This window comes from Pseudoalteromonas sp. 4NS20-0020, from assembly GCF_057554385.1.
The window spans coordinates 57,672-115,342 of record NZ_BAAJMI010000004.1; the positions used below are offsets into that span (position 1 = coordinate 57,672).

Here is a 57,671-nt window from a genome sequence, read left to right on the forward strand (position 1 = left end):
TACAGATGCGAGCGTAATATAAATATAGTGCGTATCACTATTTAGCCATAACAAAAATAGTGAACTAACAAATATAAAACCAGCAATATAAAACACTTGTAAGCGAACAAAATCGCAGCTTCTAACCAAGTAGTGCTGGCTGTATGACATGGGTAGTAAAGTTACCAGTAAAAAAAAGCCAGTAGTTACAGCCAACAATGTAAGCATTACTTAAATCCCTTTAAATTAATTTAGCGACTCAAAATTGATAAGATTTCTCGTGTATCGTGTACTAAGTGGATAATTTTACGGTCGATTTCGATACTTACAGTACCATTATTTCTCGAACGTTCAACAACCCTACCACGTTTGTATATATCAACCTCTAAAATATCACCAGCATGGTAACGCTTATTTTTACCTGGCGGAGTCCACTCTGCACGAAGTAGCTGCTTTTTCTCTTTTTTAGAAAGAGAGTTATGATCATGATGCTTGTGCTTTTTATGGCCAACCTTTTTACCTTGGTGCTGGCCATGATTGTCTTTGTTTGGGTTAGCCTGTGCACCAAAAGATGACAGCGCAAGTGTGGTGAGTGTGATGTAAATAGCTGCTTGCATAAGTATCTCCAGTGCTAATAGTCATCTAAGACTAACAAGCTAGGATGAACATCAAATGAAATAGCGCTTAAATTTACGGTGTTAACGGTGTTTGTACTGAGTTTTACAATGACTGCGCATAATAGCGGGATCGCGTAACTTTAAGTGCTTAGTTTTACGCCCTGCGTGGCGCTTACGCCACACTTTAAAACTCCCTTTAGAGATGTGCTCTCGCATAAAAACGACGAGCTGAGGGTATTTTAATCCGTATAGTTGTTCAATGGCTTCGAATGGCGTCCTATCTTCCCACGCCATTTCAATAATGCGTGATTGCTGCTCTGCGTTAAACATGGTGTGTTCCAAAAATTAAATTTATACGCGACTTAAAAACGCATAGATCATCAATTTCATCACTCACTTTAAAATTTAAAAATAGCTTATATACTTAAAAGAAAATGGATTTGCTAGTCATGCGTTTTATTTTATTAATCTTCGCTTTAGTGGCGTCATCGTCAGCAGTTGCCGAGTCAGGTAAAACATTAAGCTGCGTTACAACTCACTACCCGCCTTATACTATTTTTGATGAGCAAAAAAACACATTTACGGGTTCAGACATTGAACTGATAAATTACTTAAATCAAAGCTTAGGCTTAAACATTAAAGTAATACACTTACCTTGGGCACGCGTAAAAAAAGAAATGACCCTTAACTATTACGACTGTTATTTCTCTTTAGCAACAAACACCCTACGTGAAAAGCATTTAGAGTTTACTCAGCACCCTACACATGTGACCAAATTTGGATTATTTGCTTTAGATAAAAGCACCCTAAATAACAAAGACTTTTCTAGCACTAGAATAGCTATGCTCCGAGGCGTTGCCTTACCTAATGAAATAGCTGATAAATACAATATATTGCCTAAAAATATAATGCATACACTTTCAACGTCAGATTCTTTCAAGTTATTAGAAAAAAAGCGTGTTGATTTTATAATCACTAATTATCAAGCTGGGCTTTGGTTTGCAAAAAACAGTGTCGGCATTCACGCTCGTCAGTTCAATGAATCCAGCTTACCTGTTTATATTGCATTTAAGCCGGGTGTAGTCGATATAAATTTAATTGATAAGCAAATAAAGCAATATTACGAACAGTAATTTACGGTTATACATGCACTTTAACGCAACAAGTTTAAAAGCCTATAAAAACCACATATCATTTAACCAAGCTATTTCCCCAAACGTTTTAGGTATGTATGAAATATTATTGTTTGCCGCTCATTTTGCCGTTTAGCCAAGCTGTTGTAGCTGATCAGAAAAGTACAGACTCAATTGAAGTTATTACCACCACAGCATCGAGGGTCGAAGCGCTTTCTACACCCCTTCCATTGTCTATTTCTACCCTAACCGAGGCGCAACTTAAAAGTATTGCACCCACTCACATTGAAGAAGCCCTGCAACGCGTTGCTGGTGCTAATGTACAGCGCGGCAATGGACAAGAATATTTGCCTGCGCTTCGCTCGCCAGTTTTGTCTGGGGCTGGCGCATGTGGTGGTGTGCTAACTTTAGAAGATGGTATTCCTCTTCGCGCTGCGGGTTTTTGTAATATTAACGAGCTATTTGAATCGCATAGTGAGATGGCCCAACGTATTGAGGTGTTAAAAGGGCCGGGCTCAGCTTTATACGGCTCAAATGCTGTGCATGGTGTTATTAATGTAATAACACCCGACACAACTCAAGGCGGCGGTTTATTGGGCGTAGATTATGGCTCATATGGCTATGCACGCGTTAAATTACGTGCAGGGCAAGACTATGGGAACAGCGGAATTGGCATAAACGCCAGTATTACTGACGATACAGGGTACCGTGATGATGAAAGCGTTAAACAACAAAAAGTAAATATACGCCATCGTCTAGAGCGCGATAATCTATTGCTCACATCGGGTATAACTTATACACATTTAGATCAGCAAACAGCTGGTTTTATTACTGGGTTTGAAAGCTATAAAAATGAAGATATAGCACAGCAAAACTTCGATCCTGATGCATTCAGAAAGGCAACATCTTTTCGAGCGTGGAGTAATGCAACATGGCAATTAGCCAATAACGATGTACTTTCTACCACTGTGTATATGCGCGATCAAAGTATGGACTTTTTTAAGCATTTTTTGCCAGGCACACCCCTTGAAAAAAACAGTCAAACAGGTATTGGTGTTCAATCGCTTTATAAGCACAGTATAAATAACAATGTAACTCTGAACTTAGGCTTAGATGGCGAGTACACCCAAGCCGACTTTTTACAAAGTCAAAACGAGGCAACGCAAGGTTCGGCATTTTTAGTGGCCACCGTGCCACAGGGTAAACATTACGATTACGACGTCAATGCCACACTTTATGCACCATTTGCATCCGTGAATTGGCAATTAAATAAATGGCTATTAACAGCCGGGGTTCGTTACGAGCACATGCAGTACGACTACACAAATAATATGCTTGCGGGTAGAACAAAAGAAGATGGTAGCGAGTGCGGGTTTGGTGGGTGCCGATACAGTCGTCCTGCCAGCACTAAAAATAGCTTTAGTAATGCCTCACCTAAACTTGGAATAAGTTACCAATACAACAGTAATAACACGTTTTACGCTAACTTTTCTCGCGGTTACCGAGCGCCACAAGCTGCTGAGTTATATCAATTACAACGCGAGCAAACCACCGCTAACTTAAACCCAGAAATAGCTAACAACGCTGAGTTTGGTATAAAAGGATTATACAGTGCATTTAATTACAGCTTATCTGTATATGCTATGAGTAAACACAATACTATTTACCGTGATAGCGACTTTTTCACTGTAAATGATGGCAGCTCTCGCCATCGAGGTGTGGAACTTGAACTTAATTATCAATTACCCAATAACGTGTCGGTTAACTTTGCAGGTACACATGCTAAACATAGTTACACTAACAACCAAGTTATTAACGGCCTAAACATAAATGGCAACGACATAGATACCGCACCACGCAACATTGCTAATATTGATATTACGTGGCAAGCACGTAACAACACCCAATTTGCACTTCAATGGCATCATGTTGGCCATTACTACACAGACCCTGATAACTTAAATGAATACGAAGGCCATTCGGTTCTTAGCTTACGCGCCCAGTGGCAAGCAACAAAAAATATTGAAGTTATGGCTCGTATTATAAATGTGACCAATAAAGCGTATGCAGAGCGAGCTGATTACACCAGTTTTACAGGCGATAGATATTTTCCGGGTAAACCACGCAATGCAATGATTTCAGCATCTTACTCTTGGTAAGCAACTATAAATAGAATGTGGGTTAATGTTAGTTAACCCATTGCTGCAACCACGAAAAAAAACCTTTTGATGACTTAATTTGCGGGTGCTTTTGAGCGTAACGGGAATTAGCAAGCTCCCGTTGCTCTCTGCGTTCTTGTGCTAAGTTAGCCTTTGCTGCAAAGCGTATACGTTGCTCTTGAGTAAGCTCGTCATTGAAATGAATAGCTGACTTTTTTACTGCTCGACTACTTTTTGGTGAACTGCACATGGTTGTATCCCGATAATGTTACTAATTATATGACACGTAATTAGCGACAAAACTTTCAAACTATTCCTAAATTGCGCCAATACATTCAACTTCTACTAAAGAATCAAGCGCTAACGCTTTTACTGCAAATGCACTACGCGCTGGATACGGCGCACTAAAATATTGCGTATAAATAGCGTTAAACGCTTTAAAGTCGTTAATATTGGTAAGCATAACGGTGCACTTTACAATATTGCTCATGCTGTAGTTATGCTGCTCTAAAGTGCGTTTAATATTTTCAAGTGTTTGTTTAGCTTCACCTTCAAAACCACCCGCTGCTAACTTACCGGTTTCAGGATTAATCCCTATTTGTCCCGACATATAAAGCGTATTGCCGGCTTTTACTATTTGTGAAAATGGTAAGTTAGAGTTAGCTTTGCCTGTATTTAAAAAGTCGACATTGCTTGAACTAGCATGGGCACTTATGCACATTAATGCGCTTATATATAACGTGATTAAAGAAGTAGGTTTCATAGTAACTTAACCTTATGGTGTGGTGTCATAAGCAGGAATTTTATGTAAATCGGCCAACCACGTAAGTGCTGACTTTGACCAAATTTGTGCTGAAGGCTTAAATTGCTCTCGCTGATCAACAGCACCTAAACGCAACCCATATATACGATCGATAGGTGACTCATTAGTTGCATAAAGTGATGTACCACAATTGGCACAAAAACCTTGCGCTCGCTTATTGCCACTTTGCGCTGTTTTTACATACTCTTTCGGTTGTCCTTTTGTAAAATCAACCGAATTGGGATCTGCAATTACAACGGCTCTAAATGGTCCACTCGACATCCGTTGGCAATCACTGCAATGACATACTACTACGTTATTATTTTGTGTGGTGGCCTCATAAGTTATATCGCCACAAAAACAGCTTCCTGTGATTTTCATATAATAATCCTCTAACATAGGCCTATAAAGCCCTCACACATCTTTACGCACTGCGCTTAAAATACATTGAGTTAGCTTATGACTTTTACTAACTCAATTGTTAGCAGCCTACTTTTTACTATCTAAGTAATCTACAGCGAGCAGGCTTAATGCCTTAGTCCCTACTTTAAACGATGATTCGTCAGCATAAAAATAAGGTGAATGATTACTTGGTACCGTTTTTAAATCTTGGCTACTTGGCGTACCACCTAAAAATACAAAGACACTTGGGATTTCTAATGCATAAAACGAAAAGTCTTCTGCTCCTGTAATCTTATCCATTTCCACTACGTTATTTTTACCCGCCGCTTTTGCAAGGGTTGGCAGCATTTGCGCAGTAAGCTCAGGGTTATTCACCGTTACCGGGTAACCTTCATGAATATGCACATCGGCAGTTGCCCCCGACGACTTAGCAATATGCGTAGCGGTTGTTTTAATATTTTCAAAAATCTGCGCGCGATTATTCATATCAAAATTGCGAATTGTACCTACCATTTCAACTTTTTCAGGAATTATATTATTACGCACTCCACCTGCTATTTTGCCAAACGACACAATTGCGGGCTCTTTGGTTATATTTACTTGGCGGCTCACAATATGGTTAACGCCCGTTACAATTTGTGCAGCCGCTGCAATAGGGTCAACCCCAGTCCACGGTGCTGAACCATGTGCTTGGCGGCCGTTAACAGTAATTTCAAACCTATCAGAACTGGCCATAGCAGGGCCGCTTCTGTAACCAATTTTACCGCTGTGTAAGCTCGATGTTATGTGAAGACCAAATGCTACGTCGGGTTTATATTTGGTAAATATCCCCTCTTTGAGCATCAATTCTGCACCGCCTTCCTCGCCAATAGGTGCGCCCTCTTCAGCTGGCTGAAAAACAAACATAATATTACCGTGCAGCTCGCTTTTCATATCTGCCAATACTTGTGCTGCGCCCATCAACATGGCTACATGCGTGTCGTGCCCACAGGCATGCATTACACCCACATCTACACCGCGGAAATTTGTGGTTTTGGTTGATTTAAATGGCACATCTGTTTTTTCGGTTACAGGTAGTGCATCCATATCAGCACGTAGCATTACCGTAGGGCCTGGCTTTGCGCCTTTTAAAATTCCCACAACACCGGTGTAAGCAATATCGGTTTGTACTTGCATACCTAACGACTTTAAGTGTTTAGCCACAATGCCTGCGGTACGTGTTTCGCGATTACCAAGCTCAGGGTTTTGGTGAAAGTCACGTCGCCATTCAATTACCTGCTGCTCTACATTTTTAACGTGTTGATCAAGGTTTGCCTGCGCGTTAAACGTACCAAGTGCAGCAAAACCTAATGCCACTGAAAGTAGTGATTTTTTCATCCTGTTTTCCTTTATTATTTTAATGAAGCCCAACAACCGATTTAGTGTTATCGAAAAGTGCTGTTGAGTTATAGCCTACACCATTTTAAATGCACTATCCTTAAATCGCACAGACGACATAGATTTACTCTGCGATACTAAAACTTAATTTAATTGGTAAATGTAATTAAAAAAAACCAATCGCAAATACGATTGGTTTTAAAAATAAAGCTCAAATTGCTTTTGCATTAATTAGCTTGGGCTTTATAAGCATTTGCATTTTTTATGCTGTTAAAATCGTTAAACCGTACATTGTGCTGACGCATTACGTCGAGTATTTTTTTACTTAACATTTGGCGCAGATAAAAAGGTTGGTTTGGTACAAAGTGATGAATAGTGTGTGTTTTACCAAAGTTAAAACAAAACAAGTGAAACGGCATAAATAAACGGCTTGTTAGTACATGAGTTTGCTCTAGCATGTTATTAACGCCGCCATAGTAATGCATGCTTGATGTGACAAAATTAAGCGAGCTTGAACGCACTATATTAGGCACAATTAACACAATCATCATAAATTCAAACACATTTAAAACCTCTAACGCTAGTGCCGGAGTGCTTGCTTCAATGGGTACAAAAAAGTTAACTGTGTGAAATATAATTACGCTATACAAAATAATGAAGTATGTAGTTGTTACTGGAAAGCCCGCATTAAATACGCTAAAAAAACTAAACCCTTTAATTTCTTTACTAAAACGTTTGGTATTAATAACTAAACCAAGCAAACCGTCTACAATAACAAGCACACGCATAAATGGGTTTTTAATACCATTACCCACCAAGCGTTCTTCGAGATCTTGCTTTGTACCTGATGTTTTATGATGATGTAAATGCATTTTGCGTCTATACCATGGGCTAATAGTGTTTGGCCTCATTAACCAAACAGTTAACATCATAAAATTATGAATTATGGGCTGATTACTAAAATACTGCTTATGAATTAGATCGTGTTCAAGTTCATGCGAAATCGAAGCCGCCATCGCTGCTAAAATAATACAAGCCCATGCAGGAATAATGGCAAGATAATACAAAACACCAACGCCAATTAAAGCACTCAACGAGAGCAATAATATAACAAGTCCAATGGTATTTTGATGAGCAAGCAAAGGGTATTTTTGGCGTAGTACTGCCTCTTCTGCTTTTATAGCTTTAACAATTGCTTGAATATTTTGTTTGGCACTTAGCTGAGTCATATGAACGTTCTTAAAACCGTGTTGTAAACATGATACTTAATTACATTATACGCTAAAACATTTAAGTTGGATTTCATTGTATTTAAGCAAAAAATCAATTTTTAAATGTTAAGCCTAATTTCCTATCTAAAAGGGTTAAATACTTAATATATAAAGTGGTAAGCACTTCAAAAGAGCGTTAATTAAACGTAACAAATGTGGATTTACCTGCATTTACCCTATAATCTATATTATTAATAACATAGCTGTGCGGGAAAGCCTTTAAATTATGAACACTTTTCAATCTATTTATAAAGAAGGCGAATGGCAAACGCCGTTACCAAAAAAATCTGATGCAGCATTAGTATTTGCTTTTGGTGACAGACATGTCATGGCAACATCGCACATGTTGTCACAATTAAAATCATCTTTCCCTGAGGCTGAAATTGTAGGGTGCTCTACCAGCGGAGAAATTCAAGGTAGTGAAATACATGACAAAAGCATAGCGCTGACCGCCGTCCACTTTGAGAAAAGTCATGTTATTGCCAAGTCAGATAACATTAGTAACTATGCCGACTCAAGCTCTTTGGGCGCTGCACTTGTAAATCAATTAGATCATAATGGCTTACGCTATGTGTTTGTTGTTTCTGATGGGCAGCTTATAAATGGTAGCGAGCTCATTGAGGGTATTACTGGTGCATTACCTAAAAACGTACTTGTGACCGGTGGCTTAGCGGGTGATCAGGCCCGCTTTAAAGAAACCATAGTATGGCACAACGATAACGTTACTAAAGGCTTAGTCGTTGTTGTTGGGTTTTATGGCGAAAAGTTAAATATTAGCCATGGCACCATGGGCGGGTGGAAACCATTTGGCCCTATACGCGAAATTACCAAATCAACTAAAAATACCCTTTATGAAATAGACCACAGTCCTTCACTGGAGTTGTACAAAACGATGTTAGGTGAATACGCTGACGGGCTGCCAAGTTCTGCTTTATTATTCCCGCTATCTATGCAAGAAGTTGGTGAAGAACAATCCGTAGTCAGAACCATTTTAAGTATTGATGAAGATAAAAAAAGCATGACCTTTGCGGGTAATCTCCCAGAGGGTGCTAAATGCCAACTAATGCGCGCAAACTACGAAAATCTGATTGATGGAGCACAACAGGCAGGTGAAGCAGCCATACAAATGATGGGCAGCAACCAGCCTAGTCTTGCGCTTTTAGTGAGTTGTATTGGCCGACGAATGATACTCGACCAATTAATTGAAGAAGAGCTTGAAACAATTGCAGACTTACTTCCCAAAAACTGCACTAGAACCGGCTTTTACTCCTACGGCGAGTTATCGCCTCATGTACCACTGGGGCCGTGTCATTTACATAATCAAACCATGACCCTCACCTTGTTAAGTGAAAACTAGGAGGTTTACAAGTTGCATAAACTGCTAGCACGCCAGTTAAAACGTAGTAAGGTTGATGAAAGCTTTGTTCAAGAGTATGCCGATATTATATCGCGGGTATCTGATGCTTATGAACTGAATGAGCGCGAAATCAATATTTTAGAACGGTCATTATTTATTACGTCTAACGAATTAAACGAGCGTAATGATTTACTTAAAAACCAACTTAATGAGCTTTCTGATACACAGCAACAATTAGAACATTCAATTAGCGTGCTTAATGCTACATTTGACGCTATAGGCGAACAAGTTACTGTGCTAGACCTAAAAGGTAACGTTGTGAGTGCCAATATAATGGCCAGAGAGTTCTTCGAGCGCTTTAATTTAAACGCATATAATTACTTTAGCCAAATAGATACAATAATAAAAAAAGGCAACAAAAGCGCCGACATTATCGCGCAATTAAAAGCAGACTCAAAACAGGCCTTGAGTGGCGAGTTTGAATCTATCGACGACAAGCATTATAGCTACCGCTCACTTCCTCAGCTTAAAAATGGCCAACTTATTGGTCGTGTATTTTGTATTCGTGATATCAGCGTTGAAAAAGAACATGAAGAAATCATTCATTTTCAAGCCTACCATGACGCCCTAACTGGATTAGCAAACCGTCAATTATTTATGGACCGTCTTGAGCATTCACTAACACTCGCAAGACGCGATGATTCGATGACCGCAGTGCTCTTTTTAGACCTAGACAACTTTAAGCGAGTTAACGACACTGAAGGCCACAAAGGCGGCGACGAACTACTAATCAAAATGGTAGAGCGTATTAACCACCGTTTAAGAGAGCAAGACACACTTGCCCGAATAGGTGGTGATGAGTTTGTAATTCTTGTTGAGCTTGTTAAGTCAAAAAATAATATTGAAAACTTGTGCGAGGCGTTGTTAGAGACAATAAGTAAAGAATTTATTATAAATGGTCGACCTCAATATGTATCATCAAGCATTGGAATTGCGTTATATCCACAAGATGGTATTACGCCCGACTCCTTGCTTAGTAACGCCGACATGGCGATGTATGACGCCAAAAATAATGGCAAAAATGCCTACCGTTTTTATCATAGGAAATTAGAAGCTCATGCCCGTGAACAAATGGATATTGAGCGCGAACTTCGCAAAGCAATAAACAACCAAGAATTAGAAATATACCTTCAACCTAAAATAGGTTTAGACTGCAATCAGATTTTGGGAGCTGAAGTGTTGATGCGCTGGTTTACGGCTAGCGGAGAGTCTATACCGCCCGATTTATTTATTCCTATTGCTGAGTCAACTGGGCTAATAAAAAAAATAGGTGAGTTTGCTATTAGCTCGGCTATATCGCTATTAGAGCAATGGCAACTAGAGGGGATCGCGCCTTTAAAGCTTGCGGTTAACCTATCAATTATTGAATTTCAGGACGAGCATTTTATTGATTACATTATTGAAAGTATTTCAAACTCATCAATTAGTGGCGATCAATTAATTATTGAGTTAACTGAATCTATTTTTATGGAAAATAAAGAGAAGATGAGTAAAACCATGCATAAGCTCAAGCACTATGGTGTTGCGTTTGCATTGGATGACTTTGGTAAAGGTTACTCGTCGTTTAGTTATTTACAGTTATTGCCTATCGATTACTTAAAAATAGACAAATCGTTCTTACAAAATGTCATTACTGATGAACAAAGCGCTGCCATTGCCAAGTGTATTATCGATATTGGTCATAACTTAGATTTAGCTATTATTGCAGAGGGAATAGAGGATCAAGAAACGCTTGATTACGTATCAAAGACTCACTGCGAAATGGCGCAAGGATTTTTTATGTACCGCCCTATGCCCTCTGATTCATTTACAAAGCTAATACGAAAAAACAGCCACGCAAAGTGATATGACTATTTAGAATATCACCTTGAGTGCCGCTCGAGCCTATTAGTAAAAGCCCCATTATAGAGTAATTAATTCGTCCATGAAGCTACATCCATCGTTCATCCATGAACTCACTTCGAATAACTGCGAAACTTCGTTTCGGTTTACTCTCACCCAGCGGCCGGACTTTAACTTATACCTGCGCACTTGAGTGCCGCCGAGTCCGTCATCACAAATTTTAGACATAAAAAAACCTCTGCTAAATCTAGCAGAGGTTATAAAAAGTGGTACCAGCGGCCGGGCTTTAACTTATAGCAGCGCACTTGAGTGCCGCTCGAGTCCGTTATCATAAATTTTAGACATAAAAAAACCTCTGCCAAATCTAGCAGAGGTTATAAAAAGTGGTACCAGCGGCCGGACTTTAACTTATAGCAGCGCACTTAAGTGCCGCTCGAGCCCGTCATCACAAATTTTAGACATAAAAAAACCTCTGCTAAATCTAGCAGAGGTTATAAAAAGTGGTACCAGCGGCCGGACTTTAACTTATAGCAGCGCACTTAAGTGCCGCTCGAGCCCGTCATCACAAATTTTAGACATAAAAAAACCTCTGCTAAATCTAGCAGAGGTTATAAAAAGTGGTACCAGCGGCCGGACCTTAACTTATAGCAGCGCACTTGAGTGCCGCTCGAGTCCGTCATCACAAATTTTAGACATAAAAAAACCCCTGCTAAATCTAGCAGAGGTTATAAAAAGTGGTACCAGCGGCCGGACTCGAACCGGCACTCCTTTCGGAAGGGGATTTTGAATCCCCCATGTCTACCAATTTCATCACGCTGGCATCATTTTTCTTTAACCTTCTAAACACGAGAAGATAAAGAAAAACCACTTTAGAGCTTAGGATTATTTATGTGCCTTCGTCTCTATGCCAAGCATTATACAAACAATAGGGTTAGCAGCAAGCCTTTTATTACATAAGCATGATCAACCGCTTAACATTTAGGCAACTCTTAACATTTAAAAAAATTAAAGCGTCATGTAAATAAAGCACTTTAAAAATACAGATATTATTTAAACCAATAGTTAAATGATACCAACATACTATAGCGCTTAGTATTTTTGCGCTTTTTTGCTAAACTAGCCACACATTAACAGTGAGAGTATTTTTATGTCGGGTGAGTTTCCACGTGCTGGTTTTTGGCGCCGTTTTGCGTCGCTAATATACGACTCTTTAGTCGTCATTTCATTATCTATGCTAACCGCTATTTTGTACTTTGCTGCAATTCAAATTTTAATTTCTACGGGCCTTATTGAACAAACCGAAGGTCAAGACCCTGCTGCATTTATAGAAAATTCACCTTTACTAGATGGCATTCGCAGTGCGTTGTTTGTGGGCGTAAATGTTATCTTTTTTAGTTACTTTTGGACCAAAAGCGGTCAAACAATTGGTATGCGAGCATGGCGATTAAGAGTACAAACTAACGATGGCAATTTAATTAGTTGGTCGCAATCAGTTATTCGCTGCATGGGCGCGTTACTTGGTTTAGGTAACTTAGTTGTGTTAGTTGATTTTAAAAACAAAAAAGCGTTACAAGATTACTTATCTAAAACAGAGGTTGTTGCTCTTTCAAAAGAAGAGAACAAACGTATATATCGCGAGCTCGATTAATGTATACACACTAATAAAACCTCTAAAAACAAAAAAGGGTGACTTACTAGTCACCCTTTTTTATTTTTAGATATAGTCGCTTATACCCGTTTATTCATTAAGTAGGTCGCAAAGCCTATAAAAATAACACTAGGCAGCACGGCGCCAATTATGGCTGGTATTTGGTAAACCATTACCACGGGACCAAATATCTCGTTTGTTAAATGAAACACAATGCCTGTTACAACACCCATAATTATTCGTGCGCCCATAGTTACAGTGCGTAACGGACCAAATATAAAAGAGAGCGCAACCAATAACATAACCGCAACCGACACGGGTTGCATAAACTTTCGCCAAAGAGCAAGGTCATAAGTACTGGTATCTTGCTCATTTTGCTCTAAGTAACTTAAGTACGACCATAATCCTGTAAACGAAAGCGACTCAGGCTTTACAGATACAACGCCTAACTTTTCAGCGGTTAGTTGCGATGGATAAAACTCTTCTGGGTGTAGTTCAGTCGTAATTAACTCATCCGTAATAATTACTTTGTTTACATCACGTAAAAGCCATCCATCTTTTCGGCTAATTGCCTCTTTAGCTTTAGTAATTTGAGTAAGTTCAAGTGAGCTATCAAAATAGTACATGTGCAAACCGTTAAGCTTACCGCTTTCATCCACATCTTCTATATTTATGAAGTTATTTCCATCTTTCGCCCAAACCCCTTTTTGTGCGCTAAACACATCTCCGCCATGTATAGCTTGGTTTCGCATTTCTTTTGCACGTAACTGTGCCTCTGGTGCTCCCCATTCGCCAAGCGCCATCATACAAATGGCCATAAACATGGCGGTTTTCATCACCGAACCAATAATTTGCAACCGCGACATACCCGCAGCTTGCATAACCACTAATTCACTATTTGAAGCAAGCGCACCAAGCCCTGTTAAGCCCCCAATGAGCGCAGCCATAGGGAAAAACACCACTAAATCACCAGGAATACTGTACAGCGTATACAGCATGGCGGTAATCAAATCGTAACTACCACGCCCTACCGATTTTAACTGTTCAATAAATTTAATTAGGGTACTGATGCCAACTAAAACCAACAAAGCAAAGCCTGTTGTTTGTAAGATGCTGCGGCCTAAATACCAGTCGAGTGTTTTCATCATGAGCTTAACTCCCGCTTAGTGACAACAGCTTTAAGCAAAGCGCCTATTGGGCGGCCTTTAATAATTAATAAGCCACCAATAAATAAGGCACTCAAGTGAATCCACCAAAGCCCAATTGACGCCGGTATTTTGCCATCTTCTATCGCGAATTTTGCGGCATTTAATAAAATAAAATACCCAAGATACAAACTTATAGCGGGTACCAATTTAGCAAATTTACCTTGGCGAGGATTAACCACACTTAACGGCACTGCTAATAAAGTAAGCAGCGGAATAGAAAGAGGAATAGCAATACGCCACTGCCATTGAGCAATAGACTCAGGAGTATTAATAGCAAGCAACTGATTTGTCGGCACAGCTTCTAACTTACGGCGTTGATGCTCTATTTCTTGTTCACGAATTTGTACACTGTAGCCATCAAACTCGGTCAGGTTTAATGCTGGTGTTGTTGCGTCGGTTTCGTATCGTTTCCCATCGGTTAACACTAACTGTTGCTCACCGTTTTGCGCTTCAATTACCACGCCTTGCTCTGCGTATACTAGTCGAGCTAATTCATCGTTATCACTATTTGGTAGCTGTGCAACAAACACTTTGTTCAGCTCTTTGCCACCATTTTCAATGTTATGAATAAACACCACGGCTTTTTCGTTCCCTGTTTCTTGAAAACGACCGGCTCTTAATGCTGACAGCCCTGCGTCAGCTTTAGCTTGTTCTTTTAATTGATATTCTTGCTCACTGGCCCACGGTGCTAGGTACATAGTTAATGCGCCAGCCAAAAGCGCCAAGCCTGCGCTTGATATTAAAGTTACACGTACTACATACCATTCGCTCACACCACACGCTTTTAATACCGTCATTTCGCTGTCGGCGTAAATACGGCTGTACGCTAAAATAATGCCTAAAAATATACTCAATGGAAGAATTAACGAGGCAAGTTGTGGTAACTTTAACGCAATCATCGACAGCACTAATTGAGCAGGAATGCTTCCCTCTGATGCGTCACCTAAAATAACCACCAGCTTTTGTGATAAAAAAATGGTCATTAAAGTTAAAAATACGGCGACCTGCGATTTTAAAACCTCAGCGGTCAAATAACGAAAAATAAGCAATGCTCGCCCCTGTTAAACTTAGTATTTCACTACAATAGTGAGTGTCGAATAGTTAAATAGCTATTTTGCACAGTTTATACCGACAAATAGGCTATTATTATAAGCCATCAAAATTAATTATCCTACCTAAGTGCAAGATATAATGTTGCATTAGTAGCCCTTAAGCATATAAAGTTCAATTACACAGTAAGAGTCGGTAAAAATCAGCTAAAATGAGTATTATCTCTACATAAGCTTAGCTACTAAGACTAGAAAATATTATTTTTGGCCTTATTTATTAGCTCAAATGACTCACAACCAGGAGCAACAATGGAATTTAGCGTAAAAAGTGGTAGCCCAGAAAAACAACGCAGCGCATGTATTGTCGTTGGCGTGTACGAACCACGCAGGTTATCCCCCATTGGTGAACAACTCGATAAAATCAGTGATGGTTATATTTCAAATTTACTTCGCCGTGGCGACCTAGAGGGTAAACCTGGCCAAGTTTTATTATTGCACCATGTCCCTAACGTGTTAAGCGAGCGTATTTTGCTTGTAGGTTGCGGTAAAGAGCGCGAACTTGATGACAAGCAATACAAACAAATTATCTCTAAAACAATAAATACCTTAAACGATACAGGCTCAATGGAAGCGGTATGCTTTTTAACAGAGCAACACGTAAAAGGCCGAGATACTTATTGGAAAGTACGCCAAGCCGTAGAAACAACGCAAGATTGCTTATACACGTTTAATCAACTTAAAAGTAAAAAAGTAGACCCGCGTCGTCCACTTCGTAAAATTGTATTTAACGTACCCACGCGCCGCGAACTCACTATTGGTGAAAGTGCGATTGAGCACGGTTTAGCTATCGCTGCTGGCAGCAAGTTGTGTAAAGACGTTGCCAACATGCCACCCAACATTTGTAACCCTGCGTATTTAGGCGAACAAGCGCAAGAGCTTGCTACTAATTTTGATAACATCACCGTTGATATTATTGGCGAAGAAAAAATGGCAGAGCTTGGTATGAACTCATACTTAGCGGTTGGCCGTGGTAGTGATAACGAATCTGTTATGTCGGTTATTAACTACAAAGGTGCAAGCGACGAGCAAGCGCCAATTGTGTTAGTTGGTAAAGGTTTAACCTTTGACTCAGGCGGTATTTCAATTAAACCTGGCGAAGCCATGGATGAAATGAAATACGATATGGGCGGTGCTGCAGGTGTTATAGGTGCAATGCGCGCTTTGGCACAAATGCAATTACCTATAAACGTAATAGGTATTTTAGCTGGTTGTGAAAACATGCCAAGTTCAAATGCTTACCGACCAGGTGATATTTTAACAACGATGTCGGGGCAAACGGTTGAAGTACTTAATACCGATGCTGAAGGTCGTTTAGTATTATGCGATGCGTTAACCTACGTGGAGCGTTTTGACCCAGATACCGTCATAGATGTAGCCACCCTTACAGGTGCATGTATTGTTGCATTAGGTGCTCATGCAACAGGCTTGCTTGCAAACCATAACCCCCTTGCCCACGACTTATTGAAAGCGTCTGAGCAAAGTGGCGACCGTGCATGGCAGCTACCACTGTGGGACGATTACCAAGACCAACTAGAAAGCCCATTTGCTGATTTTACTAACTTAGGTGGGCGCGCGGCAGGCACAATTACCGCAGCGTGTTTTTTATCTAAGTTCACCAAAAAATATAATTGGGCGCATTTAGATGTAGCGGGTACTGCATGGCGAAGTGGTGCAAATAAAGGCGCAACAGGACGCCCTGTTCCTATGCTAACTCAGTATTTATTAAACAGAGCGGGTGTAAGCGAAGCAGCACACGATTAATTATCTGTTTAGTTCAAAATAAGGCGCCGTTAGGCGCCTTATTTATTTGTGTATTAATTGAAGCAAACCCCGTTATATGGCAAAATCTGCCTCTTAATTTATGTGTATTAACCTAGTGCACATTCAATGTCATGGGAAAGCCCGATACAATGAACATGAACGCTAAATTTTTCGTTCTAAAGCAACAAGATGAGTCTAAAGCCCAGGCTGATGATCATTTTGCTTTGGCTGCACAAATAGCGGCCGATCAGTATCGTAATGGGCAACGTGTATTTATTTGTGTAAACGATAACGATACAGCCTGTGCCATTGATGAAATTATTTGGGCATTCGACCCAGACAGTTTTGTACCACACAATTTACAAGGTGAAGGCCCTAAAGGCGGAGCCCCTGTTGAAATTGGTATTACGCCACCTGTTGGCAACCGAAAAGTTTTAATAAACTTGGCCACTCAGCTACCTGATTACATTCGCCGATTTAACCAAGTTTTTGATTTTGTCCCCGTAGAACCTGTTGCTAAACAAGCAGCCCGCGAGCGTTTTAAAAAGCTACGCCAACTCGGTGCCAATCTCACCACGCAAGATATTAATAGCTAGCCACTCAGGCAAACTAACCAACTAATTTAAGTACTTATTTAAGGTTCTGTGTAATGGATAAAACCTACAATCCGCAAGATATTGAACAGTCTCTATATCAAGACTGGGAACAAAAAGGCTACTTTAAGCCATCTGGCCAAGGCGTACCGTATTCTATTATGATCCCGCCGCCAAATGTCACGGGTAGCTTACACATGGGCCACGCTTTCCAAGATACAATAATGGATACCCTTACGCGTTTTAAACGTATGCAAGGTAACAACACATTATGGCAAGTAGGTACTGACCACGCAGGTATTGCAACGCAAATGTTGGTTGAGCGTAAACTGCACGCTGAAGAAGGTAAAACTCGCCACGATTTAGGCCGTGAAGATTTTATTAATAAAATCTGGGAGTGGAAAAACGAATCGGGCGGCATAATCACTAAACAGCTTCGTCGTCTTGGCGCATCAGTTGATTGGGACCGTGAACGTTTTACGATGGACGATGGTTTATCTGAAGCGGTTAAAGAGGTATTTGTTCGCCTTCATAAAGAAAACCTAATTTACCGTGGTAAACGCCTAGTAAACTGGGATCCAAAATTACACACTGCTATTTCTGATCTTGAAGTTGAAAACAAAGACAAACAAGGCCACATGTGGAACTTACGTTACCCACTAGCCGATGGCGTTAAAACACAAGACGGTAAAGACTACATTGTAGTCGCAACTACGCGCCCAGAAACCATGTTGGGCGACTCAGGTGTTGCAGTAAACCCAGATGACGAGCGCTACACAGATTTAATTGGTAAAGACATTTTATTACCTATCGTTAATCGCCGTATCACCATTGTTGCTGATGAACACGCAGATAAAGATAAAGGCACAGGTTGTGTAAAAATAACCCCAGCTCACGACTTTAACGATAACGAAGTTGGCAAGCGTCACAAAATGCCAATGATCAATATTTTCGATAAAGACGCCGCTATTTTAACGCAAGGTGAAACTTACACCTTTGATGGCAAAGAGCTTGAGCTTGATGCGCCAATTCCAGCGCGTTTTCATGGGCTTGATCGTTTTGCAGCGCGTAAAGCGATTGTGGCTGAATTTGAAGAGCTTGGCCTACTTGAAAAAATTGAAGATCACGGCCTAACTGTTCCTTACGGCGACCGCTCAGGTGTGGTAATTGAGCCACTACTTACCGACCAATGGTATGTACGTGTTGCGCCACTTGCAGAACCTGCTAAAGATGCAGTTAAAAACGGCGACATTCAATTTGTGCCTAAGCAATACGAAAACATGTACTTTTCGTGGATGAACGACGTACAAGATTGGTGTATATCACGTCAACTTTGGTGGGGTCACCGTATTCCAGCTTGGTACGACAGCGAAGGCAACGTATACGTTGGCCGCGACGAAGCGGAAGTACGCCGCGATAACAACATTGCAGATAGCGTAGCACTTAGCCAAGACGAAGACGTACTTGATACATGGTTCTCATCTGCACTTTGGACATTCTCAACGCAAGGCTGGCCAGAAAACACCGATGATTTAAAAACCTTCCACCCGTCTGACGTGTTAGTAACGGGTTTTGATATTATTTTCTTCTGGGTTGCGCGCATGATCATGATGACGCTGCACTTTATTAAAGATGAAAACGGTAAACCACAAGTGCCGTTTAAAACAGTGTATGTGACTGGCCTAATACGTGACGACAACGGCGATAAAATGTCTAAGTCAAAAGGTAACGTACTTGATCCGCTAGACATGATTGACGGCATTGAGCTTGAAGACTTAGTGCAAAAGCGTACTGGCAACATGATGCAGCCAAAACTTGCCGCTAAAATTGAAAAAGACACGCGCAAGGTATTTGCAAATGGTATTGAAGCACACGGTACCGATGCGCTTCGCTTTACCCTTGCAGCAATGGCATCTACCGGTCGAGATATCAACTGGGATATGAACCGCCTTGAAGGTTACCGTAACTTCTGTAATAAACTATGGAACGCGAGCCGTTACGTATTAATGAACACAGAAGAGCAAGACTGTGGTTTTGCAAACGATGCACAAAAAGAGTACTCGTTAGCTGATCGTTGGATTTTAGGCCAATATGAAGCCACCGTTAAAACCTACACTGAGCACCTTGATAACTACCGCTTCGATTTAGCTGCAAACACGCTTTACGAATTCACATGGAACCAGTTCTGTGATTGGTACTTAGAGCTAACTAAGCCTGTATTATTTAAAGGCAATGAAGCACAGCAGCGCGGTACACGTAATACACTCATTACAGTACTAGAAAGCCTACTACGTTTAATGCACCCAATGATGCCATACATCACAGAAACGATTTGGCAACGCGTTGCACCACTTGCAGGGCTTGAAACAGCGGGCACTAGCATTATGGTACAAGGCTTCCCTGTTTATAATGAAGCAAGCGTTGATGCCAAAGCGATGGAAGACTTAGAGTGGGTTAAGCAATTCATTTTAGCTATTCGTAATATTCGTGGTGAAATGGATATTAGCCCAAGCAAGCCACTGAGCGTATTACTTGCCAATGCATCGAGCGAAGATGTGCGCCGTATTGAAGAAAATAAATCGTTCTTGGCATCATTGGCTAAGCTTGAAGAGTTTACAATGCTTGAAAACAAAGACGACGCACCAGCGTGTGCAACCTCTTATGTTGGCAACCTTGAAATTATGATCCCAATGGCGGGCTTAATTGATGTTGAAGCAGAGCTTGCACGTATCAACAAGCAACTCGAAAAAGCAGAAAAAGGCCTAGCGCAAGTGCAAAACAAACTCGCTAACGAAAAGTTTGTAAACAATGCACCAGAAGCTGTTCTTGCAAAAGAAAACGCTAAGTTAGCTGAATTCACCGATGCTAAAACTAAGCTGCTTGAGCAAAAAACGAAGATTGAAAGCTTATAATTTTAGCCACCTGCTAAAGCAATTTAGCAGGTATTAAAAAGCCGCTCACTTTAATTAAAGTGAGCGGCTTTTTTTGTGCCTAATGATTAAGCTAAAGGCACTTCTACATTAAAACGTGTAGTTGTACTGCGCGCCAATAAGCGTAGCATGACCTTTAGATTCAAAAGACCACTGCGAGCCTAAGTTATCTTTTTCAGTGTAGTTTTGTGTTTTACCACGAATAATACTCACGCCTAAATCAACGTTTGAGTTTTTATCGATGATGTAGTTACCACCAAAAGAGAACCAAAAGCGGTCAGTGTCTGGAATCGAGATTGATAAATGCTGTTGTGATACAGGCGACTCGTCAAACGCAATACCTGCACGTAACAATAGGTTTTCGTTGTACTGGTAGTCAGTACCTACTGAGTAACGAAGTGCATCAGAGAAATCTTCTGTTTTTTCAAATGCGCTAAACTTATCACCCGTTGGTGCTGTTACTTGTGCTTCCAATGAATCAAAGCTGCTCCAGCCAGTCCACAATACGCTGTAGTGCAAGCCTAATTTTTCGTCTAACTGATGTGAACCAGAAAACTCAGCAATAGCAGGTAGCGTTATTTCAACCGAACCAGGAAGTTCAAGCTGTCCGTCTAATCCACCAGGAATAAATGCAGAAGGAAGCTCGTTTGAGTATTCACCTTCAAACGTGATGTCAGTTTCTGTACGGTAGTTAAAACCAAAACGGCTGTTTTCGTCTAATTGGTACATTAAACCAACATTTAAGCCGTAACCAATATCATCACCTTCAAGGTTTACTGCATCTGTTGAAGCGGGGATTGGTAAAGCTGAAGCACCAAACTTGCGAATAATTTTAGCTTCTGCATAAATTGCATTTAAGCCAATACCAAAGCTGAACTGTTCGCTTACTTTATAGGCAACGCTTGCGTTCATATTTACGGTTACAATTTCTGTTTCGCCCGCAATTTGACCTGCCGCGTAGTCGTCATCAAATTTTGTTGCTAAACCAAAGTTAGCAAATGCGCCAAAACCAACTGATACTCTGTCGTTTACTGGCATAGTGAAATAAGTTGCTGGAATAACGGCGCTAGGCGCAATGCTGTCGTCATCTAATGCATTCGGGTCGATGCCATTGTTTGTACCAGTGCCTTCAAGGCTAACATCTGGAACAACGGCTATAGCAGCAACACTTAGTTGCTTATCTTTAAATAAAGTCATTAAAGCAGGGTTACGTGCAACAACAGACGCGTCGTCTGCGATAGATGCTTCACCAGCATAAGCACGGCCTAAACCTGATGCGTTTTGCTCAGCTAATTGAAACGCAGCTGCAAAAGAGTCAGCTGAAACAAATGCAAGCGAGGCTGCGATAAGCGTTTTAGAAAATTTCATTGTTGTGTCCTTAACCAAACTCACTGTTTGGGTAGCTATGTGTGTTGTTACTTATATTCAAAACTCGGCTACACTACATTAATTTTTAGAAAAAAACTTCATGATCACACCAAAAACACCTAAAAAACACGTTTTTTAACTACATTTTAACAACTATTTAAAACTCATCGGACAAGAAATATGTTATTAGAGCAATTACTCTAAATGTAATTAATTATCATTTAGATTGACATGGATTACGCCGCATTTTAAACTCTTTTTAAAATAACCAACGGGTTAAAACTGTGCTGATTGTACTAATTATGGTGGGTCTCATTTTTTGTGGAGCCAGTGTATTTTTCTTTTATAAGGCAAATTACTGCGCGTGCACACAGGCCGGACAATGCGACAACCCTGTTAATCGTTACTGGCTAGGCGCTATGTTAAATGCTGTTGTATCGCTCATATTTTGCTGCACAGCTTTACATGTAGAGCTTGGCACTTTGTTGTGGTTGGTACTAATGGGAAGTTGTTTTTTAGGCGCGTTTATATCAGCTCAGGCAAACCAAAAGCGACAATGTATTAAGGCTAAACGAGAAGATGATCTTTTAACAAACGAGATAAGTTGATTTGATAATCCATGGGCTTTACACTCGCTAAAATTTTAAGCTCTTGGTTGTCGGTACTCAAATCTATATCTTTAGGCGTTACGTGATGATTATGCTTTGCATTATAAAATAATTTAACTTTTGGCTTAATAGGGTTTTGGGTATTTCCCTCTAACACGATTGCTAAACGCTCGTTAGTTAATTTAACAATACTTCCCACAGGGTGGACACCTAAACACTTTATAAAGCGCTGCACTAACTCAGCATCAAATAACTTGTTACTAGCCAATAAGTAACGTAGTGCATTAATAGGCTCATCGCCTTCTTTGTATAGCTTATCAGCGGTCATCGCATCATATACATCAACAATAGCCATAATACGCGCAGCACGACTGAGCTTTTGATCACTTACACCTCTGGGGTAACCTGAGCCATCTAATCGCTCATGATGATTTACTATCATGTCTAACATGAGTGGCGTTACACCCTCTTCCTCTTTTGCTAATATCAGCCCTTGAGATACATGCTTTTTTACCGCGCTCATTTCAAATTCGGTCAGCTTAGAGGGTTTTGATAGTATACCTTGTGGTATTTTAGCTTGGCCTAAATCATGGAGTAATGCGCCCATTGCCAATTGTTGAACAACCCCTTGCTTGTAACCTAAGTACTTAGCAAACACGGCGGTAAAAATGGCACAATTGATCATATGTCGCCAGTTGTAATTGTGCTTGTCTTTTACGCGCGTAAGTATGGTCATAGCGTTGGTATTTCGAAAAACGGAGCTAACTATCTCACCGGCTATTTCATCAAGTACTTTTACATTAACGGCCATGCCTGCGGTTATATCTCCATATAGCGACTTTAATTTTTTACTATGGCGCTCGTAACCTTCACTGGCTGCAGCAAACTCTTGCTCAAGCGTTATACTTGCAGGTGTATTTACGAGTTTTGATTTATCCTTGGCAGGCTTTGCCTTTGTTTGATCACTTAGTTTTGTAGACGCTAAATTTTTATTTTTTTCAGGGGACTTGGAAGTTGGCTTGTACTTAGCGGGGATGGCTACATCGCCTTTAGTAAAATCAATTAATAGCTCAAGCACGCCTTCTGTCGCTAAACGTTTTATAATTGATTTTTCACGAACCAAACCACTGGTTTTAATTTTTATTCCATTAACACCTTCATGTTGCTTAGTTACGCTATCGACATACATGCCGGGAACAAGTTCAGTGATAGGTAGAGTAATAAGCATAAAGGTATTTAAAATAGGTAATTAAACACCATTGATAGCATTTTACACCTGTACAAGTCTAACATTTGTTTCATTTACGTTAATAAATGACTATAAAGGATTGCTTATCACTCACTTAAAAAAGTACATTTAAATAAATTTACCACGCTATTAATTAGGTGGCTTTAATCTAGTTGCTCGAAGCTAATTATTTTAATAGTTCCTCTATTGGCTGTGGTTTATGTACAGCATAACCCTGCGCGTAATCTACGCCCATTTCTAATAGAGTTTGCTTAATTTGTGAAGTTTCGACAAACTCAGCAATAGTTTTCATACCCATAACGTGGCCAATCTCATTTATTGATTTCACCATTGCATGATCAATCGGATCAACCTCAATATCTTTTACAAAAATCCCATCTATTTTAAGATAATCAACTTTGAGGTTCTTCAAATATCCAAATGATGATAAACCACTTCCAAAGTCATCTAGTGCAAAACGGCACCCTAACACTTTTAATTGGGTGATAAACTTACTGGCAAGTTCAAGGTTCGAAATGGCAGCTGTTTCGGTTATTTCAAAACAAATCTTTTCACTATGTTCACCCAGTAGTTTGAGTTGCTCTGTAACAAATTTTAAAAAGTCCTCATTAGTAAGTGACTGTCCTGAAAGGTTAATAGACAAAAAGTTAACCCCTTTGAGAAAATCGACGTTATTTAGAATCATTCTAAATGCGTTTTCAATCATCCAACTATCTACTTTAACAATCAGTTGGTAGCGCTCTGCAGGAGGTAAAAAAGCACCCGGAGGAATTATACCTCCCTGATCATCGACCATGCGTAATAGCAATTCATAATGTTTATTTTTATCGCAAGCGAGTGGCTCAATTAATTGTGCGTATATTTTAAAGCGGTTTTCATCTATTGCATCTTGGACTCTATTTACCCACTGCATTTCGCCTTGGCGTACTGCTAGCTCTTCGTCATCATCATAATGAACATGAATTCTATTTCGTCCCTTCTCCTTTGCTATATAACAAGCAACATCAGCTAACTTTAGCACCTCTGTAAAATCCACATATTTATCAGTAATTTGAATCAACCCCATGCTTACACCTATACGAAAGCTGCGACCTTCCCAAACAAATCTATAATCCTCAATTTCTTTTTGAATTAGGCTAGTTACACGATGGGCGTTATCAAATGAGCAGTTTTCCATCAATACAGCAAACTCATCCCCCCCGAGGCGTGCTACCACATCTGTTTTTCTTACTACTTTTTGCAATAAAGAACCGAGCTGACGAAGTAATTCATCGCCAGCTAAATGACCACAGGTGTCATTCACTACTTTAAATTGATCAAGGTCCATATAACATAAAGCATGATCAACTCGTTTTTCAGCAGCAACTGACAATAAAAGCTCAACGCGACGCTTAAACTCTCTTCTATTTGCTAAACCAGTGAGTGAATCATGAGATGATTGGTAGCTGAGTTTTTCTTCTGATTTTTTTCTTGCTGTAATATCTACATGAGTGCCCACTAAACGAGTAATTTCACCTTCCTCACTTTCAACAACAAAAGCACGAGACAAAATATTTACATAGCTACCATTTTTATGGCGCATTCTAAACTCAGCCTCATAGTGCTTAGTTTTAGATTCCATAAACGAATGGATTTTAGCAACTGCTGGAGCTAGATCGTCAGGGTGAACAAGCCTTTCCCATGTAGCAAAACTATTTGTAAGCTCGTCTTCTTTATACCCCAACATCGATTTCCATCGCGGTGAGTAATACATTTTTTCATTAGCAATATCCCAATCCCAAAGTCCATCATTAGCGCCCTTCATGGCTAAACTTAACCGTTCTGTGTTTGCTGAGGCTTTTTGTTTTTCGAGTATGAGATCGTTTTTTTGCTGTTCTAAAGAAAGGGTTAATTCAGTAATGATATTAGATAGCTCACGTATTTGGCCATTTTCATACTCAAGTTCAGTAATATCATAAAAAATATTTAATATGATACCGGTATCCCCATTTTTTAAAGGAACGGCACTGCCAAGTACAGTACGTTTACGCCCATCTTTACACTGTATAGTTAGCTGCATTGGCTCAAAACGAGTATTCATTTTTTTTGAATCGATTAATTTTTTGTGCCATAAGCTCATCACACAGTCGCGATAATGGCTATTAGGAAGTACTTTGCCCCACCATTCATCTAATGTGGGTATATCGCTTACTCCATAACCAAACATATTAACAAACGTATCATTAGCATGGACAATAGTGTTATGAGCGTCATTCAATACAAATGGGACAGGGGAAGAGTTAAATATATGTATAAATAAATCATTACAACAGGCGTTTTTTTCTAGCTCAGATATTTTGGCATCTGCCTTTGCCAGATCAAATTTAAGCTGCTCAATACTATCCATTCACTGTGTTTCCCAAAAGTACGAATGTATTAATACACCTTTGTTCTGTTGATGTATTTGAATAACACAAACACAACACACCAATGGCGTAATTAGATATCTATCATAATCAAAACAATAGGCAGTAAAGTCTATTTAAGCAAGATGGTTAATACTTAGAAAAGGAGTGAAACGCAGGTAAGGTGTTGGGCATAGTTAAATCAAATGGCGCTCTCGGTAGGGATCGAACCTACAACTCAGCCTCCGGAGGGCCACGTGATATCCATTTCACCACGAGAGCACATTTGCTGCCGCCACATCAACTCGCGATATCAATGTGTTAGCATGCGCTAATGATAAAGCCATCTTTACACAAATGCTAGCGACATTAGTTTATATGATTACTAATTAGGCACTTTTGAATAAAACATGTGACTATTTTATAAAAACGCGTTATTTATTAATATTCGATAAAAATAGTTACGCTTTAGCAACATTTTAACTATCATTGTCACAGTAATGAAAATATTTAAAAGAGGAATTAATAATGAGTTTGATGTCTACGGAGCAAGTTGCAGAGTTTTTAGGTGTAAAAGAGGAGCGCGTAAAACGTCTTGCACGTGAAAGTTTATTAATCGCTAAGTCAGAAGATGAAAACGGCGAACCGCAGTTTGATGCAGATGAAGTAGCAAAATATAAAGAATTAGCAGCGCGTTTTGGTGGCCTTTAAAAGCCACATGCTGCAATAAGTTTTAGCAGCTGCGCGCGTAATTTTTTTGCTGGAGCTCTTATGTCGCGCTGCTCATACCAACCAATACTTAAAACCAAAAACAACAGCTTATAACAATTAAGCTTATCGCTTGATGTTACAAACCCTACCTGTTTATCTTTATATTTAGCGTAACTATTTAATAACGCATCATCATTATTTTTATTTAGCTCAAAGCTAACACTTAGCGCCGCTAAATCAAAATACACGTCGTTAGTTTTAGCGTACTCAAAATCAATTAAGTAGCTGCCTGACTCATTCACTATTAAATTATCTTTTATTAAATCGTTGTGGCAAAAACCAAGCTCGATAGGCATGGTCGTAATAAAGTTAACCGCTGCACTAATTAGCTGCTGATGCTCCAAATACACTGGTGAACATTTATAACAGCTTAGCTCTTGGGCTATGTTCATTGGCTCAGTGCTAGCCGAGTAAGCATGGACAGTGACAAGCTTTTTAATCACGTCGTCGATTGATAGACTCTTTGCGGTACTACCGTCAAAGTAATTAAACACAGCCAGTTGATTTTGTTTATCAAGCCATACAGGCGAAGGACATATATTTGACGCACTCAGGCGACGCTGTGCCTCTAAGGCATATTCTGGCCAATGGTCTTTGTAACGCTTTAATAAATACTTCTCTTGAGTCGTATTTATTAACACATTTTCGTTACTTAAACCTTGTGATAAAGGCACGCATGAAATAACGCTACTTGGCGCTATAAACGCACGGCATTTGTTTATAAGTGCATTGTAATCACTCATAAATTAAAGCTGTGCGAGTGGCTTAGCTTGGCTTTGCTCGTATTCTTCATACCAGGTTTTAAATCCCCACCCTGCCATAATGGTGTAAAACACAAAAAGCGCTAATGTTGGGTAGTAGCCTTTTTCGTAATATAAATACATAGACGCTGCGTCTATGACTATCCAATACAACCAGTTTTCAAGGATTTTTTTGGCAACTAAGTAAGTCGTCACAACGGCAAAACAGGTTGTAAAGCTATCGAGGTAGGCGAAATCAGCATGCGTATAGTTAGTCATAAAATACCCAATGCCTGTTGCCGCAATAGAGGTAAGTATAATTAAGAGCGCATGGCGTTCCATAGACCAAGAACTAATACTCAGGTTGTTATTATTAGCTTTGCCTTTTCGCCACACAACCCAGCCAAATACAGCCATATACATGTAATAAAAGTTGAGTAATGACTCCATTAGCAATGCGCCATTCCAATACATAATAGTATAAATTAGCGTACTAAAAAACGCAGCAGGCCAGCACCACAGGCTTTCTTTTATCGCCAACAATAAATAAGCAATTGATAACACAACCGCAATATATTCCCAATGCGACATGGCAGTAAAACCGCTTAACGTTTTTGTTATAAATTCCATAGTGTGCTGTTACCGTTAAATTGTGGCGAAAAAACTACTGAGGCGATAAATCGCCAGACAAAAACTTACACACAAAAATAGCTTTGCCAAACTCTTCGTATGAACGTTTAATTTCGGTATTGAGTACTTGCATCACTAAATCATAATCGCCAAAAATTTGCGTCGATAATGTATTAGTAATCACTTTTAAACCATCGTATTCGTTTAATCGATCAATAAAGCCTTTGATAAAAGGAATGTAATCTTGATGAAGTGGGTACTTACTAATCTCTACTGATAATTTCATTATTAACCCTATGGTTTGAGTGCCTAGTTATATCGTGTCATTCAATGCTAGAGCCGCTACTAAATACAGTGTAAAATCGCTTTAATACTCAATTACAATGAGCGTAATATGGCACGCAGAATAACCTATAAATTTAAAAACCAACCACGCGAAATAAATTTTGCTAAAGATAAATACCACGACATGTATCAAGCAATTGCTGCTGCCGAAGGCATTGATTTAACGAATTACTTAAGCATGGTACAGCAAATAGAAATGACCTCTAAAGGGTCAGCTTCTGTTCGTAACTTTCGTGATCAAGAATTTGCCCGCATGGGCTTTAGTGATATTTACTTTATTAAAGAGTAATTATCACTATTTAATTATGGCTGATACTCATAACTTACACGCGGTGTAATATTACACAAAAGCTCGTAAGGAATGGTATCGGCGCACTGTGCTATTTCTTCTACTGGTAGCTCTGGGCCCCACATTGTGACTCTGTCGCCTACTTTTATGTTGTGCTCGTTTTGGCCTATGTCTACGCTAATCATATCCATTGCCACACTACCTACAATACCATAGCGCTGCTTGCTAATAACCACTGGTGTACCCTCTTTTGCATGTCGCGGGTAACCGTCACCATATCCCATAGCAACCACAGCTAACTGAGTCGCTTTATCGCTTTTCCAACGCCCACCATATCCTACGGCCTCGTTAGCTGGAACATGGCGCACTGCTATAACACGTGTCGTTAAACGCATAACGGGTTTAAGCTGGTGCTGCTCACCCAATGCGTTTGCCATAGGTGATACCCCATATAGCATTAAACCAGGACGCACCCAATCGCCATGAGCATTCGGCCAAGCAATAATGCCTGCCGAGTTAGATAAGCAATGTGCTTGGTTAATATTATTTACTAGGCAGTCAAACTGTGAAATTTGCTGTGCTGTCTTGGTGTTATTTACATCGTCCGCGCATGCAAAGTGGGTCATTAAATTAACGGTGTTATTGGCATTGGGTGTTTTTTGCAGGCGCTTATAAAATTCATCAAACTGCTCTGGGGCAATACCCAGGCGATGCATGCCGGTATTTACTTTAAGCCAGCACAATAAAGGCGCTTCAAGCTCAGCCTCTTCCAAAGCGGCAAGCTGATACTCATCATGAATAATAGTTTGAAAGTTATTGGCCAATAAAATAGGTAAATCGTCTTTATTAAAAAAGCCTTCAAGTAACACAATCGGTTTTGTTAACCCGCCAGCTCGAAGCGCTAAAGCTTCATCTATACGTGCTACTGCAAATGCGTCTGCATCATTTAAATGTTGTGCAATTTTAACCAAGCCATGGCCATAAGCATTGGCTTTTAATACCGCCATAACTTTACTGTTTGGTGCAAAACGCTTTACCTGCGCTAAATTATGCGCAAGTGCCGTTAAATTAATTTCAGCAGTAGCTAAGCGCATTAATACTCGTCATCCATCGCAGGACCTGCGTAGTTATCAAAGCGAGAAAACTGCCCTTGGAACGTCAAGCGCACCTTACCAATTGGACCATTACGCTGTTTACCTATGATGATTTCGGCGATGCCTTTTTCAGTACTGTCTTCGTTGTAGACTTCATCACGGTATATAAACATGATTAAATCGGCATCCTGCTCTATCGAGCCAGATTCACGTAAATCTGAGTTAATTGGGCGTTTATCAGCACGTTGCTCAAGCGTACGGTTTAGCTGCGAAAGCGCAACAACCGGACATTTTAATTCTTTTGCTAGTGACTTAAGAGAGCGTGAAATCTCTGCAATTTCAAGGGTTCTGTTATCCGATAAGCTCGGCACACGCATAAGCTGAAGGTAATCAACCATGATCATACTGATACCACCATGATCGCGCGCAATACGACGTGCACGTGAGCGAACATCGGTAGGTGTTAACCCTGATGCATCATCAACGTACATTTTACCTTTTTCCATCAACAAGCCCATGGTTGATGAAAGACGCGCCCAATCATCATCGTCTAGCTGACCAGTACGTACCTTGGTTTGGTTAATACGACCAAGTGATGCCAGCATCCTCATCATGATTTGCTCAGAGGGCATCTCTAATGAGTAAATAAGCACAGGCTTGTCTTGTGTCATTGCTGCATGTTCTGCAAGGTTCATCGCAAAGGTGGTTTTACCCATTGAAGGACGTGCTGCAACAATAATTAAATCTGAAGGCTGTAAACCTGTGGTCATTTTATCTAAGTCAGCATAGCCGGTACTTACGCCTGTTACACCATCTTGCGGAGATTGGTATAGCTCTTCTATTTTATCAACAGTTTTTTCGAGTATGTTGTGTATGCTTTGCGGGCCTTCGGTGCTTTTTGAACGCTGCTCAGCAATTTTAAATACTTTACTCTCGGCAAAATCTAATAAGTCATGGCTTGTGCGCCCTTCGGTATTAAAACCGGCCTCGGCTATTTCATTTGCTACACCAATCATTTCACGCACAACCGCACGCTCTCGCACAATATTAGCGTATGCATCGATATTAGCGGCACTCGGTGTATTTTTGGCTATTTCGGCTAAGTAAGCAAAACCACCAATTCCTGCCAGTTTATTATTTTTTTCAAGGCTTTCAGAAATCGTAATTAAATCGATTGGATCACCCAACTCTGCAAGCTCTGTCATTGCTTCAAAAATAAGCTTGTGCGTACGAGTATAAAAATCTTGAGATACAACAAGTTCGGCTACGCGGTCATATGCTTGGTTATCAAGCATTAAGCCACCTAAAACAGATTGTTCAGCTTCTATTGAATGGGGAGGAACTTTAAGGGTATCGACTTGCTTATCTGGTTTGGCCATAACTTCACAGTACTAAAATTGAATGGCTCTATTCTATCGACTTGCCGGGGTTGTGCAAATAGCAAAGCAGGAAATCTTTTCCTGCTTTTTGTAACTCAAAAGTTTACGATTTACTTTTTAAGCTCAATACGGCCACTTATAGTATCCATTTCAACGTCTGCATTGCCGCCATTAATAACAAACTCAAGCTCACTGGCTGGGCCATATTTGGCTTTTTTTACTTTGTCATCGCTAAGCTCATTAATAATTTTGCCATTGGCATGGGCTTCAATCTCAAATTTAGCCGATACATTAGTAGGGAAGAAAAACTCTGCATCGCCACTTACTGATTCGAAACGTACATCTGCACTGTCTAGCAACTCACCAATACTAACTTCAGCTTCACCATTTACAGTGTTTATACGTAGGTTTTTGATGCTAGCCAGCTTAAAGTTTATGTCACCGTTCACATTTTCAAGACGAACATCGCTCGCGCTTGATGACGACTTAATATCACCATTTACAGCGCTAAAGCGTAACTCACCACTAGACTGTTCATCATTTATTTCGCCATTTACCGTTTCAAATTGAATATTACCGCTCAGGCTTTGTGCATTCACATCACCGTTAACGCTGGTTAGCTTAATATTACCTGCTAAATTTTGTGCGGTAATTTCACCATTAACCACATTTACTTCTGCACCATTTTTAAGTGCTTTAGCTATTACCGATACATTAACACCACGAAAGTCTAATGCGCTGCTATGCGGCATAAAAATAGTTAGTTTAGAGCCATCGCCATTACTGCCCCAGCCCATTTTACGTGGCATTTTCACAACAAAATATGTATTGTCGCCTCTTGTTTCGAGCTCAAAACCTTCTGCCTTATCGTCAAGCTCGCCCACTACTTTAAACTCGCTTTTATCCCAACCAGCAATACTTACATCACCACGCTGATTCTCAATAAAAACAGTACCCTCTTTTGGCACCTCTATTTGTTTATCAATTTTTTCTCCTGCAAGTACAGCAAGTGGAAATAAGCTTAATCCTAGTAAAATTGCTTTCATGTTTTTCTCCTAAATACTTTGCCAACGAGGTGCATGCACCTTATTAATCAAATCAAGTTGTTGTTGATAAATCTGCGCTAACATTGTTAGCAATGCCTGGTTTTGGGGTTCGTTTTTAAGTGCTTGCTTAATGGCATACTCTGCCTCCTCAAGCTCTTGTAATTGTGTTTGCCAATTATCGGTTAAGGCGTCTTGATTTTTATACTGCACCAGTAAGCTTTGCTTTTGCTGTGCAAAATAGTCACTTATGGCCACAACCGGTTGTGGTTTAGGGTTTATTACAAACATATTGAGCGCCACTAGTGCAGCAACGGTACATGCCGCCATTGCGCTTAACTTTGGCCATAAAGTAACGGCTGATTGCTCAGGCTCATTGGTATTTACAATGGCTCTTTCTATGCCTGCCCACAGATCTTTTTGTGGCGTTATCTCTTTATCAAGCGTGTTTAATGATTTATCTAAAAAGTCGTCAAAGTTTGGTTTATTCATTTTCATACCACTCTTGTAATAACTGCCTTGCTCGATGATATTGTGATTTGCTTGATCCAACGGCAATACCCAATTGATCTGCTATTTCTTCATGTCGATAACCTTCTACTGCAAACAATACAAACACAATCCGTGCACGCTCAGGTAACCTAACAATTAGCTTATCTAAGCCGTTTAAGCCTTTACAGTCTTTAGCCGATTGCTCATCCATACCGTCTTGTTCAATGCTAACGACTTTTTGTACCCAGCTTTTTTGTTTACGTAAGTAGTTAATCGCAATATTACTCGCCACACTGTATAACCAAGTAGAAAACTGCGAACGACCATCAAACATTGCTATTTTGTGCCACACCTGAACAAACACTTCTTGCGCAGCATCCTCAGCGTGCGACTGATCAGCTAATAAGCGCAAGCACAAACCGTAAACGCGCTTTATATGCAATTGGTAAAGCATTGTGTATGCACTTTGATCACCCGACTTTACGCGCTCAATCAATGCATTTTCGCACTCAGCGGGTTGATCGGGTTTAACGTGTAACATCCGTGATATCACCTTTTAATTATTATGGTATTGGTACCATTTCCAGTGTATTGATAAGTTAGACGCAATAACAGCGGTAAAAGGTTTGAATGAAATGAAAATAAATTTAAAGAATTTAAATTCTAAGTAAGAAGAGTATTAGGAGGCAGTACCACATTAATAATAAAAAAACTGAATTTTAGGCACAAAAAAGCCGTGCTAAAAGCACGGCTTTTGTCGCTTAATTTAAAATTAAGCTTCAGCGATTACGATTACTTTGATAGTAGCCGTTACGTCTGTGTGAACAGAAATTGATACGTCAAATTCACCAGTCTCACGGATAGTACCTAGAGGCAAACGAACTTCTGACTTAGCAACTTCAACACCAACAGCTGAGATAGCGTCAGCGATGTCACGAGTACCGATTGAACCGAATAACTTACCTTCGTCACCAGCTTTAGATACTAAAGTAACTTCTGCTAATGCTTCTAGTTTTTCAGCGCGTGCTTGTGCAGCAACTAACTGTTCAGCGATTTTCGCTTCAAGTTCTGCGCGACGAGCGTCAAACGTTTCAATGTTAGCTTTAGTCGCAGGAACTGCCTTACCTTGAGGGAAAAGGAAGTTACGTGCGAAACCAGATTTAACTACAACCTGTTCACCTAGGCTACCTAGGTTAGCGATCTTATCTAGTAGAATAACTTGCATGTTTCTACACCTTTTAAAAACTGTTAATCCGCTGCTTACTTATGTAAGTCAGTGTATGGAAGAAGGGCTAAGTAGCGAGCACGCTTAATAGCAGTTGCTAGCTGGCGCTGGAATTTAGCGCTAGTACCCGTAATACGGCTAGGTACGATTTTGCCACTTTCTGTAACATAGTTTCTAAGAGTAGCTAGATCTTTGTAATCGATTTGTTGTACGCCTTCCGCTTTAAAGCGGCAGAACTTACGACGTCTGAAATAACGTGCCATGAGATTAATTCCTCAAATAATTCTTTCTATATGCTGAGCATGCAAAACCAATTGGCTAAGGCCGTTACGACCTTCGTGGCGATTTAAAAAACCACTCACTTGCAATGCCTGCCCAACGTGCAAATGTTGAGTCTGTTGTTGCATTTGCTTTCCACTGGCAACAACCTGAAGCTTTACATAACTATTACGGTTAAGGTCTGCTTCGGTTTGCATCGATTTATGTTCTAAAACAAAAATGCAATGCGGGATGCCAGCAGGGCTTTGGCTTAACTTGGGTGTTTTACAAACTACCCCAGATAAAACCAGCTGATTCATAAAAGGGCTAACCATTTATATTTACCGCCAGTTAAACGCCATGCTTGGACTCAAAACAATTAAGCAGCTGGTGCTTCTTTCTTCTCTTCTCTTGCAAGAGGAGACGCTTCAGTTACTGCAGATTTAGTGCGGATAACTAAGTTACGAAGCACTGCATCGTTGTAGCGGAAAGTAGTTTCTAGCTCGCTGATTACTTCAGTAGGTGCTTCAACGTTCATAAGAACATAATGAGCTTTATGAAGCTTGTTAATTGGGTAAGCCAATTGACGACGGCCCCAATCTTCAAGACGGTGGATTGAACCACCAGCTTCAGTGATAGAACCAGTATAACGTTCGATCATACCAGCAACTTGCTCACTCTGATCTGGGTGAACCATGAATACGATTTCGTAATGACGCATGGATATTCCTTACGGTTAATAGAGCCTTCTACCGTTTCGGCCGGTCGGTTTAAGGCAAGGAATTAATAGTTTAAAAGCCGAAATGAGCGCGCATTTTACGCTTAGTAGGATAATTAAGCAAGCAGGTTTTTTAAGCTTTAATAGATAAGTGTTAAAGCTATCAGGGTGGCGTTACTCGATACCCCTTTATCAATAAGTAAATTGAAAGTAAGTGCCTTCGTTTTTTTGGAAGTCACTGAGCTTGCTCACACAAAAAAATCAAAGCTTTTAATTAATAAAGCCCTGTATGTGCTCCTAAAATATAAACGTTTACTCAAGCCTAAAGCCGTGCAATTATTAAGCAACACATTATTAAATAAGGATATTTATGAAGCTTTTATTATCGCTTGCCTTGATACTTACTTTTAGCACCTCTTTTTTTAGCTATTCAAACACCGCTACAACCGACATAACCGTTGGTAAAAAAGTTATTCTACAATCAAAAATACTTAACGAAGATAGGCCAATCAGCATCTTCATACCTGCCACTGTAAAAGACGACCAGCCGCTTTATGTTATTTATTTACTTGATGGTGTTGAGCACTTTCATACGGCGTCTGGCGTTATAAAATCCCTTGTTGATTACGAGCAAATACCTAATGCCATGCTTGTTGCTATTGATACAACTAACCGAGTTCGTGATTACTTACCTAAAGTAGAGGGTGAGCCTAAAACGGAGTTTCAAACCTTTGTTAAAAATAAATGGCCTGACGCTGGGCAAACCGACAACTTTTTAAAGTTTGTGTCTGACGAACTCATGCCATACATAAACAACAATTACTCAACTAACGGCTACAACACCTTAATGGGTCACTCTAACGCTGGTACATTAGCGCTTTATACTTTAGTTAATCAGCCTGAATTGTTTAACAACTACATCGCTATTAGCCCAAATAGTTGGTGGAGTGACGAAGAGTTAAAAAATAATATTATTAAATACACTAAAAACCCTAAAGGTGCTCAAGAGTTATTTATTAGTGTAGCGAGTGAAGGCGCACGTTTTTATACCGGCGCATTAAATACGTTAGTAAATTTAGAACAACAAATGCCCACACAGCTAAAGTGGGAATATAAGCATTACCCTACTTTTAGTCATATGGGCACCATACTTCCAGCAATTAGCGATAGCCTGATTCACTTGTTTAGCGACCTAATATTTAAAGTAACAGACGAGCATGGAAAATTTGCTGATGTATCGCTTATTACCGGTTACTACCAAGCACTGAGCGATAAGTACGGATTTGAGCTTAAAATTCCACAAGATGTGTACGTAGAATTTGCCCACCGCCAGCAAAAGTTTGGTAACACTAAAAAAGCGATAACGACGCTTAAACACTTTACTCGCGATTACCCAAATGCAGCCTACTCCCACATGCGATTGTCGCAAGGCTACACGGCTGACAAACAATTTAAGGAGGCTGTTACTAGTATGAAACACGCACTAAAGCTTGCTAAACAAAACTCGCGAGATCCACTGTTAATTGATGCGCTCAAAGATATGGTCAATGAAGCCCAAGCCAATTTGTAGCTGATTTTACATAAAGCACTTTTTAACTAACGATAGTAATTACGAGCTATGTTTGTCGCGCCGCCAAGCTGCACGCCTACAGGTAAAATTAAGCTTAGTGTTAAACTTTGCATGAAGACGCAGAGCTTGCTCGCGTAAAAAAGCGCAACTTTTAATCTGTATAAAGCCACTTAAAATAAAAAACCGATGTTTAAACTAAACATCGGTTTTTCTTTTCTAAAAGCTGACAGCTAAAAACTAACCACTTTACCTGTTGGATTTCGCTTCGCTCTATCCAACCTACTTATTTGCCTATCGCTTCTTTGGCGAATAGGTGTTTTATTGGGCCTAGGTTATCAACGAGTGACAGCCCGACTCCGCGTATTAGCTTTTTAACTGGGTTAGCACCTTCAAATAACTCTTTAAGCCCTTGCATCAAGGCTATGTGTTTTTGTGCGTCAAGCTTGCGCGTACGCTCGTAATCACGAAGCGTGCGCGTGCTGGCAAATTCTTTACTCTCACTTGTAAGTAGCTCAATTAAATACGCGGCGTCTTTTAGGCCTAGGTTCATACCCAGCCCTGCCAATGGATGAATGGTGTGCGCTGCATCGCCCATTAATACCACTTTGCCGCTTACCCATTGCTGGGCGTAACGCATTTTAAGTGGAAATGCTACGCGTTTACTTTGCACTTCACACAGGCCGCATTGCCCATCTATGGCAGCCATTACGGCTTTATTAAAGTCGTTGTTGTCCATTGCTAGTAATTCATCACAATGGTGGGGACTGGTAGACCACACAATAGAATGAGTGTTAGCGTCACTCAATGGTAAAAATGCCAATGGCCCCGTAGGTAAAAACACTTGTCGCGCAGTATTTGCGTGTGGCTCTTTTGTTTTTACTGTAGCAACGAGTGCATGGTGATCGTAATCTTTAAAGGTCAGCGCCATATTAAATTGTTTACGAATCGCTGAATTTGCGCCATCAGCCGCCACCAGCAGCTTAGCAATAATAGGCTCGCCGCTTTTAAGGGTTATAAATACGTCTGATTCACTTTGGTGTATTTGCTGGTATTCGGTATCAAACATTAACGTAGCACTGCTTTGCTGCTCTAGCTGTTTAATAAGTGCAAAGCGAATAATATCGTTTTCAACTATATGCCCCAAATGGTCGAGCTCAAGTTGTTTGTTATTAAAGGTTATTTTACCAAAGCTGTCGGCATCGCGAACATCCATATGGGTATATGCACATGCACGCTGAGCAATAATTTCAGGCCAAACGTTTAATTGCTCTAATAATGCTTGGCTTGCAATACTAAGTGCGCTTACGCGTAAACCGTATTCATCAGTTGGAGGGGCTTGTGTTGATGCTGCATCGAGTACTACAACACTAATATTAGCCTTAGCTAGGCCAAGGGCTAACGTTAGCCCCACGCAACCACCACCAACAATACACACCTGTGTTTGCTTCATAAACGTGAACCTTGTTTAACTTGCCCCATTAATTGTTTTGCTAACGGGGCTTTTAATGCGGGAAATAAATCCATTGAAAACAAGCCAATGCTTCGCCCAAGTGCTAATACTCGAGATGAATTTGAAAACAACCTTACTAAGGCATCTGTTAAAGTCATCACTGTTTTTATATCTTGGCTGCGCAACTGGCCATACTCGCGTGTAAACGCATAGCTCCCTAACTCATTAGGGCTATTGGCAATTAAATCACTCAGTACTTGTACATCACGCAAGCCTAAATTAAAGCCTTGCCCTGCAATGGGATGAATAGCATGAGCAGCATTACCAATAACCACCGTTCGATGAGCTATTAACGATTCGGCTTGCCCATATACCAGCGGGTAGCTTGCGCGCATACCCACTTTAACAAATTGCCCTGCGCGGTAACCAAAGGCTGATTGTAATGCACTTAAAAACTCGATTTCATTTAAGTCCATGTATGAATTAATTTGCTCTTTTTCCATACACCACACCAATGAATAGCGGTTATTGCTCATCGGTAATAGTGCCATAGGGCCATGCTGAGTAAAGCGTTCAAAGGCATGGTTATTATGCCCTTCGGCTACTTCTATATTGGCAATAATAGCGCCTTGCTCATAAGGCTGAGTATTAAAATTAAGGCCCAGCAATTGGCGTGTAGGAGATTGCGCGCCATCGGCTACAATAATTAGCTTGGCATTAAGTTGTTCGCCACTTTGCAAAGTCAATGCGTTGCTATGTAACGTTTGTTTTATTTCGATTACGCTATCAGGGCAAAATAAGCTAATGCTTGATTGCACTAACCGCTGATGAAGCGCGCGCCCAAATGGATTAACCTCAACTACATACCCTAAAGAAGGTTTTGCAAATTCAGTGCTTTGAATATGGGTTTTACCAAAGTGCCCTTTGTCTGACACACTCACTTTTTTTATGGCCGCAGCATAGGGAGCGTTCATTTCAAATAAATTGAGGCTTTGTAAATACTCTACCGACTGCTGGGCAAGTGCGATACTTCTGTCATCAAAGCTTGGATGATAATCAGTGGTTACTTGATTTGCTTCAATTACAGCAATATTTAAGCTGGGATTTTTTTTACTTATACTTAGAGCACAACTTGCGCCGACTAAACCACCACCAATTACTACAATATCAAACTGCTTAGCCACTTTTATCTCCAAGCTTATGCGTTTTTAGCGCTTTGCATTAACGCTTCTATTTCACTAATTGTTTTAGGCACGCTAATGGTTAAGTTGTCGTGACCTGAATCAGTTACTAATAAGTTATCTTCAATACGAATACCTATACCTTGGTATTTTTGAGGCGCATTTGAGTCTTTACTAATATACAGCCCAGGCTCAATGGTTAGCACCATACCCGGCTCTAAGACACGCTCTTGGTTATTAACCTTGTAATCGCCCACATCATGAACATCAAGCCCTAACCAGTGACCAAGACCATGCATGTAGTATTCTTTACAGGCACCTTGTGCCATTAACTCATCAAAATCGCCGGTTAAAATACCTAAATCAAGTAACCCTTGGGTTAGTACTTGCATAGCGAGTTTATTTGCCTGAGATAAAAGGCCACCGGGTTTTATTTCGCTAAATGCGATTTCTTGCGCTTTAAGTACAATATTATAAAGCGCAGCTTGCTCAGTGCTAAATTTACCGTTAACGGGGAAGGTACGTGTTATATCGGCGGCGTAGCCTTGTAGCTCACAGCCTGAATCAATCAGTACTAAGTCGCCATTGTTTAATACGTCGCTATTTTGGGTGTAGTGCAAAATATTGGCGTTATCGCCACTGCCGACAATAGTGCCATAAGCAGGATGTGGCGCACCGTTCATTGCATAGTGATGATGAAGCTCTGCCTCTAGTTGAAACTCGGTTGCGCCAACGTGGGAAAAACGCATGGCTCGCATGTGTGCTCGAGCGCTTATTTCACAGCCCTCACGCATAATGTTAATTTCGCCTGGCGATTTAAATAAGCGCATTTCATGCAATAAAGGGCGAATATCTTTAATTGTACTCGGTGCTGTATCCCCATTTTTAGGGGCACTGCGCAAAGTGTTAAGCATTGAAAATACTTTGCCATCAAAGGCAGGATACGTCCCTTGTGCATAAAATAAAATCTGTTGGCCGTTCACCAAATTCAATAATTGTTCATTTAGCGCACTAAGTGCATAAGTTTTGTCGAATAAGTATTCGCTTTGTGCTTTTTCAAAACCAATGCGTCTGCCGTGCCATACCTCTGCAAGTTTGTCTTTATCTAAACAAAATAATAGTGAGGGTGTATCACTGTTTTTGCAAAGCACCAACACGGCATCGGGTTCGTTAAAACCAGTTAAGTAAAAAAAGTCACTGTCTTGTCGAAACGGATAATGAGTATCACGGCTACGCGTGAGCTCCGTTGCAGCGGGAATTATAGCAATACTGTTATTATCCATTGCCGCCAATAAACGCTCGCGGCGCGCTTTAAACTCTGACTTTTTTATTTCAACCATTATTAGCTAACCCGTTGTACTTTTTAATTAAGTTTAATGAAGCGTTTTTTTATCACTTTGGCTGCTTTGCTCTTTACCAAGCTCGGCAAAACAAAGTAGTGCCGATACACGTACATATTCAATAACTTCGTGAAGTGCGTTAGCATCTTCTTCGGTTTCTTCAAAAGTGGTATCTAGGCGTGTTATTTCGCTAAAGTCGCTAATTACTTCTTTCACGTCAGCCGACAGCTTACCGTAATCTTTTTGCTTTAAACCAAAACCAAGCATAAATCCCGATACCCATGATACGAGGCCATTAGCCTGATCGATGAGTGTCTCGTCATCACTTGGTAAAAATAAGTCAAACTGAAACTCTTCATCATTAAAGCTTGCAACAACTTGCTTATAAATAGTGCCAAAAAATGCTTTTAAACCATTACCGAACGATTCACCATCGTTGAATACATCGCTTAAAAGGCCTAGGTACTCCTTGTCGTCAATACTTAGTCCACATGCTAATAAACCACTAATAACACCATGCGCTTCGGCAGGAGAAACAAATATTTCGTTTTTTTCTAAAAGTAGTTGAGCTTTTTCGTAATCTGGTAAATCGTTCATAATCAAGCCTTCGCTTTGCTAGTTAAAGCAATGCTACCACTCGATAAAAAGCAACTCCAATTAATTGTATGATCACGCTCAAAAACTACGCAATAAAGTAAACAGCGAGTTAAAGGTGTGGGAAAACTAAGCGAACGACTTAATTTTTTACGTTTTGGGTTTAAGGATTGGCATATGTCTTATATACTTAATTTGTTCCCTGGGATAATGGAGCTGGGTTAAGTCCCTGAGCCGATAAATTTTATACCAGGGTTTCTGTTCGTTTACTATTGTGCAAGCTTGGCATGTACCGAGAAGCCTACGGTAAACCGCAGATTCCCGCCCTGAAACCTTCTGGTTTCAGGACTGAAACCGAGTACCGTATCTTGGGGAACACCATCATCTACTCGCGTTTTAACACGCACACTCAAACCTCTTTATATATCCACGTATATCCATCTAACGCCTTAAATAACTTTCAATTTTGCATAGCTAAAAACAAAAAAGCTGCAGGCAATTGAATACCTACAGCTTTTGTATCAACACGTTTTGTGTATTATTTAAACCAGCCTTGAAATCGTTCCATCAACATATAATTGACTGGTACTAGCAATAAAGTAATAAAGGTCGCAAAAATTATCCCAAACCCTAAACTAACGGCCATAGGTATTAAAAACTGCGCTTGTGTGGCTTTTTCAAACAGCAGCGGCATTAAACCTATAAAAGTGGTTAAACTGGTGAGCATAACTGGGCGAAAGCGCGATGCGCCAGCAAGTTTAACTGCCTCTATTAAATCGCCACCTTCGCTGCGTTTTTTATTAATAAAATCAACCAATACAAGCGAATCGTTCACTACGACACCTATTAACGCAAGCATACCTAGTAGGCTCATAATGGTTAAATCCATCCCCATTATCCAGTGCCCTACTACTGCGCCAATCATGCCAAATGGAATAACACTCATAACAATAATTGGTTGCATGTATGACTTAAACGGAATAGCTAATAGCGCATAAATTATAAAAAATACAAACACTAGCGCCCAAGCCAGTGAGCCAAACGACTCTCTTTGCTCTTTAGCTTCACCTTCAAGTTTATAATCAACCCCCGGGTATTGCTGCATTAGCTCGTCTAAGTATTGTGCGAGGTCAGCTTGAAGCACCGTCATGTTGGTGTTGTTTTTTTCTATATCAGCCGTCACGTTTAGTGTGCGGTAACGATCAATACGGTTTATAGTCGATGGGCTTTGCCCTGCCGTAAGCGTTGCCACATGCGACAATGGTACAGAACCGCCATCGGGAGTATTTATTAGTATATTTTGTAAATCAGCTATCGAGCGGCGCTCATCAATAGGTAAACGCACCATTACACGCACGTCGTCTCGTCCGCGTTGAATTCGTTGAACTTGCGAGCCAAAAAACGAATTTCGCACTTGCCCTGCTACATTTACACGATTTAAACCAAGCGCTAACCCTTGTTGTGTAAGCTCTATACGTAACTCTTCTTTACCATCAGACATACTATCGGCAATATCAAACACCGTTGGGTACGTTGCTAAACGGTTTTTAATATTATCAGCCACATCTTGGAGTATTGTAAGCGAGGTGCCACTTAATTGAACGTCTATTGGGTCTGAACTTCGACCAATTTCAGCTCTAAATGTTAAGCTTTCAGCGCCAGGGATCACACCTATTAAATCGCGCCACTCACTTGCAAGCTCGCGTGAGCCTATGTCTGATTCACGCTTTTCTGCAGGTGTAATTTCAAAGCGTACCGCCCCAGAGTTGGATACACCACCGCGCCCGCCTGTAGTGGCGAGTATATTTAAAATAACGCTTTCGCCTGTATCAGGGGCGCGATATTTATCTTGTAGTTGCTGGGCCTTTTCAGACATATCAATCACGTATTTATTGGTTACTTCAAACGGTGTACCCGTTGGCAGTGTTAGGTTAACCCGTACGGTTTCGCTCGGAATTCGTGGGAAAAAGATAAACTTAGTCCAACCGCTTGTGATCATGGTTAAAATTATAAAAAATACCCCAACAAATAAACTTACCGTTGCTAATTTATGGCGTAAAGCAGTATTTAAGATAGGTTGATAATATTTTAAAATTGCACTTTCAAAGCCATCTGCAAAGCGTTGTTGAATTGCTTCAAGCTTCGATGGTTCACCTTTTTGGTGGCGTAATTTTATGTATTTTAAATGTGCTGGCAACACAAATTTAGACTCAATTAGCGAGAACAATAACACCGGAATGACGACTACCGGAATTTGCGCAAATAAGGCGCCGCGTGCCCCTTCAATAAATGCTAAAGGTAAAAAGGCAGCAACCGTAGTCAGCACACCAAAGGTAACGGGAGTAGCCACTTCTTGAGTACCCAATATAGCAGCCTGCTCACCCGATTTTGCCGTTTTTAAATGGGTATACACGTTTTCGCCGGTTACTATGGCGTCATCTACTACAATACCGAGCACTAAAATAAAGCCAAATAAGCTCATTATATTTAGCGTTACACCAAAAATTGGCATCGCGATAAATGCGCCCATAAATGATACTGGAATACCAATAAATACCCAAAATGCAATTGCCGGGCGCAAAAATAGCGTGAGCAGTGCCAGAACTAAAATACCACCTTGTAGAGCATTACTGGTTAAGGTTGCGATACGGCTTTTAACTAACTCTGAATCGTCGTCCCAATAGCTTAGTTTAAAACCTTGTGGTAGCGTGGTCTGCTGCTCTTCAATGTAGTTTTTAACATCGTCTGCCACGGTTATCGCGCTTTGCGGGCCAATTCGGTAAACGTCTATAAACGCCGCTTGCTTACCATTAAAACGGGTACGCACTGGCGTTTCTTCAAAGTCGTCTTTTATTGTAGCAATATCACCTAGGCGAATAATTGTTCCGTCGGCTTGGTTTTTAACTACTATGCTAGCAAATTCGTCTTTGCGGTAAGCCTGCCCTTTTGAGCTGATCAGTACATCGCCACCTTCTGTTTTTAAGTTACCGGCAGAAATATCAGAACTTGAATTAGCAATCGCACTCGATATTTGCGCAAGGCTCAGGTTATATTGGCGAAGTGTGTCTTGGCTAACTTCAATGGCTAACTCATAATCTCGTACACCACTTAGCTCTACCTGCGTTACATTAGGCAAACGCAGTATTTGATCTCGCACTGTTTCTGCGTATTCACGCGTTTCTTTTTCGCCGTAATCACTTGATACAGTAACAGCTATTACTTCTCTTTTGCGCTCAGCCAGCGCAACAATTGGTTTTTCGGCATCGCCAGGAAACGTATTAATCGCATCGACTCGGCTTTTTATATCAGCCAACAGCTCACGAGGATCGTAACCACTTTCAACCTCAATGGTTACAGAGCCTGACCCCTCTGACGAGCGGCTAAATATTTGTTTAATGCCCTCTAGGTCTTGCACAGCCTCTTCTATACGAATTGTTACCCCCTGCTCTACATCTTCAGGAGTTGCACCACGCAGGCTAACACCTACGCTTATCATGTCTGTTTCGAAAGACGGAAACACCTCAAGTGGTATTTTACTCGATAAACTAAATAGTCCCGACAACAACAAAGTTACTAACAATAAATTGGCAGCAACATGGTTTTTGGTAAACCAAGCAATCATGCTTTATCTCCTTGATTGGCTGCGCGACGTTTTTTTATTAACTCTTCAACACTAATACCAAGCTCTTTTGCTTTTTGCTCAAGTTGCTCTCGCGACGGGCGCATACCTTTAGGTTTTTTTTCCTTTGGCTCTTCACCTAAAATACTCACTTTAGTGCCCGAACTCACTTGACCAAGTGGCGTGATAACCAACTTGTCGTTTGCTTTTAATCCTGTTTTGATCATTGCTTGGTTTGCGTTTTGCCATGCAAAAGTAACGTCTTTACGTTTTAGTACATCACCCTCAACGACGTACACATAGGTGCCCTGATAAATTGTACTGTTGGGAATGATCAACGCATTTTGTACCGTTTTACCTGCAATTTGTGCCTTAATGTATTGGCCTATTTTAATTGGGTATTGGTTACTCGCGGTTGATTTATATGGGTCGTCTATTTTTGCTACCACGTAAAGTTGCTGCGCATTTTCGTCAATTGCGCCTTCAGTGCGTGCAAGTTGGCCTTGCCATGTTTGTTCGCCCACTAAATCAGAGCTAAATTTAACTAACGAACCGGCTTGGTTTTTAGCACCATCACGGTATTGCTCTGGCAGGTTTACAAACGAAAGGTCTTTATTTTTTATTGGTAAACGAATTTCTACACTATCAATAGCGTAAATAGTGGCAAGTTGGGTATTGTTACTCACTACTTGGCCTAAATCGACACTGCGACTTAGTATGCGCCCAGCATAGGGTGCAGTCACTTTTGTACGCTCTAAATCAAGCTCTGCTTTTTCAAGAGTAGCTTGAGCCGATAACACTTGTGCCTGCGCCGCTGCTAATTGTGGCTCACGCAATACAAGACTGCTGGCTTTGCTTGAACCCCCAAGGCGCTTCCAATCAGTCAGTGCTTGTTGCCCGCGGGCTTTTTCTTCCAGTAAGCTTTGTTCTGCTGTGAGTAAGTTAGCTTGTGCAGATTTAACCTCTGCCTGATGATCTCTATCATCAAGCTTTAGTAACACGTCGCCTTTTTCAAAAAAACCACCTTCTCTAAACTCATCACTCACGTCGATGATTTGCCCTGATGCTTGAGCAACAAGTAAGCTTTGTGTGCGAGGCTTTACTGTACCGTAGCTGTCTATCATTACTTGGTAACTTTGAGGCACAACCTCTAATACCGACACGCTAATAGCTGCTTTTGGTGCTGAGCCAAAACGCCTCGCTTCTGGCGGGTTACTTTTGATAAAAAACACAATTAAAAGAGCGGTAACAACAACCGCGGCTGGAATAATAATTTTAGCTGTTTTAGTTTTCATCGTTGTTACTCTTTAGGTCGCTTGATGGTTTTTCAAAATCACCACCAAGGGCAACATGTAGGTTGATTCTATTTGCAATTAATTGATTCTTAATTTGTATTAATGAACTTTGCGCATCGAATGAGCGCCCTTGTGCATCCAATACTGTGGTGTAAGTGACTAAGCCACTTTGATATTGCTCAAACGATAACTGCTCGGCAGCAAGTGCATTTTTTTGCGCTTCAAGTGTGCTTGTATATTGAGCCTTTAAAGATTGCTGCTGCGAAATCGCGTTTTCTACATCGCCAAATGCATCGTACAGAGTTTGCAGATATTGCTGTTCTTGCTTTTGTGTATTTAGGCGTGCAATTTCCTCATTAGCTTGTAAACGACCACCCTCAAAAATAGGTGCCGAAATACTTCCTAGCAAAGACCATGCAAGGCTTGAAGGAGAAAATAAATCACTCACCCTGTCTGTGCTATCACTTAAGCTTGCAGTTAAATTTAAACTAGGGAAACGCTGTTTGTGTGCGTAAGCCCGTGACGCATCGGTCGCCAATAGCTCGTACCAACTAGCAAGTAATGCAGGCTTTCGAGTAATAAGTTCAGATGGGATTCCCAGTGGGATTTCTGTGTTAATAACCGGTAAGTCATTACTTGCAGAAATTGCTCCTTTTGGGTACTCACCTAATAAACGCTCCAGTAGTCTTGCAGCACTGGATAAGCTTGCTGATTGAGTAGCTATGCGTGAACGTTCGTTATTTAGCTCATTGCGGGCTAAATAAACATCGAGCGCTTCGTTTATACCTTGGCGGTAACCCGATTCAATTATATCGAGATTTTGCTTAGCATTTTCTTCACGGCGTTTATATAAATCGAGTAGCTGTTGTGCAGACACAACATCAAACCATCCTTGAACAACATCCGAAACAAGCTGCTGTTTAGCCTGTTCAAAACGCGCTTTTTGAGCTAAATATGAAAGGTTAGCTTCACGTTTTGAATCTGACAGTTTGCCCCATAAGTCAACTTCATAATTTAAGTTTAAGCTTACGGAGCTAGCATTATTATAACTAACAGGCCGATTATCTTTACTTCGGCTAGTACGCGTAGATAAATCTAAGCTAGGCCAAAGGTCTGCCCCGGACGCAATGAGTTGCTGCTTAGTAATGGCAACATCGTAGCTGGTTTGTAATAGTTGCTGATTGTTTTTAAGCGCTTGGTTAACATATTTTTTCAGCAATGGCGTGTTTAGTTGCGTTAACCATTCATCATCCACTTGCAAAACTGAACTTGCTGCTTGTTGTTGCCACTGCTTAGGAACATTACTGGGTGCTTGTTGGCGCTCCTGTGGATTTATATTACTCGCACAGCCACTGAGCAGAATCACACTAAGTGCCAATAACGTTGGCTTGTATTGCCAAATCATAATTTAACCTGAATTACTGCTATTTATGAATGTAATTCAAGCACCTTGGCAAATTTTGCTCAACTTACTTTACATAACATTACATAGTTAGCGATGAGTGAACTAATAAGTGAGTTATACGGCAGGTATGGTTAAATGATCAGCAACTTTGTAAATATAAACACTATCAGATCACAACATTATTTATGTAGATTAAAATTAATTTATCAGGAAAAAATAAAGTGTTGTAAACGAGGTAGGTGCAGCCTAACCAAATCGAATGGGTAACTTATACAGACTACTGATTCAGTGTTTTGATAATAGAAATAAGTTGATAAATGGTGCCGACTAACCGAGTCGAACGGTTGACCTACTGATTACAAGTCAGTTGCTCTACCAGCTGAGCTAAGTCGGCACACTAAATTATTTGAAAGGCAGTTTTGAACACTGGTCAAAAACAAAAAAGCCCTGCATAAGCAAGGCTTTGTATAAATGGTGCCTCGACCCGGAATCGAACCAGGGACACGAGGATTTTCAATCCTCTGCTCTACCAACTGAGCTATCGAGGCACTTAAACAGTGCTAATTAAATGTTGTTAAAACACTTAACTAAAATAAATGGTGCCGACTAACCGAGTCGAACGGTTGACCTACTGATTACAAGTCAGTTGCTCTACCAGCTGAGCTAAGTCGGCACACTAAACTGTGTGCTAAGGCACTTCATCAATTTTAAAGATTGATAAACTTATAAATGGTGCCTCGACCCGGAATCGAACCAGGGACACGAGGATTTTCAATCCTCTGCTCTACCAACTGAGCTATCGAGGCACTTAAACAGTGCTAATTAAATGTTATAAAAACACTTAACTAAAATAAATGGTGCCGACTAACCGAGTCGAACGGTTGACCTACTGATTACAAGTCAGTTGCTCTACCAGCTGAGCTAAGTCGGCACACTAAACTGTGTGCTAAGGCACTTCATCAATTTTAAAGATTGATAAACTTATAAATGGTGCCTCGACCCGGAATCGAACCAGGGACACGAGGATTTTCAATCCTCTGCTCTACCAACTGAGCTATCGAGGCACTTAAACAGTGCTAATTAAAAATCTTAACCGATTTTTAATGTAACTCCCAACAACATCTACTAAGTCAGCTGTCTGGGCGTGCGGCGTATTAAACGAGTTTTGCCCTTACAAGTCAACTTTTTTTTTATCCTTTACGACTGTTTGAACGGTTTTCAAGCAACTCAGTACATTTTTTATTGATAACGTACATTTTTACCACAAACCAGTCTATATATATGAAATATTATAACTAAATCAGACTAAAACCGTAGTGAATTATTTTTGGTAAATGGTACGATTAGTTCAGATACCTATGCTAATAGCTAAAGTAGCAAAAACACATCAATGGGAACATTCAATGCAGAGTAAATTCTCTTCGCCGGTAAAAGGGTTATTACCACTTTTTTTTATATTTAATATTGCAATTACCGCACTTGCTGTATTCGGTTACTCGTTCTACATCAAAAACGATACACAAACAGTTAAACCTGAGCAATCGGTCAATATTAAAACACTCGCATCTACATTAAATCAGCCTATGATCGACGCGCTAACAATGTATGGCCAAGACAAGGTTAAGCAATTACTCGACTTAACATCCTCTTTAGATGATGAGTTTGAATACACACTTTATCGTTTCAGCGCGACTTCTGATACACAACTCGTTTATAGCAATAGCGAGACCGCACCTGAGTCCATCAAAATCACACAATATAATGAGAACACAGGTGTGTTGCATCATATTCTCTTGCTTAACGATCAGCCAATTGGTGAGCTAATTATAAAACAAGAGTTAGCTTCACCACCATTAAGCATGCAAGACTCTCAGGTAATTGCATATGGCGTTGCAATCGCAACTGTTATTTCTTTATTTATCTTCGCGTTACTTTTTAACGTATACATTAATGGCCGTTTACGTAAAAGCACTGACTCACTCTCGCAAGAACTTCAGGCTATTACAGAGCAAGGTAACTACAATAGTAATGTTAATGAACAGCTAGATATTGGTTTAGGCTCTGTAGCACAAAGTATAAATGTACTACTTAAGCAAGTGCAAACAGCCCTTAGCGATAACGAGTCGGTACAAAAAGAACTGAAAAAACTACAAAATGGTTTAGAGTCAGAGGTGCAAAACCGCACTATTGCACTCGAGCGAGAAACCTTAAAAGCTCAAAGAGCTAGCGAAACTAAAACTACCTTTTTGGCGACGATGAGCCACGAAATCAGAACGCCTATGAATGGTGTTATTGGTACTATCGATTTGCTTCGTCAAACAGACCTTGATGGTGCTCAGCATCGCTTAAGTACTATTATTCGCGAATCAGCATTCTCACTACTGAGTATTTTGGATGATATTTTAGATTTTTCTAAAATTGAAGCTGGTAAGCTTAACATAGACCCAATCCCCTTTTCAGTGAGCGATACCCTAGAAGAAGTAACTCGCGTTTTGTCGTCGGTCGCTAAAAAACGAGAACTCGATTTAGAACTATCAATTGCGCCTGATATTCCAGTAAATCTAGTCGGTGACAGCGTACGTGTGCGCCAAGTACTTTATAATTTATGCAGCAATGCAATTAAATTCACAAGCACCGATGAAAAAACCCAAGGCCATGTGAGAATTTCGGTTGAGGTTGCGCATAACACCGCCGACCACTTTACCTTGCGCTTTTGCGTAACCGATAACGGCAAAGGGATGACACAAGCTCAGCTAAGAGATATATTTAGCCCGTTTGTTCAGGCTGAGAGTTCAATAACCAGAGAGTTTGGTGGCACAGGGTTAGGGCTTTCTATTTGTAAGAGCCTAACAGAGTTAATGTTAGGTACTATTCATGTAAATAGCCATGCAGGTATTGGCAGTGAATTTACCGTTGAGCTGCCTTTTAGCACCTCTGGTAAAATAAAATATGCTCATAAGAATGCCTTAGACGGCAAACCAATTATTGTTGTAAGTAACAACCTTCAACGCGAAAAAATAATGTACCGTTATTTATCGTTTATGGGTGCAAAAGTTATTTACGCGCACACAGAAAAAGAAATTGAACAACACCAAAACACAGAGGGTGCTATTTGGGTTGCTGACGGCATAGATAATATTGATGATATTAACTCTTTATTGAGGCGGTTATTGTACTCACTTGAGGATTACAATCAGCAAGTAGTCGTATTAAGCAAACTAGATGAAGCGGCCATTAATCATAAAAACATATTTTACATAAATGCGTCTCCGCTTTGTAAGTCCAACTTTATGCTTTCTATTTTGGTTGCCGCAGGCTTGCATCAACCAAAACAAATTAAAAAAGCAAAGTCGCTAAATAACTATTTAAATGTTGAGCAAGCTCGAGAATCAAATAAATTAATTTTGCTTGTTGAAGACAACCTTCTAAACCAGCAAGTTTTAACCGACCAATTGCATATATTGGGGTATGGCGTAGAGGTTGCCAACAATGGCGAAGAAGGCCTAGATATGTGGAGAAAGAACAATTTCTCACTTATTTTAACCGATCTACACATGCCAAAAATGTCGGGATACGACATGGTTGAAAAAATTCGTAACGAAGCTGAATTACTTGAAGCTATAGACGCACAACCTTATATAGTTGCAGTTACCGCTAACGCTCTCAAAGGCGAAAAAGAACGCTGTTTAGCAGTAGGTATTAATGACTTTATTACAAAGCCTATAGAACTCAATGCGCTTGAAGATACTTTAAAACGCTGGAGCGACAAGCAAGCTCCTAAGCAAACGCTAGCTCCTCAACAAAACACTGCGTTACCAATAGATATGGATGCAGTCGCCAAATACGTAAATGGCGATAAAGCAAAACAACTTCGCTTTTTCAAAATGTATTTAGAGCAAAGTCAAAGTTTAATTAAATCAATAAATTCAGGCGTTATGGTTAACGACCTAGCAGAAATAATTGAGGGTTGTCATCAACTCAGATCTATTTCTAAAACCATTGGGGCAGAAACAGTTGGTGAGCTTGCCGGCGCATTTGAAGATAAATGCAAAGCGGGCGAACTAACAACTGATGAATTAATTGATTTACGCGACCAGTTAGAAATTGAATATTCTAAAGCGGCTCAATTTTTAAAAGAGCAAGTTAGAAAGGCTGAGGAAGAAAACGAAGAGTTTTAGCACTTAATAGCTAAATAATTAGCAATAAAAAAGGGGCTTTTAGCCCCTTTTTTAATAAGTTATTTATTTTTCTGGCGGTCTATAGCCTTCAATTTCTACGTCTTTACCTTCAAACAGAAAGCCAACCATTTGCTCTTCTAAAAATGTACGATGCTCTGGATCCATCATATTTAAATGCTTTTCGTTAATTAGCATAGTTTGTTTATGTTGCCATTGAGCAAAAGCTTCTTTAGAGATGTTATTAAAGATCTTTTCACCAAGCTCACCCGGGTAAAGTTGAAAACCAAGGCCTTCGGCTTCTTTTTGTAACTTTTGACAAAATACAGTACGTGCCATAATTAATTTCTCTTAAGCGTTAAATGCAAACAGTTTAACCTATTGGTGCAATTTGTTTAACCAACTTTTTAGTTGGTGCAGCCAAACCCACTTCTACTGATTGATCTAGCGGGTACCAAACTAGCTGCCGTTCGTTAATCACATCCGGGATTTGTTTAAGCTTTAATATATGTGGGTTAATAGTCAGCTCAAAGTGAGAAAATACATGGGTGAATGGTACCAATGGCTCAAGTTCTGATTTAAAGCCATGTTGAACTAAAAAGTCATCTAGCTGTTTACGCTCAGCAAACTCAAAAAAACCAAACAATCCCCCCCAAATACCAGAGCTAGGGCGTTTTTCCATAAGGACCTTATCGTCACATTTTATAATTAGCTGATGACAGCTTTTTTTAGGCACTGCTTTTTTTGGCTTCGAATGAGGAAATTCTTTAACCTTACTAGCATTAAACGCACCGCAGCGGCTGTTTAACGGGCACGGCTCACAATCAAAGCGGCTACGTGAACATAAGCTTGCACCTAAATCCATCATAGCTTGGTTGAATTCAGTCACATTATTTTTAGGTGTTAATTGCGACGATAAATGCCAAAGCTGGTTTTCTACTTTTTTTACCCCATACCAGCCCTCCACCATAAAATAGCGTGCCAATACTCGCTTTACATTACCATCTAAAATAGGGTGATGCTGACCAAGCGACAATGACAATACAGCCCCTGCTGTAGAGCGCCCAATACCGGGCAAATCCATAACTTCCTCAAGCGTTTGAGGAAACAGCCCGTTGTATTTATCGCGAACTATCTTTGCTGTTTTATGAAGGTTTCGCGCGCGGGCGTAATAACCTAAACCAGTCCAGTGGTGAAGAACCTGATCTTCTTCGGCATTCGCCAAAGCGATAATATCAGGAAAGCTTTTCATAAATTTTTCAAAGTATGGGATCACAGTAACAACTTGAGTTTGCTGGAGCATAACCTCAGAAACCCACACTTTATAAGGTGTTTTACCCAATTGCCACGGCAGTGTTTTTCTGCCATGAAGGTGATACCAATCAACTACTTGCTTTGAAAACCAGTGAGACTGCTCTTTATTTAAGTCCAACATATTATACTTTTACTCATGCTCAATGGCGGGTCAGTCTATTGCAGTGAGTAAAAAGATCAAGCTATAGAGGCTGTAAAACCAGCTAATACTTGTGATTGAGGCCATCGTCAGGGATAATATGCAACCATTTTTAAACACATTGTTTTGTCAGGCCAATTAGATATGAGTGAATCAAGCAATACCAACCTAGAGCAAGCTAAGCAAGAAGGTAAATACATCCGCACCATTCGCAGTTTTGTAAAACGCGAAGGTCGATTAACCAAAGGCCAAGCCGCTGCAATCGAAAAATGCTGGCCAACAATGGGCTTAGAGCATAAAAACGGCATGCTTGATTTAAGCCAAGTATTCGGCAACAACAATGATGTAGTCCTAGAAATAGGCTTTGGTATGGGCAAGTCGCTTGTCGAAATGGCTAAAAATGCTCCACACCTAAACTTTATTGGTATTGAAGTACACCGCCCTGGTGTTGGTGCATGTTTAATGGATGCCGACGAAGCGGGCGTAACTAATTTACGCGTGTTTGAACACGATGCTGTAGAAGTGCTTGCTGATTGCTTAAGCGATGAAAGCCTAACTACATTGCAATTATTCTTCCCAGATCCATGGCACAAAAAGCGCCACCATAAACGCCGTATTGTGCAAACTGAATTTGCTGAAAAGCTTCGCTCAAAATTAAAAATAGGCGGTGTTTTTCATATGGCTACTGATTGGGAGAACTACGCAGAACATATGCTAGAAGTAATGCAAGCGGCTCCGGGTTATAAAAACCAATCAGAAACAAACGACTACGTACCTCGCCCTGATTTACGTCCTCTTACCAAGTTTGAGCAACGCGGCCACCGATTAGGTCACGGCGTTTGGGACTTAATGTTTGAGCGCACCAAGTAATTACACTTTTATATTAATTTAACACTTAGTAAGGCAAAGCCATTTATGAGCGTATTAACCAACCCAAGTTTACTGTTACTTCGAAATAGCGAGGCATTAACGGGTAAATCTATATTGGTGGTCAACTTTGTTCAAGATGGCTTTTTAGCTGAGCTTAAAACGCTGAATCCAAATAGCAAAATTACAGCGTTTAGCTATAACCATGCTAATGGTGAATTTGCTAAAAACACTCATGGCGTTGATGTGAGCGTTAACCACACCATTACCGGTAGCGATTATGACTTAGTTATTCTTTATTACCCTAAGTCAAAACCAGAATTGCTAATGGCGCTTGATAACATACGCGCGGTAATAACAAGCGATGCCGAGTTATTAGTGGTTGGCGAAAATAAGAGTGGTGTTAAATCGATTGAAAAACAATTATCAGGCAAAGCTCAATATAGTAATAAGATTGATTCGGCTAAACACTGCGTACTTTACTCATTTTCTCAAATTGAGCTTAATGCGCAATTTGATATTAGCCATTACCATAAAACATTTACCGTTAGTATTGCCGATACATCATTTTCAGCTATCAGCGTACCAGGCGTGTTTAACCATGGCTGTTTAGACGCTGGTACCAAAATGCTACTCGAAAATGCCCCTTCAACCAAACAAGGTAAAGTACTCGACTTTGGTTGCGGTGCTGGCTTAATTGCGACCTTTCTGGGTTTAAAAAATACAGCGCTTGAATTTGTATGTAGTGACGTAAGCGCACTTGCAACCTACGCAACAACTCAAACTTTAAAGTTAAACGGGGTAACTGGTGAAGCAATTCTCAGTGATGGCCTTAAAAATATTAGTGGTAAGTTTGATTTAATAGTGAGCAACCCGCCGTTTCACACAGGCATTGCAACAGACTACAGCGTTGCTGAAACGTTTTTAGCTAACGCAAAACAACATTTAACTAAAAACGGAAAACTAACCATTGTGGCAAACAGCTTTTTAAAATATCCGCCAATTTTAGAAACACAATTTGAAACTTATCAAACTGTTTTCAAAAACAATAAATTTGCCGTTTATAGTAGTTAAATTTTTTATATTTTAAGTTGAGCATTCTGCGTGCTCAACTTTGCAATAAAATATTACCTATTATTTTTATTTTTTTGCACCACTGTGTTCCTTCTTTGCTAGACTAATAAAATAATAAAACTCAATGACTCAGGCGACACTCAAATAATGCCTAGAAAAGTTCATCAAAGCAGTATTCGTAAAGCACTCATAAACCTAATAATGCTTATAACTGCTATTTGCTTGTCATTATCGATTTCTATATCAACTTATTTAAGTGTTAAAGAGCAAAAACAATTAATAGTGAGTAAGCTCGTTATTTTGGCGGAAATAGTTGCTTTTGACGCTGGAAAATCAGTTTTTGAAGATGACAGAGAAACAGAAGAGAAACGCCTTAAATACTTTGAAAAAACTCCTTTAGTTAAAAACATACATGTATATTCTATTGAGCAAGCATCTCAAAAACCTGTTTTTTTTATAAGTTTTAATGCAAAAAAAACGCCACCAGTCCCCCTTCGAACCGACAGCATTGAAGAACTAAAAACACCACGTATAACCCACGAAGATATCGAACTAATAAAGCCAATTTTTCATAATGAAAAGCTTGTTGGTCATGTATACATGCGTGGAAGTCTTGAAAGCTTAGACGATTATATAAAACAAAAAATAGTTGTAGATATCTTACTGACTTTACTGATACTTGTTGTTGTGTATTTTATCGCAATAAATGTTCAAAAAAGAATAGCTCGACCGATAGAGCGGCTTAGCATGCTATTACAAGACGTATCAAAAAATCATAACTACGATGTACGCGCACCAGTAACCGACGTAAAAGAAATATCAGCGCTTTCTAACAGTTTAAACATCATGCTTACACGCACCCAAAAACAATTGACTCGCCATGAAAAAGACAAAGAAGAAATTAAACAGCTTAACCAAGGGCTAGAAGAAAAAGTAAACCAACGAACCATAGCCCTTCGAGAGGCAAATCAAGAGTTATTATCAACCCTTGAGCGTATGCATCAGTATCAAACGCAGATTGTTGAAAATGAAAAAATGGCATCGCTTGGTCAAATGGTTGCCGGTGTTGCACATGAAGTTAACACCCCAATAGGCCTTGGTATTACAAGCTCTACTTTGCTGCGCGATAAGTTAGCCGATTTACAAATTAGCTTTGATGATAAAAAACTGACTTCAAATCAATTAAAACGCTTTATTGACGACGGTATTGAAAACTTAGATTTGATTTACCGTAACTTAAACCGTGCAGCCGACTTAATTTCAACCTTTAAAAAGGTAGCGGTTATTCAAGATGATGACGTAACTACCTACATTAATATTCATAAGTTAATAACAGATGTTTTGACATCAATAAGCTCAGAGCTTGAAGAGAAAAAACCGGTTATAAACATAAATTGTGCAACCGATTTAACCGTAGAAAGCAAGTCAGAACCATTACAACAAGTACTTATACAACTAATAACAAACTCACTACTACACGGGTTCGTTGGTAATGAAAATAATGAAATACAATTTGATGTAGAGTTAACAGGAAAAAAACTCACTATTATTTACAGCGATAACGGCCAAGGCGTAGATAAAAAAATTAAACACAGAATATTCGACCCATTTGTAACCTCAAAAAGAGGACAAGGGGCAAGTGGCTTAGGCATGCACTTAGTTTACAATTTAGTAACCCAAGCTTTAGGCGGCCATATATTAATTGATTTAGAAAAAAAACGCGGTGCGCGATTCATCATAACCATCCCTTAAAAGTGAAGTAACCAAACACATATATTTACTTGTATTCCTTGAATTACTACTTATTGACCATATTTATGCTTCATGTGGCAAACAAGTGTAATAGTTATCGTTTATATAGCGCAATTTTTTGAACTTTATTACTTTTGCGATATCACATACATTGATGAAAGATTAGATAGTGATATAATTTAACTTTGAATTAGTCTGATTATTTAACAGCTTTGCGTAGTCAGCCGATCCATAAATTATCAAAGTAAATGAACTTCATACGTGTATTGATCGATTTAACAGTAGTTTTTGCACGGGCTTTTTGAGCAAACTTTGAACTCTTACTGTTTTATTTTTATCCAATTTGTTTTTTCTTGTTAACAATTGGATATAATCCTATAATCTCTAGTAGTCGGATTTATACTAAATACCGATTTTTTGTAAATAAAATATTCCAAAAAGGTTAATTAATAATGCAAACGCCAGTCATTCTAATCGTAGAGGATGAAGACGTAACTCGACTAAACCTCGTTAGTTTATTTGAAGCTGAAGGTTACAAAGTTATTGAAGCCATTGATGGCGATGACATGCATGACAAGCTTACAAATAACGACGACGTTAATCTCGTAGTTATGGATATCAATCTTCCAGGCAAAAACGGCCTTATATTAGCCCGTGAATTACGCCAAAAACGCAAAGTAGGCCTTATCTTCTTAACAGGTCGTGATAACGATGTTGATCGTATTTTAGGGCTTGAAATTGGCGCTGATGATTACATTACTAAACCATTTAACCCTCGTGAATTGACTATTAGAGCGCGTAACCTTATTACACGTACTGGCCTAAGCGATGATGAATCAGCGCTTGAAACTAATGGTGTTATTACATTTAACGGTTGGGAATTAGACGAAAATAGCCGCTGTTTAACATCTCCTAATGGCGATGCTAAGCGCTTGCCTAAAGGTGAGTACAGAGCACTGCGATTAATGCTTGATTCTCCAGGTCGTATTTTTAGCCGTGAACAACTAATTAAACATATGACAGGCCGTGAGCTACGTGCAAACGACCGTACTGTT

The 57,671-nt window shown here is 40.0% G+C and carries 51 protein-coding genes, 8 tRNA genes and 1 other RNA gene (2 of these 60 cut by a window edge); 18 read left to right on the plus strand and 42 right to left on the minus strand.

All coding sequences use genetic code 11. From position 1 onward, the window contains the following. The 3 genes from AC27JL_RS10800 to AC27JL_RS10810 form a co-directional block, all read right to left on the minus strand. Positions 1-207: the start of an endonuclease/exonuclease/phosphatase family protein gene (locus AC27JL_RS10800; protein WP_487195611.1), read on the minus strand. 870 nt of this gene lie to the left of the window's left edge; 207 of the gene's 1,077 nt are visible here — the first part of the coding sequence; its start codon is at positions 205-207; the stop codon falls past the left edge of the window. A 23-nt stretch (positions 208-230) separates the two neighbouring features. Further along, positions 231-596, minus strand: a complete 366-nt coding sequence (locus AC27JL_RS10805) for a hypothetical protein (RefSeq protein WP_487195612.1) — start codon at positions 594-596, stop codon at positions 231-233. A gap of 81 nt (positions 597-677) precedes the next feature. After that, positions 678-926 (minus strand): TIGR03643 family protein, encoded by a 249-nt coding sequence (locus tag AC27JL_RS10810; protein WP_006793686.1) that lies wholly within the window; start codon positions 924-926, stop codon positions 678-680. 119 nt (positions 927-1,045) lie between these two features. Here AC27JL_RS10810 and AC27JL_RS10815 point away from each other — a divergent pair, with 119 nt between their 5' ends. Beyond that, the gene (locus AC27JL_RS10815; protein ID WP_487195613.1) at positions 1,046-1,729 is read left to right on the plus strand and encodes a substrate-binding periplasmic protein; all 684 of its coding nucleotides are present in this window, start codon (positions 1,046-1,048) and stop codon (positions 1,727-1,729) included. Between the two features lie 98 nt (positions 1,730-1,827). Beyond that, positions 1,828-3,888, plus strand: coding sequence for a TonB-dependent receptor (locus AC27JL_RS10820; protein WP_487195614.1), 2,061 nt, complete (start codon positions 1,828-1,830; stop codon positions 3,886-3,888). Between the two features lie 28 nt (positions 3,889-3,916). On the opposite strand, the gene AC27JL_RS10825 is transcribed toward AC27JL_RS10820, so the two are convergent. The 5 genes from AC27JL_RS10825 to AC27JL_RS10845 form a co-directional block, all read right to left on the minus strand. Further along, positions 3,917-4,138: a hypothetical protein gene (locus tag AC27JL_RS10825; protein WP_039038431.1), complete on the minus strand. Its 222-nt coding sequence runs from the start codon at positions 4,136-4,138 to the stop codon at positions 3,917-3,919. 66 nt (positions 4,139-4,204) lie between these two features. Beyond that, positions 4,205-4,651, minus strand: a complete 447-nt coding sequence (locus AC27JL_RS10830) for a RidA family protein (protein ID WP_277053576.1) — start codon at positions 4,649-4,651, stop codon at positions 4,205-4,207. A 12-nt stretch (positions 4,652-4,663) separates the two neighbouring features. Further along, positions 4,664-5,071 carry a GFA family protein gene (locus AC27JL_RS10835; protein ID WP_033019588.1) on the minus strand — a complete coding sequence of 136 codons (408 nt, stop codon included), beginning with the start codon at positions 5,069-5,071 and terminating at the stop codon, positions 4,664-4,666. Positions 5,072-5,179: 108 nt separating this feature from the next. Continuing rightward, positions 5,180-6,469 carry a M20 family metallopeptidase gene (locus AC27JL_RS10840; protein ID WP_305472946.1) on the minus strand — a complete coding sequence of 430 codons (1,290 nt, stop codon included), beginning with the start codon at positions 6,467-6,469 and terminating at the stop codon, positions 5,180-5,182. A 227-nt stretch (positions 6,470-6,696) separates the two neighbouring features. Next, positions 6,697-7,698, minus strand: a complete 1,002-nt coding sequence (locus AC27JL_RS10845) for a fatty acid desaturase (protein WP_487195615.1) — start codon at positions 7,696-7,698, stop codon at positions 6,697-6,699. 268 nt (positions 7,699-7,966) lie between these two features. Here AC27JL_RS10845 and AC27JL_RS10850 point away from each other — a divergent pair, with 268 nt between their 5' ends. After that, positions 7,967-9,097: an FIST signal transduction protein gene (locus AC27JL_RS10850; RefSeq protein WP_487195616.1), complete on the plus strand. Its 1,131-nt coding sequence runs from the start codon at positions 7,967-7,969 to the stop codon at positions 9,095-9,097. Between the two features lie 12 nt (positions 9,098-9,109). Next, entirely contained in the window at positions 9,110-11,002 is a 1,893-nt protein-coding gene (locus tag AC27JL_RS10855; protein ID WP_487195617.1) for a putative bifunctional diguanylate cyclase/phosphodiesterase, read from the plus strand. A 732-nt stretch (positions 11,003-11,734) separates the two neighbouring features. On the opposite strand, the gene AC27JL_RS10860 is transcribed toward AC27JL_RS10855, so the two are convergent. Next, positions 11,735-11,819: transfer RNA gene (locus tag AC27JL_RS10860), tRNA-Leu, on the minus strand. Positions 11,820-12,146: 327 nt separating this feature from the next. Between AC27JL_RS10860 and AC27JL_RS10865 the strand changes: the two genes are divergently transcribed. Beyond that, a complete protein-coding gene (locus tag AC27JL_RS10865) occupies positions 12,147-12,647 on the plus strand; it encodes an RDD family protein (RefSeq protein ID WP_305472952.1) in 501 nt (166 codons plus the stop codon). 80 nt (positions 12,648-12,727) lie between these two features. On the opposite strand, the gene lptG is transcribed toward AC27JL_RS10865, so the two are convergent. Beyond that, positions 12,728-13,795 (minus strand): LPS export ABC transporter permease LptG, encoded by a 1,068-nt coding sequence (lptG, locus tag AC27JL_RS10870; RefSeq protein ID WP_008131921.1) that lies wholly within the window; start codon positions 13,793-13,795, stop codon positions 12,728-12,730. Beyond that, positions 13,792-14,904 (minus strand): LPS export ABC transporter permease LptF, encoded by a 1,113-nt coding sequence (gene lptF / locus AC27JL_RS10875; protein WP_487195619.1) that lies wholly within the window; start codon positions 14,902-14,904, stop codon positions 13,792-13,794. Before lptF ends, lptG begins: the two co-directional genes overlap by 4 nt. 309 nt (positions 14,905-15,213) lie before the next feature. Between lptF and pepA the strand changes: the two genes are divergently transcribed. The 3 genes from pepA to AC27JL_RS10890 all read left to right on the plus strand — a co-directional run bounded on the left by pepA (position 15,214) and on the right by AC27JL_RS10890 (position 20,230). Next, positions 15,214-16,725 carry a leucyl aminopeptidase gene (gene pepA / locus AC27JL_RS10880; protein ID WP_010557831.1) on the plus strand — a complete coding sequence of 504 codons (1,512 nt, stop codon included), beginning with the start codon at positions 15,214-15,216 and terminating at the stop codon, positions 16,723-16,725. 149 nt (positions 16,726-16,874) lie between these two features. After that, a complete protein-coding gene (locus AC27JL_RS10885) occupies positions 16,875-17,321 on the plus strand; it encodes a DNA polymerase III subunit chi (RefSeq protein ID WP_006793705.1) in 447 nt (148 codons plus the stop codon). Positions 17,322-17,374: 53 nt separating this feature from the next. Beyond that, complete coding sequence (locus AC27JL_RS10890; protein ID WP_487195620.1) at positions 17,375-20,230, plus strand: valine--tRNA ligase; 2,856 nt, start codon at positions 17,375-17,377, stop codon at positions 20,228-20,230. A 108-nt stretch (positions 20,231-20,338) separates the two neighbouring features. Here AC27JL_RS10890 and AC27JL_RS10895 read toward each other — a convergent pair whose 3' ends face one another. Further along, positions 20,339-21,616 carry an outer membrane protein transport protein gene (locus AC27JL_RS10895; RefSeq protein WP_039038442.1) on the minus strand — a complete coding sequence of 426 codons (1,278 nt, stop codon included), beginning with the start codon at positions 21,614-21,616 and terminating at the stop codon, positions 20,339-20,341. A gap of 284 nt (positions 21,617-21,900) precedes the next feature. Here AC27JL_RS10895 and AC27JL_RS10900 point away from each other — a divergent pair, with 284 nt between their 5' ends. Then, on the plus strand, positions 21,901-22,224 hold the full coding sequence (locus AC27JL_RS10900) for a hypothetical protein (protein ID WP_082014454.1): 324 nt from the start codon (positions 21,901-21,903) through the stop codon (positions 22,222-22,224). Here AC27JL_RS10900 and AC27JL_RS10905 read toward each other — a convergent pair. The 3 genes from AC27JL_RS10905 to AC27JL_RS10915 all read right to left on the minus strand — a co-directional run bounded on the left by AC27JL_RS10905 (position 22,184) and on the right by AC27JL_RS10915 (position 26,139). Continuing rightward, positions 22,184-23,452, minus strand: a complete 1,269-nt coding sequence (locus tag AC27JL_RS10905) for a cyclic di-GMP phosphodiesterase (RefSeq protein ID WP_138740813.1) — start codon at positions 23,450-23,452, stop codon at positions 22,184-22,186. The two genes, AC27JL_RS10900 and AC27JL_RS10905, sit on opposite strands and share 41 nt — an antisense overlap. A gap of 187 nt (positions 23,453-23,639) precedes the next feature. Beyond that, the gene (locus AC27JL_RS10910; RefSeq protein WP_487195621.1) at positions 23,640-25,859 is read right to left on the minus strand and encodes an EAL domain-containing protein; all 2,220 of its coding nucleotides are present in this window, start codon (positions 25,857-25,859) and stop codon (positions 23,640-23,642) included. A 205-nt stretch (positions 25,860-26,064) separates the two neighbouring features. Beyond that, a tRNA-Arg gene (locus tag AC27JL_RS10915) sits at positions 26,065-26,139 on the minus strand. Positions 26,140-26,385: 246 nt separating this feature from the next. Here AC27JL_RS10915 and AC27JL_RS10920 point away from each other — a divergent pair. After that, on the plus strand, positions 26,386-26,568 hold the full coding sequence (locus tag AC27JL_RS10920) for a hypothetical protein (RefSeq protein WP_006793710.1): 183 nt from the start codon (positions 26,386-26,388) through the stop codon (positions 26,566-26,568). Here AC27JL_RS10920 and AC27JL_RS10925 read toward each other — a convergent pair. From AC27JL_RS10925 to AC27JL_RS10935, 3 genes are read right to left on the minus strand one after another with little or no spacing between them, the layout of a single operon-like run. After that, the gene (locus AC27JL_RS10925) at positions 26,565-27,371 is read right to left on the minus strand and encodes a phosphotransferase (protein ID WP_487195622.1); all 807 of its coding nucleotides are present in this window, start codon (positions 27,369-27,371) and stop codon (positions 26,565-26,567) included. The genes AC27JL_RS10920 and AC27JL_RS10925 overlap by 4 nt on opposite strands. 3 nt (positions 27,372-27,374) lie before the next feature. Further along, complete coding sequence (gene pnuC / locus AC27JL_RS10930; RefSeq protein ID WP_008131932.1) at positions 27,375-27,998, minus strand: nicotinamide riboside transporter PnuC; 624 nt, start codon at positions 27,996-27,998, stop codon at positions 27,375-27,377. A 34-nt stretch (positions 27,999-28,032) separates the two neighbouring features. Then, positions 28,033-28,284, minus strand: a complete 252-nt coding sequence (locus AC27JL_RS10935) for a YkoF family thiamine/hydroxymethylpyrimidine-binding protein (protein ID WP_006793713.1) — start codon at positions 28,282-28,284, stop codon at positions 28,033-28,035. Between the two features lie 108 nt (positions 28,285-28,392). Here AC27JL_RS10935 and AC27JL_RS10940 point away from each other — a divergent pair, with 108 nt between their 5' ends. Continuing rightward, on the plus strand, positions 28,393-28,632 hold the full coding sequence (locus tag AC27JL_RS10940; protein ID WP_006793714.1) for a DUF2960 domain-containing protein: 240 nt from the start codon (positions 28,393-28,395) through the stop codon (positions 28,630-28,632). Positions 28,633-28,646: 14 nt separating this feature from the next. Here AC27JL_RS10940 and alr read toward each other — a convergent pair whose 3' ends face one another. The 9 genes from alr to rpsF all read right to left on the minus strand — a co-directional run bounded on the left by alr (position 28,647) and on the right by rpsF (position 34,844). Continuing rightward, positions 28,647-29,726, minus strand: a complete 1,080-nt coding sequence (gene alr / locus AC27JL_RS10945; RefSeq protein WP_487195623.1) for an alanine racemase — start codon at positions 29,724-29,726, stop codon at positions 28,647-28,649. Continuing rightward, positions 29,726-31,105, minus strand: coding sequence for a replicative DNA helicase (dnaB, locus tag AC27JL_RS10950; protein ID WP_006793716.1), 1,380 nt, complete (start codon positions 31,103-31,105; stop codon positions 29,726-29,728). Before dnaB ends, alr begins: the two co-directional genes overlap by 1 nt. Positions 31,106-31,215: 110 nt before the next feature. After that, complete coding sequence (locus AC27JL_RS10955; RefSeq protein WP_487195624.1) at positions 31,216-32,151, minus strand: DUF4097 family beta strand repeat-containing protein; 936 nt, start codon at positions 32,149-32,151, stop codon at positions 31,216-31,218. 9 nt (positions 32,152-32,160) lie between these two features. Continuing rightward, positions 32,161-32,646, minus strand: a complete 486-nt coding sequence (locus tag AC27JL_RS10960) for a hypothetical protein (protein WP_010557856.1) — start codon at positions 32,644-32,646, stop codon at positions 32,161-32,163. Beyond that, on the minus strand, positions 32,633-33,181 hold the full coding sequence (locus tag AC27JL_RS10965; RefSeq protein WP_487195625.1) for an RNA polymerase sigma factor: 549 nt from the start codon (positions 33,179-33,181) through the stop codon (positions 32,633-32,635). Before AC27JL_RS10965 ends, AC27JL_RS10960 begins: the two co-directional genes overlap by 14 nt. 231 nt (positions 33,182-33,412) lie before the next feature. Then, on the minus strand, positions 33,413-33,865 hold the full coding sequence (rplI, locus tag AC27JL_RS10970; protein WP_006793720.1) for a 50S ribosomal protein L9: 453 nt from the start codon (positions 33,863-33,865) through the stop codon (positions 33,413-33,415). Between the two features lie 35 nt (positions 33,866-33,900). Next, complete coding sequence (gene rpsR / locus AC27JL_RS10975) at positions 33,901-34,128, minus strand: 30S ribosomal protein S18 (RefSeq protein WP_006793721.1); 228 nt, start codon at positions 34,126-34,128, stop codon at positions 33,901-33,903. Positions 34,129-34,140: 12 nt separating this feature from the next. After that, complete coding sequence (gene priB, locus AC27JL_RS10980) at positions 34,141-34,458, minus strand: primosomal replication protein N (RefSeq protein ID WP_006793722.1); 318 nt, start codon at positions 34,456-34,458, stop codon at positions 34,141-34,143. 44 nt (positions 34,459-34,502) lie between these two features. Beyond that, positions 34,503-34,844 (minus strand): 30S ribosomal protein S6, encoded by a 342-nt coding sequence (rpsF, locus tag AC27JL_RS10985; RefSeq protein ID WP_006793724.1) that lies wholly within the window; start codon positions 34,842-34,844, stop codon positions 34,503-34,505. Between the two features lie 367 nt (positions 34,845-35,211). On the opposite strand from rpsF, the gene AC27JL_RS10990 reads away from it, so the two are divergent. Further along, positions 35,212-36,411 carry an alpha/beta hydrolase-fold protein gene (locus tag AC27JL_RS10990; protein ID WP_487195626.1) on the plus strand — a complete coding sequence of 400 codons (1,200 nt, stop codon included), beginning with the start codon at positions 35,212-35,214 and terminating at the stop codon, positions 36,409-36,411. Positions 36,412-36,694: 283 nt separating this feature from the next. Here the strand turns inward: AC27JL_RS10990 and AC27JL_RS10995 are convergent, their stop codons facing one another. From AC27JL_RS10995 to AC27JL_RS11010, 4 genes are read right to left on the minus strand one after another with little or no spacing between them, the layout of a single operon-like run. Continuing rightward, positions 36,695-37,861, minus strand: a complete 1,167-nt coding sequence (locus AC27JL_RS10995; RefSeq protein ID WP_487195627.1) for an FAD-dependent monooxygenase — start codon at positions 37,859-37,861, stop codon at positions 36,695-36,697. Next, positions 37,858-39,045 carry a 2-octaprenyl-6-methoxyphenyl hydroxylase gene (ubiH, locus tag AC27JL_RS11000; protein WP_487195628.1) on the minus strand — a complete coding sequence of 396 codons (1,188 nt, stop codon included), beginning with the start codon at positions 39,043-39,045 and terminating at the stop codon, positions 37,858-37,860. Before ubiH ends, AC27JL_RS10995 begins: the two co-directional genes overlap by 4 nt. 14 nt (positions 39,046-39,059) lie before the next feature. Further along, complete coding sequence (pepP, locus tag AC27JL_RS11005) at positions 39,060-40,382, minus strand: Xaa-Pro aminopeptidase (RefSeq protein ID WP_487195629.1); 1,323 nt, start codon at positions 40,380-40,382, stop codon at positions 39,060-39,062. Between the two features lie 33 nt (positions 40,383-40,415). Continuing rightward, on the minus strand, positions 40,416-40,979 hold the full coding sequence (locus AC27JL_RS11010; RefSeq protein ID WP_008131954.1) for a UPF0149 family protein: 564 nt from the start codon (positions 40,977-40,979) through the stop codon (positions 40,416-40,418). Positions 40,980-41,172: 193 nt separating this feature from the next. Between AC27JL_RS11010 and ssrS the strand changes: the two genes are divergently transcribed. Then, positions 41,173-41,355, plus strand: a non-coding RNA gene (gene ssrS / locus AC27JL_RS11015) — 6S RNA. Between the two features lie 159 nt (positions 41,356-41,514). Here ssrS and AC27JL_RS11020 read toward each other — a convergent pair. From AC27JL_RS11020 to AC27JL_RS11060, 9 genes are all read right to left on the minus strand, one after another. After that, positions 41,515-44,598 (minus strand): efflux RND transporter permease subunit, encoded by a 3,084-nt coding sequence (locus AC27JL_RS11020; RefSeq protein ID WP_487195630.1) that lies wholly within the window; start codon positions 44,596-44,598, stop codon positions 41,515-41,517. Beyond that, complete coding sequence (locus AC27JL_RS11025; protein WP_487195631.1) at positions 44,595-45,890, minus strand: efflux RND transporter periplasmic adaptor subunit; 1,296 nt, start codon at positions 45,888-45,890, stop codon at positions 44,595-44,597. Before AC27JL_RS11025 ends, AC27JL_RS11020 begins: the two co-directional genes overlap by 4 nt. Next, positions 45,880-47,295, minus strand: coding sequence for an efflux transporter outer membrane subunit (locus AC27JL_RS11030; RefSeq protein ID WP_487195632.1), 1,416 nt, complete (start codon positions 47,293-47,295; stop codon positions 45,880-45,882). The genes AC27JL_RS11025 and AC27JL_RS11030 overlap by 11 nt, the downstream gene beginning before the upstream one ends. 318 nt (positions 47,296-47,613) lie before the next feature. Next, positions 47,614-47,689 (minus strand) — tRNA-Thr (locus tag AC27JL_RS11035). Positions 47,690-47,767: 78 nt separating this feature from the next. Beyond that, positions 47,768-47,843: transfer RNA gene (locus AC27JL_RS11040), tRNA-Phe, on the minus strand. 49 nt (positions 47,844-47,892) lie between these two features. After that, positions 47,893-47,968 (minus strand) — tRNA-Thr (locus AC27JL_RS11045). Positions 47,969-48,025: 57 nt separating this feature from the next. Beyond that, a tRNA-Phe gene (locus tag AC27JL_RS11050) sits at positions 48,026-48,101 on the minus strand. 49 nt (positions 48,102-48,150) lie between these two features. Then, positions 48,151-48,226 (minus strand) — tRNA-Thr (locus AC27JL_RS11055). A 57-nt stretch (positions 48,227-48,283) separates the two neighbouring features. Further along, positions 48,284-48,359: transfer RNA gene (locus tag AC27JL_RS11060), tRNA-Phe, on the minus strand. Between the two features lie 339 nt (positions 48,360-48,698). On the opposite strand from AC27JL_RS11060, the gene AC27JL_RS11065 reads away from it, so the two are divergent. Further along, complete coding sequence (locus tag AC27JL_RS11065) at positions 48,699-51,473, plus strand: ATP-binding protein (protein WP_487195633.1); 2,775 nt, start codon at positions 48,699-48,701, stop codon at positions 51,471-51,473. 63 nt (positions 51,474-51,536) lie between these two features. Here AC27JL_RS11065 and AC27JL_RS11070 read toward each other — a convergent pair whose 3' ends face one another. Both AC27JL_RS11070 and mutY read right to left on the minus strand, forming a co-directional pair. Further along, on the minus strand, positions 51,537-51,809 hold the full coding sequence (locus AC27JL_RS11070; RefSeq protein ID WP_006794326.1) for an oxidative damage protection protein: 273 nt from the start codon (positions 51,807-51,809) through the stop codon (positions 51,537-51,539). Between the two features lie 34 nt (positions 51,810-51,843). After that, positions 51,844-52,905, minus strand: coding sequence for an A/G-specific adenine glycosylase (gene mutY, locus AC27JL_RS11075; protein WP_487195634.1), 1,062 nt, complete (start codon positions 52,903-52,905; stop codon positions 51,844-51,846). A gap of 162 nt (positions 52,906-53,067) precedes the next feature. Between mutY and trmB the strand changes: the two genes are divergently transcribed. The 4 genes from trmB to arcA form a co-directional block, all read left to right on the plus strand. After that, positions 53,068-53,793 (plus strand): tRNA (guanosine(46)-N7)-methyltransferase TrmB, encoded by a 726-nt coding sequence (gene trmB / locus AC27JL_RS11080; RefSeq protein ID WP_006794328.1) that lies wholly within the window; start codon positions 53,068-53,070, stop codon positions 53,791-53,793. A 45-nt stretch (positions 53,794-53,838) separates the two neighbouring features. Then, positions 53,839-54,864: a methyltransferase gene (locus AC27JL_RS11085; protein ID WP_487195635.1), complete on the plus strand. Its 1,026-nt coding sequence runs from the start codon at positions 53,839-53,841 to the stop codon at positions 54,862-54,864. Between the two features lie 147 nt (positions 54,865-55,011). Beyond that, positions 55,012-56,616, plus strand: coding sequence for a sensor histidine kinase (locus AC27JL_RS11090; protein ID WP_305401666.1), 1,605 nt, complete (start codon positions 55,012-55,014; stop codon positions 56,614-56,616). Between the two features lie 452 nt (positions 56,617-57,068). Next, a protein-coding gene (gene arcA, locus AC27JL_RS11095; protein WP_006794331.1) for a two-component system response regulator ArcA crosses the window boundary here: on the plus strand, positions 57,069-57,671 show its 5' portion. Its footprint extends 114 nt past the window's final position; only the first 603 of its 717 coding nucleotides appear in the window; the start codon lies at positions 57,069-57,071; its stop codon lies off the right edge, out of view.

Bases quoted from the DNA above. Each gene is read 5' to 3' on its own strand.
- AC27JL_RS10805 (WP_487195612.1), bottom strand. From the start codon at position 596: ATGCAAGCAGCTATTTACATCACACTCACCACACTTGCGCTGTCATCT.
- AC27JL_RS10810 (WP_006793686.1), bottom strand. From the start codon at position 926: ATGTTTAACGCAGAGCAGCAATCACGCATTATTGAAATGGCGTGGGAA.
- AC27JL_RS10815 (WP_487195613.1), top strand. From the start codon at position 1,046: ATGCGTTTTATTTTATTAATCTTCGCTTTAGTGGCGTCATCGTCAGCA.
- AC27JL_RS10820 (WP_487195614.1), top strand. From the start codon at position 1,828: ATGAAATATTATTGTTTGCCGCTCATTTTGCCGTTTAGCCAAGCTGTT.
- AC27JL_RS10825 (WP_039038431.1), bottom strand. From the start codon at position 4,138: ATGTGCAGTTCACCAAAAAGTAGTCGAGCAGTAAAAAAGTCAGCTATT.
- AC27JL_RS10830 (WP_277053576.1), bottom strand. From the start codon at position 4,651: ATGAAACCTACTTCTTTAATCACGTTATATATAAGCGCATTAATGTGC.
- AC27JL_RS10835 (WP_033019588.1), bottom strand. From the start codon at position 5,071: ATGAAAATCACAGGAAGCTGTTTTTGTGGCGATATAACTTATGAGGCC.
- AC27JL_RS10840 (WP_305472946.1), bottom strand. From the start codon at position 6,469: ATGAAAAAATCACTACTTTCAGTGGCATTAGGTTTTGCTGCACTTGGT.
- AC27JL_RS10845 (WP_487195615.1), bottom strand. From the start codon at position 7,698: ATGACTCAGCTAAGTGCCAAACAAAATATTCAAGCAATTGTTAAAGCT.
- AC27JL_RS10850 (WP_487195616.1), top strand. From the start codon at position 7,967: ATGAACACTTTTCAATCTATTTATAAAGAAGGCGAATGGCAAACGCCG.
- AC27JL_RS10865 (WP_305472952.1), top strand. From the start codon at position 12,147: ATGTCGGGTGAGTTTCCACGTGCTGGTTTTTGGCGCCGTTTTGCGTCG.
- lptG (WP_008131921.1), bottom strand. From the start codon at position 13,795: ATGATGAAAACACTCGACTGGTATTTAGGCCGCAGCATCTTACAAACA.
- pepA (WP_010557831.1), top strand. From the start codon at position 15,214: ATGGAATTTAGCGTAAAAAGTGGTAGCCCAGAAAAACAACGCAGCGCA.
- AC27JL_RS10885 (WP_006793705.1), top strand. From the start codon at position 16,875: ATGAACATGAACGCTAAATTTTTCGTTCTAAAGCAACAAGATGAGTCT.
- AC27JL_RS10890 (WP_487195620.1), top strand. From the start codon at position 17,375: ATGGATAAAACCTACAATCCGCAAGATATTGAACAGTCTCTATATCAA.
- AC27JL_RS10895 (WP_039038442.1), bottom strand. From the start codon at position 21,616: ATGAAATTTTCTAAAACGCTTATCGCAGCCTCGCTTGCATTTGTTTCA.
- AC27JL_RS10905 (WP_138740813.1), bottom strand. From the start codon at position 23,452: ATGCTTATTACTCTACCTATCACTGAACTTGTTCCCGGCATGTATGTC.
- AC27JL_RS10910 (WP_487195621.1), bottom strand. From the start codon at position 25,859: ATGGATAGTATTGAGCAGCTTAAATTTGATCTGGCAAAGGCAGATGCC.
- AC27JL_RS10920 (WP_006793710.1), top strand. From the start codon at position 26,386: ATGAGTTTGATGTCTACGGAGCAAGTTGCAGAGTTTTTAGGTGTAAAA.
- AC27JL_RS10925 (WP_487195622.1), bottom strand. From the start codon at position 27,371: ATGAGTGATTACAATGCACTTATAAACAAATGCCGTGCGTTTATAGCG.
- pnuC (WP_008131932.1), bottom strand. From the start codon at position 27,998: ATGGAATTTATAACAAAAACGTTAAGCGGTTTTACTGCCATGTCGCAT.
- AC27JL_RS10935 (WP_006793713.1), bottom strand. From the start codon at position 28,284: ATGAAATTATCAGTAGAGATTAGTAAGTACCCACTTCATCAAGATTAC.
- AC27JL_RS10940 (WP_006793714.1), top strand. From the start codon at position 28,393: ATGGCACGCAGAATAACCTATAAATTTAAAAACCAACCACGCGAAATA.
- alr (WP_487195623.1), bottom strand. From the start codon at position 29,726: ATGCGCTTAGCTACTGCTGAAATTAATTTAACGGCACTTGCGCATAAT.
- dnaB (WP_006793716.1), bottom strand. From the start codon at position 31,105: ATGGCCAAACCAGATAAGCAAGTCGATACCCTTAAAGTTCCTCCCCAT.
- AC27JL_RS10955 (WP_487195624.1), bottom strand. From the start codon at position 32,151: ATGAAAGCAATTTTACTAGGATTAAGCTTATTTCCACTTGCTGTACTT.
- AC27JL_RS10960 (WP_010557856.1), bottom strand. From the start codon at position 32,646: ATGAAAATGAATAAACCAAACTTTGACGACTTTTTAGATAAATCATTA.
- AC27JL_RS10965 (WP_487195625.1), bottom strand. From the start codon at position 33,181: ATGTTACACGTTAAACCCGATCAACCCGCTGAGTGCGAAAATGCATTG.
- rplI (WP_006793720.1), bottom strand. From the start codon at position 33,865: ATGCAAGTTATTCTACTAGATAAGATCGCTAACCTAGGTAGCCTAGGT.
- rpsR (WP_006793721.1), bottom strand. From the start codon at position 34,128: ATGGCACGTTATTTCAGACGTCGTAAGTTCTGCCGCTTTAAAGCGGAA.
- priB (WP_006793722.1), bottom strand. From the start codon at position 34,458: ATGGTTAGCCCTTTTATGAATCAGCTGGTTTTATCTGGGGTAGTTTGT.
- rpsF (WP_006793724.1), bottom strand. From the start codon at position 34,844: ATGCGTCATTACGAAATCGTATTCATGGTTCACCCAGATCAGAGTGAG.
- AC27JL_RS10990 (WP_487195626.1), top strand. From the start codon at position 35,212: ATGAAGCTTTTATTATCGCTTGCCTTGATACTTACTTTTAGCACCTCT.
- AC27JL_RS10995 (WP_487195627.1), bottom strand. From the start codon at position 37,861: ATGAAGCAAACACAGGTGTGTATTGTTGGTGGTGGTTGCGTGGGGCTA.
- pepP (WP_487195629.1), bottom strand. From the start codon at position 40,382: ATGGTTGAAATAAAAAAGTCAGAGTTTAAAGCGCGCCGCGAGCGTTTA.
- AC27JL_RS11010 (WP_008131954.1), bottom strand. From the start codon at position 40,979: ATGAACGATTTACCAGATTACGAAAAAGCTCAACTACTTTTAGAAAAA.
- AC27JL_RS11020 (WP_487195630.1), bottom strand. From the start codon at position 44,598: ATGATTGCTTGGTTTACCAAAAACCATGTTGCTGCCAATTTATTGTTA.
- AC27JL_RS11025 (WP_487195631.1), bottom strand. From the start codon at position 45,890: ATGAAAACTAAAACAGCTAAAATTATTATTCCAGCCGCGGTTGTTGTT.
- AC27JL_RS11030 (WP_487195632.1), bottom strand. From the start codon at position 47,295: ATGATTTGGCAATACAAGCCAACGTTATTGGCACTTAGTGTGATTCTG.
- AC27JL_RS11065 (WP_487195633.1), top strand. From the start codon at position 48,699: ATGCAGAGTAAATTCTCTTCGCCGGTAAAAGGGTTATTACCACTTTTT.
- AC27JL_RS11070 (WP_006794326.1), bottom strand. From the start codon at position 51,809: ATGGCACGTACTGTATTTTGTCAAAAGTTACAAAAAGAAGCCGAAGGC.
- mutY (WP_487195634.1), bottom strand. From the start codon at position 52,905: ATGTTGGACTTAAATAAAGAGCAGTCTCACTGGTTTTCAAAGCAAGTA.
- trmB (WP_006794328.1), top strand. From the start codon at position 53,068: ATGAGTGAATCAAGCAATACCAACCTAGAGCAAGCTAAGCAAGAAGGT.
- AC27JL_RS11085 (WP_487195635.1), top strand. From the start codon at position 53,839: ATGAGCGTATTAACCAACCCAAGTTTACTGTTACTTCGAAATAGCGAG.
- AC27JL_RS11090 (WP_305401666.1), top strand. From the start codon at position 55,012: ATGCCTAGAAAAGTTCATCAAAGCAGTATTCGTAAAGCACTCATAAAC.